We start from the raw sequence: 56194 nt of genomic DNA, 5'->3' as shown, positions 1-56194 counted from the left end.
ACCTTTTCGGCAAGACGCTGGCCAAGGATCAGGTCGATCCCAATACCGGCGAGCTGATCTGCGAATGCAATAGCGAGATCACGCCAGACCTGCTCGAGAAACTGGGGCAGGCGGGTATCAAAACGCTTGAGACGTTGTACACCAACGATCTCGATTGCGGCTCGTTTATCTCCGACACCCTGAAGCTGGACACTACACGCTCTCAGCTCGAGGCGTTGGTCGAGATCTATCGCATGATGCGTCCCGGCGAGCCGCCTACCAAGGAAGCGGCCGAGACGCTGTTCCACAATCTGTTCTTCACCGAGGACCGCTACGACCTCTCCGGTGTCGGTCGCATGAAGTTCAACCGTCGTCTGCGCCGCGATTCAGATACCGGACCGGGCGTCCTCGACAATGCCGATATCCTTGACGTGCTCAAGGAGCTTATCGCCATTCGTAACGGTTTCGGTGACGTTGATGATATCGATCACCTGGGCAACCGTCGCATTCGCTGTGTCGGCGAGATGGCCGAAAACCAGTTCCGCGTTGGGCTGGTGCGTGTCGAGCGCGCGGTCAAGGAACGCTTGTCCATGGCGGAAAGCGAAGGCTTGATGCCGCAGGATCTGATCAATGCCAAGCCAGTGGCGGCAGCGGTCAAGGAGTTCTTCGGTTCCAGCCAGTTGTCCCAGTTCATGGACCAGAACAACCCGCTCTCCGAGGTGACCCACAAGCGTCGCGTCTCGGCACTCGGCCCGGGTGGCCTGACCCGCGAGCGCGCCGGCTTCGAGGTGCGTGACGTTCACGCCACTCACTATGGCCGTCTGTGCCCGATCGAGACGCCGGAAGGCCCGAACATCGGCTTGATCAACTCGCTGGCAACCTACAGCCACACCAACAGCTACGGCTTCCTCGAGACTCCGTACCGTAAGGTCGTGGATCGTCAAGTTACCGACGAGGTGGTGCACTTGTCGGCAATCGAGGAAGGCGACTTCGTCATCGCTCAGGCCTCGGCGACTGTCGACGACTCTGGCAAGCTGGTTGATGATCTGGTGCAGGTCCGACATCGTGGGGAAACCACGTTCATGGCGCCTGACAAGGTGACCTTGATGGATGTGTCTCCGCGCCAGGTGGTATCCGTGGCTGCAGCGCTGATTCCTTTCCTCGAACACGATGACGCCAACCGTGCCTTGATGGGTTCGAACATGCAGCGTCAGGCCGTACCGACCCTGCGTGCTGACAAGCCGCTGGTGGGTACCGGCATGGAGCGCTTCGTGGCACGCGATTCTGGCGTCTGTGCCGTGGCACGCCGTGGCGGGGTGATCGACTCGGTCGATGCCAAGCGAATCGTGGTACGTATCAACGAGGACGAGATCATCGGCGGTGAGGCTGGTGTCGATATCTACAACCTGACCAAGTACGTGCGCTCGAACCAGAACACGTGCATGAACCAGCGGCCCATCGTGCGCCCGGGCGACGCCGTCGCGCGTGGTGACATCCTGGCCGACGGCCCGTCCGTCGACATGGGCGACCTGGCCTTGGGTCAGAACATGCGCATCGCGTTCATGCCCTGGAACGGTTACAACTTCGAGGACTCGATCCTGGTCTCGGAGCGTGTAGTTCAGGAAGATCGCTTCACCACCATCCACATCCAGGAACTGACCTGTGTGTCGCGCGACACCAAGCTGGGGGCTGAGGAAATTACCTCGGATATTCCCAACGTTGGCGAGTCCGCGCTGTCCAAGCTGGATGAGGCCGGTGTGGTCTACATCGGTGCCGAAGTGGGGCCCGGTGATATTCTGGTCGGTAAGGTCACGCCCAAGGGCGAGACCCAGCTGACACCGGAAGAGAAGCTGCTGCGTGCGATCTTCGGCGAGAAGGCGTCCGACGTGAAGGACACCTCGCTGCGTGCCCCGACTGGCATGAAGGGCACTGTTATCGACGTCCAGGTATTTACCCGTGACGGCGTCGAGAAGGATTCGCGTGCATTGTCCATCGAGCAAATGCAGCTTGACGAAGTGCGCAAGGATCTGCAGGAGACTTACCGCATCGCTGAGGATGCCACGTTCGAGCGTCTCAAGCGTCAGTTGTCAGGTCAGGCAGTCAATGGCGGGCCTAAGCTCAAGAAGGACGATGAGCTCACCGATGAGTATCTCGATGAGCTGCCGCGTCAGCAGTGGTTCAAGCTGCGCCTGCAGGATGAGGCGCTCAACGAACTACTGGCCCAGGCCGACGAGCAACTCGAGAACCGTCGCAAGGAAATGGACGAACGCTTCGAGGACAAAAAGCGTAAGCTCACCCAGGGCGACGACCTGGCGCCGGGCGTGCTCAAGATCGTCAAGGTCTATCTGGCGGTCAAGCGTCGCATTCAGCCGGGTGACAAGATGGCCGGGCGCCACGGTAACAAGGGTGTCATTTCGGCGATCATGCCGATCGAGGACATGCCGTTCGACGATCAAGGTGAGCCGGTCGATGTTGTCCTTAATCCGTTGGGCGTGCCTTCGCGCATGAACGTCGGCCAGATCCTCGAGACCCACCTGGGTATGGCCGCCCGTGGTCTTGGCATGAAGATCGATGCCATGCTGCGCGACGCCCGTGACCAGCAGGTCGCCGAGATCCGCGAGTTCCTCGGTAAGGTCTATAACACCGCGGGCACCCGCCAGGAAGACATTGACTCGTTGAGTGACGAGGAAGTGATTGCCCTGGCCAAAAACCTGCGCGGTGGTGTACCGATGGCTTCGCCGGTCTTCGATGGTGCCAAGGAGCAAGAGATCAAGGGCCTTCTCACGTTGGCTGATCTGCCCGAGTCGGGCCAGATGGATCTCTACGACGGCCGTACTGGCGAGAAGTTCGACCGTCCGGTCACCGTAGGTTACATGTACATGCTCAAGCTCAACCACTTGGTGGACGACAAGATGCACGCACGTTCCACCGGTTCCTACTCGCTGGTCACTCAGCAGCCGCTGGGCGGTAAAGCGCAGTTCGGTGGACAGCGCTTTGGTGAGATGGAGGTGTGGGCGCTCGAGGCGTATGGCGCCGCCTATACGCTCCAGGAGATGCTCACCGTCAAGTCCGACGACGTGGAAGGGCGTACCCGCATGTACAAGAACATCGTCGACGGCGATCACTCCATGCAGGCAGGCATGCCGGAGTCCTTCAACGTACTGGTGAAGGAAATCCGCTCGCTGGGCATTGATATCGAGCTGGAAGGCTAAACGCCGGACGCTGAAGAATGACGGTCCGCGGGACCCGGTGTTTCGGGTCCCGCTCATGACAACTCCGCAACGGAGCCGACCCCATGAAAGATTTGGTGAAAGTCCTCAAATCGCAGGCACAGTCCGAAGAGTTCGACGCGATCAAGATTACGCTCGCGTCGCCGGACATGATCCGCTCCTGGTCCTATGGTGAGGTCAAGAAGCCGGAAACCATTAACTACCGTACCTTTAAGCCCGAGCGTGATGGCCTGTTCTGCGCCAAGATCTTCGGTCCGGTGAAGGATTACGAGTGCTTGTGCGGTAAGTACAAGCGCATGAAGCACCGCGGCATCATCTGCGAAAAGTGCGGCGTCGAAGTCACCAAGGCTGCGGTTCGCCGCGAGCGCATGGGCCACATTGAACTGGCCTCGCCAGTGGCGCACATCTGGTTCTTGAAGTCGCTGCCGTCGCGCATTGGCATGTTCCTGGACATGACGCTGCGTGATATCGAGCGTGTGCTGTATTTCGAAAGTTTCGTGGTTATTGACCCGGGCATGACTACGCTTGAGCGTGGCCAGCTACTCAACGATGAGCAGTACTTCGAGGCTCTCGAAGAGTTCGGCGACGATTTCGATGCCCGCATGGGTGCCGAGGCGATTCAGGCGCTGCTCAAGGACATCGATCTGGGCGAGGAGATCGAGCGTCTGCGCGAGGAGATTCCGCAGACCAACTCCGAGACCAAGATCAAGAAGCTTTCCAAGCGGTTGAAGCTGTTGGAAGCCTTCTACAACTCCGGCAATGCTCCGGAGTGGATGGTCATGGAAGTACTGCCGGTGCTGCCTCCGGATCTGCGTCCGTTGGTTCCGCTCGACGGCGGCCGCTTCGCGACTTCGGATCTTAACGACCTGTATCGTCGCGTGATCAACCGTAATAACCGCCTCAAGCGGCTGCTCGATCTCAACGCGCCCGATATTATCGTGCGCAACGAGAAGCGTATGCTACAGGAATCGGTCGATGCGCTTCTCGATAATGGCCGTCGCGGTCGGGCTATCACCGGCTCGAACAAGCGTCCGCTGAAGTCGCTGGCCGACATGATCAAGGGTAAGCAGGGGCGTTTCCGTCAAAACCTGCTAGGCAAGCGCGTCGACTATTCCGGTCGTTCGGTCATTACCGTAGGCCCGACCTTGCGCCTGCACCAGTGCGGCTTGCCCAAAAAGATGGCGCTTGAGCTGTTCAAGCCCTTCATCTATTCGAAGCTGCAGTCGCAGGGGTACGCCTCGACGATCAAGGCTGCCAAGAAGATGGTCGAGCGTGAACTGCCCGAAGTCTGGGACATTCTCGCCGATGTCATTCGTGAGCACCCGGTATTGCTCAACCGTGCGCCGACACTGCACCGTCTGGGCATTCAGGCCTTCGAGCCGATGCTCATCGAGGGCAAGGCGATACAGCTGCATCCGCTGGTGTGTGCTGCGTACAATGCTGACTTCGACGGTGATCAGATGGCCGTCCACGTGCCCTTGACGCTGGAAGCTCAGCTTGAGGCGCGTGCGCTGATGATGGCCACTAACAATGTGCTGTCACCGGCCAACGGCGAGCCGATTATCGTACCGTCGCAGGACGTCGTTCTGGGGCTGTACTACATGACCCGTGAGCGTATCGGTGCCAAGGGTGAAGGCATGGTGTTCGCCAACCTCAACGAGGTCGAGCGCGCCTTCGGTACCCAGAGTGTGTCGCTGCATGCTCGCGTCAAGGTTCGTCTGACCGAGTACCTGGCCGAGGAAGAGGATGGCGCGCTGGTCGAGAAGCGGTCCATTTTCGATACCACGGTAGGTCGAGCCATGCTGTTCCGCATCCTGCCCAAGGGTGTGCCGTTCGAGCTGGTCGACCAGCCTATGAAGAAAAAGGCGATTTCACGCCTGATCAACGAGGTTTATCGCCGCAGCGGTCTGAAAGATGCGGTAATTTTTGCCGACCAGTTGATGTATACCGGCTTCCGGCTGGCAACGTGGTCTGGCGCTTCCATCGGCGTCAATGATTTCGTTATTCCCGACGAGAAGAAGGCGATCGTCGACGCGGCCGAGGATGAAGTGAAGGAAATCGAGGATCAGTTCTCCTCCGGCCTCGTGACAGCAGGTGAGAAGTACAACAAGGTCATCGACATCTGGTCCAAGGCCAATGACAAGGTGGCCAAGGCGATGATGGCGGGTATCTCCCGGGAGACCGTGGTCAATCGCCAGGGTGAAGAAGTCGAGCAGGACTCGTTCAACAGCGTGTTCATCATGGCGGACTCCGGGGCACGTGGTAGTGCGGCCCAGATTCGTCAGCTCGCGGGCATGCGTGGCCTGATGGCCAAGCCGGATGGCTCGATCATCGAGACGCCGATCGTGGCTAACTTCCGCGAAGGCCTTAACGTTCTGCAGTACTTCATCTCGACTCACGGCGCACGTAAGGGGCTCGCGGATACGGCACTCAAGACCGCCAACTCCGGTTACCTAACGCGTCGTCTTGTCGATGTGGCACAGGATCTGGTCATCACTCAGCCCGATTGTGGCACCGAGGAAGGCTTGACGCTGCATCCGGTCATCGAGGGTGGCGACATTATTGTCTCCCTGGCTCAGCGTGTTCTGGGCCGCGTGGTGGCGCAGGATGTCACTGATCCGGCAACCGGGGAAGTGCTGATTCCGCGCGACACGCTGCTCGACGAAGAGTGGTGCGAGCAGCTCGATACCATGGGTGTCGATGAAATCGTGGTTCGTAGCACCATTGCCTGTGAAACGCCGCATGGGGTGTGCTCAGCTTGTTACGGGCGTGATCTAGCGCGTGGCCATCAGGTCAACACAGGTGAAGCCGTGGGCGTTATCGCTGCACAGTCGATCGGTGAGCCGGGTACCCAGCTGACCATGCGTACGTTCCACATCGGTGGGGCGGCCTCGCGGGCGTCGGCGGTGGATAGTGTTCAGGTCAAGCATGGTGGCAGGGTGCGCCTGCACAACATCAAGCACGTCGAGCGTGCCGACGGCAAGTTGGTGGTAGTGTCTCGCTCCAGTGCGCTGGCAGTCGCCGACGATCACGGTCGTGAGCGCGAGTACTACAAGCTGCCCTACGGCGCCGAGCTGTCTATCAAGGACGGCGACCATGTCGAAGCAGGCCAGGCCGTGGCCAAGTGGGATCCGCACACTCACCCGGTCGTCGCCGAAGTGCAGGGCAAGGCGCAGTTCATCGATATGGACGAAGGTATTACCATCCACCGCAGCGTGGATGAGATGACCGGCCTGTCGTCCATTGAAGTGATCGAGTCGGCCTCTCGGCCAGCGGCAGGTCGCGAGAAGCGTCCGATGATCATGCTGACCGATGAAGCCGGAGAGCACGTTACGTTGCCGGGCTCCAATACGCCGGTACAGTACCTGCTGCCTGGCCGCGCCATTGTCTCGGCAGAGAACGGTGCCAAAATCGGGGTCGGTGAGGTCATAGCGCGTATTCCTGTCGAGGCGTCGAGCAACAAGGATATAACCGGGGGGCTGCCGCGCGTTGCCGATCTGTTCGAAGCGCGCAAACCGAAGGAGCCGGCGATCCTGGCGGAAATCAGCGGGGTGGTCAGCTTCGGCAAGGAAACCAAGGGCAAGCGTCGCCTGACGATTACGCCGGAGTCTGGCGATCCGTTCGAGATGCTGATCCCCAAGTGGCGCCAGATCGCGGTGTTCGAGGGTGAGAGCGTCGAGAAGGGCGAGGTGATCTCGGATGGGCCGAGCAACCCGCACGACATCCTGCGTCTGCTGGGTGTAGCGGAGCTGGCCAAGTACATCACCACCGAGATTCAAGAGGTCTATCGCCTCCAGGGCGTAGGCATCAACGACAAGCACATCGAGGTTATCGTGCGTCAGATGCTGCGCAAGGTGGAGATCACCGATTCCGGCGATTCCAGCTTCATCCCTGGGGATCAGGTCGAGCTGGTGCGTGTACTCGAGGAGAACGCGCGCTTGGCCGAGCAAGACAAGTTCCCGGCCAAGTACGAGCGTGTCCTGTTGGGTATCACCAAAGCGTCTCTGGCGACCGAGTCATTCATATCCGCAGCCTCGTTCCAGGAAACGACGCGCGTACTGACTGAAGCGGCAGTCACTGGCAAGCGTGATTACCTGCGTGGCCTGAAGGAAAACGTGGTGGTGGGACGTCTTATCCCGGCCGGTACCGGCCTGACCCATCACGCGGAGCGTCGTCGCAAGCGCGAAGAAGCCAAGCGCACGCTCCATCCGTCGGCATACGACGTCGAAGCGGAACTGGGCGCTCAGCTCACCGCTCTCGATGCGGATGACGACGAGTTGTAAGGCGAGCCGTTCACGTGTCCTGGCCGGCCCTTGATGAGGGTCGGCCTTGACGTCGCTTGCGACCAGACATTAGAATGCGCAGCCTTTAATAGTGGGGCGGGTGCGCCCCTATGCGTTACATGACGCAGAAGCAAGGCAACCATTGGAGTCAGCTACAGACTATGGCAACGATCAACCAGCTCGTGCGCAAGCCGCGCAAGCGCCCGGTCGCCAAGAGCGACGTGCCGGCGCTGCAGGCCTGTCCGCAGCGTCGCGGGGTTTGTACCCGCGTCTACACCACTACCCCGAAGAAGCCGAACTCCGCACTACGTAAGGTGTGCCGTGTTCGCCTGACCAACGGGTACGAAGTCACATCCTATATCGGCGGTGAAGGCCACAACCTGCAGGAACACTCCGTGGTCCTGATTCGTGGCGGCCGTGTCAAGGACTTGCCTGGTGTGCGTTATCACACTGTGCGTGGCGCCTTGGACACCTCCGGTGTACAAAATCGTAAGCAGGGCCGTTCCAAGTACGGTACCAAGCGTCCCAAGGCCTAATGCCGGACGCCGTTTACTCCTACGTAACAATGGTCAGATAAGAGTAAGGTCGAGCGTCACTTGCGTGGCGAGTGAGAGTCTCGGGTTTACCTGAAGGACCCTTCAACCGAGGGCTTATCATGCCTAGAAGAAGAGTTGCTGCTAAGCGCGAGATCCTTCCGGATCCTAAGTTCGGAAGTGAGCGCCTGGCTAAGTTCATGAACCACCTGATGATCAGCGGCAAGAAGTCTGTAGCCGAGCGCATCGTTTACGGTGCACTCGACCGGGTTGCCGAACGTGGAAAAGACGAGCCGCTGGACATCTTTGACAAGGCGCTGGAAGCCATCCAGCCGATGGTCGAGGTCAAGTCCCGCCGTGTCGGTGGTGCGACCTACCAGGTGCCCGTGGAAGTACGTCCGTCGCGTCGTCAGGCGCTGGCCATGCGCTGGCTGGTCGATGCTGCCCGTAACCGTGGTGAAAAAACCATGGTACAGCGTCTCGCCGGCGAGATGCTGGACGCCTCCGAAGGCAAGGGCGCTGCTGTGAAGAAGCGTGAAGACGTGCATCGCATGGCAGAAGCCAACAAGGCCTTCTCACACTACCGCTTCTAACCAACGGGGAATTCCATCGTGGCACGCAAGACTCCGCTTAAGCGTTACCGCAATATCGGTATCGTTGCTCACGTCGACGCCGGGAAGACCACCACTACCGAGCGTGTCCTGTTCTATACCGGCCTGTCTCACAAGGTTGGCGAGGTCCATGAAGGCGCAGCCACCATGGACTGGATGGAGCAGGAGCAAGAGCGTGGTATCACTATCACCTCTGCGGCAACCACCTGCTTCTGGCAGGGCATGAGCAAGCAGTTCGACGAGCATCGTATCAACATTATCGATACACCAGGGCACGTCGACTTCACCATCGAAGTCGAGCGTTCGCTGCGTGTCCTCGATGGTGCCGTGGTCGTTCTGTGTGGTTCTTCCGGTGTGCAGCCGCAAACGGAAACTGTTTGGCGCCAGGCCAATAAGTATGAAGTTCCGCGCATGGTCTTCGTCAACAAGATGGACCGTGCCGGTGCAGACTTCTTCATGGTTGTCGAACAGCTCAAGGAGCGCCTGGGCGCCAATGCCGTGCCGATCCAGATCAACTGGGGTGCGGAAGAGGACTTCAAGGGCGTCATTGACCTGATCGAGATGAAGGCCATCCTTTGGGATGAAGATAATTTCGGTATGAATTACGAGCTCGTCGATATTCCGGCTGAGCTGCAAGAGACTGCCGAAAAATATCGCGAAGAGATGGTCGAAGCTGCTGCCGAGGCGTCCGAAGAGCTCATGGATAAGTACCTCGAAGGGGGTGAGCTCACCAAAGAAGACATCAAGGCCGGCCTGCGTCGCCGTACACTCGACAATGAAATCGTTCTGATCACCTGTGGTTCCGCGTTCAAGAACAAGGGCGTGCAGGCAGTGTTGGACGGTGTTATCGAGTACATGCCGTCTCCCACCGAAGTCAAGGCCATCGAAGGTGAGCTGGACGACAAGGAAGGTACCATTGCGACGCGTGAGGCCGACGATAGTGCGCCTTTCGCTGCTCTGGCCTTCAAGATCGCCACTGACCCGTTCGTTGGTACCCTGACCTTTATCCGGGTTTACTCTGGTGTGCTGAAGTCTGGTGACAGCGTTTACAACTCTGTCAAGCAGAAGAAAGAGCGTGTCGGTCGTATCGTTCAGATGCATGCCAACTCCCGTGAAGAGATCAAAGAAGTCCTGGCGGGTGACATTGCGGCCTGTATCGGCCTGAAGGATGTCACCACGGGCGATACGCTTTGCGACATCAACGAGAAAATCGTTCTGGAGCGCATGGAGTTTCCGGATCCGGTTATCTCCGTGGCGGTAGAGCCGAAGTCCAAGGCTGACCAGGAGAAGATGGGCGTCGCACTGGGCAAGCTGGCTCAGGAAGACCCGTCATTCCGCGTCAAGACAGACGAGGAAACCGGGCAGACTATCATCTCCGGTATGGGTGAGCTGCACCTCGATATCATCGTCGACCGTATGCGTCGCGAGTTTAAGGTCGAGGCCAACATCGGCAAGCCGCAGGTTGCCTATCGCGAGACCATTCGTCACTCGGTCGAGCAGGAAGGCAAGTTCGTACGTCAGTCGGGCGGTCGCGGTCAGTACGGTCACGTACACCTGCGTATCGAGCCGTTGACGGCCGAAGATAAGGGCGAGGACGAGGAGATGCACTTCAAGTTCGCGTCCGAGATCGTCGGTGGCGTGGTTCCCAAGGAATACGTGCCGGCCGTCGAGAAAGGGGCCTATGAGCAGCTGCAGAACGGTGTCATCGCGGGTTACCCGATGATTGACGTCAAGGTTACGCTGTTCGACGGTTCCTACCACGACGTGGACTCTAACGAGACCGCGTTCAAGATCGCCTCTTCCATGGCGATCAAGGAAGGTGCTCGCAAGGCCAAGGCAGTCCTGCTTGAGCCGGTGATGAAGGTGGAAGTCGTGACCCCCGAGGAGTTTATGGGTGATGTCATGGGTGACCTGAACCGCCGTCGTGGCCTTGTGCAGGGTATGGATGACTCATCTTCTGGCAAGATCATCCGTGCCACGGTTCCGTTGGCTGAGATGTTCGGTTATGCGACCGATCTGCGTTCTCAGACCCAGGGCCGCGCAAGCTACACTATGGAGTTTGCGAATTACGAAGAGGCGCCGTCCAGCGTCGTCGAAGCCGTCATCAACCAGAACGGTTAACCGTTAGCTAACGTAAAGAGGTTATAGCAGTGGCTAAGGAAAAATTTGAGCGTTCCAAACCGCACGTCAACGTCGGTACCATCGGTCACGTCGACCACGGCAAGACCACGCTGACTGCAGCTCTGACCCGTGTTTCCGCCGAAGTATTCGGTGGTGACTGGCGCGCCTTCGATACCATCGACAACGCTCCGGAAGAGCGTGAGCGTGGTATCACCATCGCGACTGCTCACGTCGAGTATCAGTCCGAGGCGCGCCACTATGCCCACGTCGACTGCCCGGGGCACGCTGACTACGTCAAGAACATGATCACCGGTGCTGCCCAGATGGACGGCGCTATTCTGGTCTGTTCTGCCGCTGACGGCCCCATGCCGCAGACTCGCGAGCACATCCTGCTGTCTCGCCAGGTTGGCGTTCCCTACATCGTCGTGTTCTTGAACAAGGCCGATATGGTCGACGATGAAGAGCTGCTCGAACTGGTCGAGATGGAAGTTCGTGAACTCCTCAGCGAGTACGACTTCCCGGGCGACGACACTCCGATCATCATCGGTTCTGCGCTGATGGCTCTGGAAGGCAAGGACGACAATGGCATGGGTACTACCGCCGTTGCCAACCTGATCAAGGCTCTCGACGAGTACATCCCTGAGCCGGAGCGTGCTATCGACCAGCCGTTCCTGATGCCGATCGAAGATGTCTTCTCCATTTCCGGTCGTGGTACCGTTGTAACCGGTCGTGTCGAGCGCGGTATCGTTCGCACAGGCGACGAAGTCGAGATCGTCGGTCTCAAGGACACCACCAAGACTACCGTTACCGGTGTCGAGATGTTCCGCAAGCTGCTTGACGAAGGTCGTGCTGGCGAGAACATCGGTGCTCTGCTGCGTGGTACCAAGCGTGATGACGTCGAGCGTGGTCAGGTCCTGGCCAAGCCGGGCTCCATTACCCCGCACACCGTCTTCGAATCCGAAGTCTATATCCTGTCCAAAGAAGAAGGTGGTCGTCATACTCCGTTCTTCAAGGGCTATCGTCCGCAGTTCTACTTCCGTACCACTGACGTAACTGGTACCTGTGAGCTGCCGGAAGGCGTCGAGATGGTTATGCCGGGCGACAACGTCCAGATGACTGTCACGCTGATTGCACCGATCGCCATGGAAGACGGCCTGCGCTTCGCTATTCGCGAAGGTGGTCGTACCGTTGGCGCCGGTGTTGTCGCCAAGATCATCCAGTAAGTCCTGGGCTTCAGATGATCGAAGGGGGCTCCGCAAGGAGCCCCCTTTCTGCGCATGTTTGACTCTGCAAGTCTGCATGCCTATAATGCGCATCCTTTAAATGCGTGGGTAGGCGGCGAAAGGCCGTCGACATCCATTGGAGTTTAGGGCTAATGCAGAACCAGAAGATTCGCATTCGGTTGAAAGCCTTCGACCACCGCCTGATTGATCAGTCCGCCCAAGAAATCGTGGATACCGCGAAGCGGACTGGGGCTCAGGTACGTGGACCGATTCCGCTGCCGACCAATCGTGAGCGTTATACAGTGCTGATTTCACCGCACGTCAACAAGGACGCGCGTGACCAGTACGAAATTCGCACTCACAAGCGTGTGCTCGATATCGTCGAGCCGACGGAAAAGACCGTCGATGCGCTGATGAAACTCGACCTCGCCGCTGGCGTGGACGTACAGATCAAGCTCGATTAACTCACACTAGACACTTGCGGCAGGCTGCCTAGAGGTAGCATGGTCGCCACGCCGAGACGGCGTCACACAATGTGCTAGTGGAATGCTCTGGAAAGGGCAGCCATAGCGGGTGATAGCCCCGTACACTATAGGAGACTGAACATGACTATCGGTTTGGTCGGTAAGAAGAGCGGTATGACCCGTATCTTCACCGAAGATGGCGCATCCGTGCCCGTAACCGTTATCGAGGTTGAGCCTAATCGCGTGACTCGCGTAAAGAACGTCGAAACTGACGGTTATAGCGCGATTCAGGTAACAGCCGGCTCCCGCAAGTCCAAGCACCTGAGCAAGGCGGCTGCAGGCCAGTACGCCAAGGCAGGTGTTGAGGCTGGCCGTTCACTGATGGAGTTTCGTCTGTCTGAAGGCGAAGAAGCTCCGGAAGTGGGTGGCGAACTCACCGTATCCCTCTTTGAAGCTGGTCAGAAGATTGATGTGACCGGCACCTCCAAGGGTAAAGGTTATCAAGGCGCTGTTAAGCGCTGGAATTTCCGTACCCAGGACATGACCCACGGCAACTCTCTGTCCCACCGTGCGCCTGGTTCTATTGGCCAGTGTCAGACTCCCGGCCGCGTATTCAAGGGCAAGAAGATGGCAGGTCAGCTCGGCAACGAGCGTGTGACCGTGCAGAGCCTGGAAGTCGTGCGCGTCGATGCTGAACGTAATCTGCTGCTCGTCAAGGGCGCTGTTCCTGGTGCGCCGGGCAGCGACGTGATCGTTCGCAGTGCCGTGAAAGCTCGCTGAGGGGTAATTACCAATGAATCTGAATCTTGCAGGTGCTGGCGGTACCGTCGAAGTCGCCGACGCAACCTTTGGCAAAGAATTCAATGAAGCGCTGGTTCACCAGGTGGTCACTGCTTATCTGGCAGGTGGTCGTCAAGGGACTCGTGCTCAGAAGACCCGCTCTGAAGTCAGTGGTGGTGGTAAGAAGCCGTGGCGTCAGAAGGGTACTGGCCGTGCTCGTGCCGGTACCATCCGTTCGCCGCTTTGGCGCAGCGGTGGTGTGACCTTCGCAGCTCGTCCGCAAGACTATACCCAGAAGGTCAACCGCAAGATGTATCGTGCGGCAATGCGTTCGATCCTCTCGGAGCTGGTTCGCCAGGAACGCCTGGTAGCCGTCGACGAGTTCGCTGTCGATGCACCTAAGACCAAACAGTTGGTTGCCAAGCTCAAGGAGCTCGGTCTGGAGAAGGTGCTGATCGTCACTGAGGAAGTTGACGAGAAGCTTTACCTGGCTGCACGCAATATTCCCAACGTAGATGTTGTGGATGTCGCCGCTGCCGATCCGGTGAGTCTGGTTGCCTTTGATAAGGTACTGGTCACCGTCTCCGCTCTGCGCAAATTCGAGGAGAAGTTGGCATGAACCAGGAACGCGTATTCAAGGTTCTGCTCGGCCCGCACATGACCGAGAAGGCCGCATTCGCCGCCGAAAACAACCAGTACGTGTTCAAGGTGGCCCAGGACGCAACCAAGCCCGAGATCAAGAAGGCCGTCGAGGCACTCTTCGGCAAAAAGGTTGATCGGGTTCAGGTCCTGAACATGAAGGGCAAGACCAAGCGCACCGTGCATGGCACGGGTCTGCGCAAGGGCTACCGCAAGGCCTACGTTACGCTGGCAGCGGGTGAGACCCTCGAAGACTTCTCTGGCGCCGAATAAGGGCAGGAGTACGGATCATGGCAGTAGTTAAGACCAAACCAACATCCGCCGGTCGTCGCCACGTCGTCAAGATCGTCGGCGAGGAGCTGTACAAGGGCCGCGCATACGCGCCGCTGCTTGAAAAACAGTCCAAGTCCGGTGGCCGTAACAACAACGGTCGCATCACCACACGTCACGTGGGCGGTGGGCACCGTCAGCACTATCGTCTGGTTGACTTCAAGCGCAACAAGGACGGCGTACCTGCTGTCGTAGAGCGTCTGGAATACGACCCGAACCGCAGCGCACATATCGCACTGCTGAAGTACCTGGATGGCGAGCGCCGCTACATCATCGCGCCCAAGGGCGTGAGTGCAGGCGATACTCTCGAGTCCGGTGTCAATGCAGCGATCAAGAAGGGCAACTGCCTGCCGCTGCGCAACATCCCGGTGGGCTCCACCGTACACTGCATCGAGCTCAAGCCCGGCAAGGGCGCGCAGATTGCTCGCAGTGCCGGTGCCAGCGCCCAGCTGGTCGCTCGCGAAGGTAACTATGCCACCCTGCGTCTACGCTCCGGCGAGATGCGCAAGGTGCTGGCAGAGTGCCGCGCCACCCTCGGCGAAGTGAGCAACTCTGAGCACAGCCTCCGTCAACTGGGCAAGGCCGGTGCCAAACGCTGGCGCGGTGTGCGCCCGACTGTTCGTGGTGTCGCGATGAACCCGGTGGATCACCCGCATGGTGGCGGTGAAGGCCGTACCAGTGGTGGTCGTCACCCGGTCACGCCCTGGGGCGTTCCGACCAAGGGCCACAAGACACGCAAGAACAAGCGCACCGATAAGCTGATCGTTCGTCGCCGCAAGGCCAAGTAACAGACATTAAGAGGTAACGGCTGTGCCACGTTCACTGAAGAAAGGTCCTTTTATTGACCTTCATCTGCTGAGGAAGGTTGAGACTGCAGTGGAGAAGAACGACCGCAAACCGATCAAGACCTGGTCGCGTCGTTCCATGATCCTGCCCAACATGGTCGGGCTCACCATTGCGGTCCATAACGGTCGCCAACATGTCCCGGTGCATGTCTCCGAGGAAATGGTTGGCCACAAGCTGGGCGAATTCGCTGCTACCCGCACCTACCGCGGCCATGCGGCGGACAAGAAAGCCAAACGGTAAGCCAGAGAGGATTGAGAGATGGAAGTCACAGCTAAGCTGCGTGGCGCTCGTTTATCCGCCCAGAAGGCCCGTTTGGTGGCTGACCAGGTGCGCGGTAAACCGGTCGCCGAGGCGCTCGACCTGCTGGCCTTCTCACCGAAGAAGGCTGCCAAGCTGGTCAAAAAAGTGCTTCAGTCCGCCATTGCTAACGCGGAAGAAAATAACGGCATGGACATTGACGAGCTGCGTGTCTCGACCATCTGCGTCGATGAGGGCATGACGCTCAAGCGCATCCAGCCGCGCGCCAAGGGCCGTGCGGATCGCATTTTGAAGCGCACTTGCCACATCACCGTCAAGGTAGCCGAGAAGTAGGAGTCGACCAGATGGGTCAAAAAGTAAATCCGACAGGCATTCGTCTCGGTATCGTCAAGGACCATACCTCGGTCTGGTATGCCGAGCGCGGTGCTTATGCCGACAAGCTGAATAACGATCTCGAAGTGCGTCGCTTCCTGGAGCAGCGTCTCAAGAACGCCTCCGTGAGCCGCATCACTATCGAGCGCCCCGCTAACAATGCGCGCATCACTATCCATACGGCTCGTCCGGGGATCGTGATCGGCAAGAAGGGTGAGGACGTCGATCGTCTGCGCCGCGAAGTTACCGAGATGATGGGCGTGCCTGTTCACGTCAACATCGAAGAAGTTCGCAAGCCGGAACTCGATGCAGCGCTCGTCGCTCAGAACATCGCAGGTCAGCTGGAACGCCGCGTGATGTTCCGTCGCGCCATGAAGCGTGCCGTCCAGAACGCTATGCGTTTGGGGGCGGGCGGTATCAAGGTGCAGTTGTCCGGTCGTCTCGGTGGTGCTGAAATCGCACGTACTGAGTGGTATCGCGAAGGTCGTGTGCCGCTGCACACCCTGCGCGCGGACATCGACTACGCGACCTATGAAGCGCACACCACCTACGGCGTCATCGGCGTCAAGGTGTGGGTCTTCAAGGGTGAAATCCTCGGGGGCATCGAAGAGGTGCGTGCTAAGCAGAAGCAGCCGCAAGGCCAGCCCGCGCCCAAGAAGAAAGGTTCCAAGTAAGGGGAGATGTAGTCGATGTTGCAACCCAAGCGTACTAAATTCCGCAAGATGCAGAAGGGCCGCAACCGTGGCCTGGCGCATCGCGGAAGCAAGGTGAGCTTCGGCGAGTACGGTCTCAAGGCCACGGGTCGCGGTCGTATCACCGCCCGCCAGATTGAAGCCGGCCGTCGTGCCATTACTCGTCACGTCAAGCGTGGCGGCAAGATCTGGATCCGTGTCTTCCCGGACAAGCCGATTACCAACAAGCCGTTGGAAGTCCGTATGGGTAAGGGTAAGGGCTCCGTCGAGTACTGGGTCGCCCAGATTCAGCCGGGCAAGGTGCTTTACGAAATCGAGGGCGTTTCTGAGGAGCTTGCGCGCGAAGCCTTCTCCTTGGCGGCGCAGAAGATGCCCGTATCCACCACCTTTGTGAAACGGACGGTGATGTGATGAAAGCCCAGGAAATCCGTGAAAAGTCAGTCGAAGCGCTGCAGGAGCAGCTTTTCGAGCTCCTCCGCGAGCAGTTCAACCTGCGCATGCAGAAGGCCACCGGCCAACTGAGCCAGACTCATCTGCTCAAGCAGGTACGCCGGGATATCGCCCGCGTGAAGACTGTGCTCAACGAGAAGGCAGGTGACTGAGATGGCCGAAGAGAAGAAAGCCCGTACGCTCACCGGCAAGGTGGTGAGCGACAAGATGGACAAGTCCATCGTGGTAATGATCGAGCGCCGCGAGCGTCATCCGATCTATGGCAAGTACGTGAAGCGCTCCACCAAGCTGCACGCCCATGACGAGGCGAACCAGGCGAAGCAGGGCGATACGGTGTCCATCGCGGAATGCCGCCCGCTGTCGAAGAAAAAGGCCTGGACGCTGGTCGAGGTGGTCGAACAGTCCAAGGGCTGAGTTCGAGACACGCCTCAAGAGCCAGTGCAGCCAGATTAGGTTTGGAGAAAACCGATGATTCAGACACAGACAATGCTGGATGTCGCCGACAACAGCGGCGCGCGCCGGGTGCAGTGCATCAAGGTGCTCGGCGGTTCACATCGCCGCTACGCTCGCGTAGGTGACATCATTAAGGTAACAGTGAAGGAAGCCATTCCGCGTGGCAAGGTCAAGAAAGGCCAGGTCATGAAAGCGGTCGTGGTGCGCACGCGCAGCGGTATCCGTCGTCCCGACGGCTCGCTGATTCGCTTCGATGGAAATGCGGCGGTTTTGTTGAACAACACCAACGAACAGCCGGTCGGTACCCGTATCTTCGGGCCGGTCACTCGTGAGCTTCGTACCGAGAAGTTCATGAAGATCATTTCCTTGGCGCCTGAAGTGCTGTAAGGAGCGAGGCGGATATGCAAAAGATCAAACGTGACGATGAAGTGATCGTCATTGCCGGCAAGGACAAGGGCAAGCGTGGCACGATTAAGCGAGTCCTCCAGGACGGTCGCTATGTCGTGTCAGGTGTGAACATGATCAAGCGTCACACTAAGCCCAACCCCATGCTGGGCAACCAGGGGGGTATCGTCGAGCGCGAGGCTCCGATTCACGCGTCCAACGTGGCCATCTTCAATTCGGAGACCGGCAAAGCGGATCGCGTCGGCTTCCAGATTTCGGAAGACGGTACCAAGGTACGTATCTACAAGTCGACGCAGAAGCAGATCGACGCCTAACGCGAGTCGGATAGCAAAATGGCGAACTTGAAAGAACGTTATCAAAACGAGGTGGTGGCTCAACTCCAAGAGCAGTTCAGCTACGCCAACGTGATGCAGGTACCCCGGATCACTAAGGTGACCCTGAACATGGGTATCGGCGAAGCGACCAGCGACAAGAAGCTGATCGACAATGCCATCGGCGACCTGGAGAAGCTTTCCGGTCAGAAGCCGATGGTGACCAAGGCGCGCAAGTCCATCGCTGGCTTCAAGGTCCGCGAAGGATGGCCGATCGGCATCAAGGTGACCCTGCGCAGCGAGCGCATGTGGGACTTCCTGGATCGCCTGGTCAACATCGCGATTCCCCGTGTACGCGACTTCCGCGGTCTGAACCCGAAGTCGTTCGACGGGCGTGGCAACTATTCAATGGGTGTGCGTGAGCAGATCATCTTCCCCGAGCTCGAGTATGATAAGATCGATCGGATTCGTGGATTGGATGTCACCATCACCACTACTGCCAACAGCGATGAAGAAGGCCGTGCGCTGCTGAGCGCGCTGAACTTCCCGTTCAAGAAATAAGGGTGGGATCATGGCAAAGAAAAGCATGATAGAGCGTGAGCTCAAGCGCGCGAAGCTGGTCGACAAATATGCCGCCAAGCGTGCCGAGCTCAAAGCCACTATCAATAGCGTTGAAACTTCTGATGAAGAGCGCTTCGACGCCCAGCTTAAGCTGCAGTCGTTGCCGCGCGACTCCAGTCCGGTTCGTCGGCGCAACCGCTGCCGCATTACCGGCCGTCCGCACGGCTTCTACAACAAGTTCGGGCTAGCCCGTAATAAGCTGCGTGAAGCCGCCATGCGTGGCGACGTTCCCGGACTCAAGAAGTCCAGCTGGTAACGCCACGTCGAGAATCAGGAGCGCAACGTAATGAGCATGCAAGACACTCTGGCGGATATGTTTACCCGTATCCGCAATGCGCAGATGGCCACCAAGGAGACGGTTTCCATGCCGTCTTCCAAGCTCAAGGTAGAAGTGGCCCGCGTACTTAAGGAAGAGGGCTACATCAGCGACTATTCCGTCGCCGAAGGTGCCAAGCCCGAACTGTCCGTAACCCTCAAATATTTTGAGGGTAAGCCGGTCATCGAGCACATCCAGCGTATGTCTAAGCCTTCCCTGCGTCAGTACAAGGGCAAGGATGCGCTGCCGAAAGTCGCCGATGGTCTGGGTGTCGCGATCGTTTCCACCTCCAAGGGCGTGATGACCGATCGTGCGGCGCGTCATGCTGGGGTCGGTGGTGAAGTCCTCTGCACCGTATTCTAGGAGTTTGGAATGTCCCGCGTAGCCAAATATCCGGTTAAATTGCCGAACGGCGTCGAGGCCAAGCTCGACGGCGATCAGCTCACCGTCAAGGGTGGTCAAGGCTCGCTGAGCATGACCGTTCACCCTGACGTGGTGATCGGCCAGGAAGAAGGTCAGCTGACCTTCAACCCGAGTGAATCCGCCAAGAGCTGGGCAATGGTCGGTACCTCACGTGCACTGGTCCAGAACATGGTGACCGGTGTCTCCGAGGGCTTTACTAAGTCTCTCGAGATTAATGGCGTCGGCTATCGTGCCCAGGCAAGTGGCAAGACGCTCAACCTGACACTCGGCTTCTCGCACCCGGTCGAATATACGCTGCCTGAAGGTGTCACGGCGGAAACGCCCAAGAACACCGTTATCGTGCTCAAGAGCTCGAACAAGCAGCAGCTCGGCCAGGTCGCGGCAGAAATTCGCGCCTTCCGTCCGCCCGAGCCCTATAAGGGCAAGGGTATCCGGTACGGCGACGAACAGGTCCGCCGCAAAGAAGCCAAGAAGAAGTAAGGCAGGGTTATGAACGCGAAGAAAGAATCTCGTCTCCGTCGTGCCCGCCGTGCTCGCGCCAAGATCCGCGAGCTGGGCGTGTATCGCCTGTGCGTCAACCGTACCCCGCGTCACATCTACGCGCAGATCATCTCTCCGGATGGTGGCAAGGTGCTCGCCAGCGCTTCCACGCTGGACAAGAGCCTGCGTGAAGGTGGTACCGGTAACGCCGACGCCGCCGCCAAGGTGGGTGCGCTGATTGCTGAGCGCGCCAAGGAAGCAGGCATCACTCAGGTAGCCTTCGATCGTGCCGGGTTCAAGTACCATGGCCGAGTCAAGGCCCTGGCCGACGCCGCTCGTGAAGGCGGCCTGGAATTCTAAAGGGTTTTACGATGGCGAAGAACGAACAGAACGGCGGAGATCTGCAAGAGAAACTGGTGCAGGTCAACCGTGTCGCCAAGGTGGTCAAGGGTGGCCGTATTTTCGGCTTCACCGCTCTGACCGTCGTTGGTGACGGTAATGGTCGTGTTGGCTTCGGTCGTGGCAAGGCGCGCGAAGTGCCGGTTGCGATCCAGAAAGCCATGGACCAGGCGCGTCGCAACATGGTCAAGGTCAGCCTCAAGGGCAGCACGCTGCAGTATCCGGTTAAGGCCCGTCACGGTGCCTCCAAGGTTTACATGCAGCCTGCCTCCGAAGGTACCGGGATCATTGCCGGTGGCGCCATGCGCTCCGTACTCGAACTGGCTGGCGTCCATGACGTTCTGGCCAAGTGCTACGGTTCTACCAACCCGGTGAACGTGGTGCGTGCGACCATCAATGGTCTCTCGTCCATGCAGTCTCCGGATGACATCGCCGCCAAGCGCGGCCTGTCCGTCGAAGAGCTCGCGGGGTAAGGCACCATGGCAGCAAAGATCAAGGTCACTCAGACCCGTAGTACCATCGGCGTCCTGGAAAAGCACAAGGCCACTATGAAAGGTCTTGGCCTGCGCCGTATCGGTCATACGGTCGAACTGGAAGACACCCCTGCCGTGCGCGGTATGGTGAACAAGGTCAACTACCTTGTGCGTGTTGAGGGAGAGTAATCCATGAAACTCAATAGCCTGAGCCCGGCACCGGGCTCCAAACACGCTGAGAAGCGTGTCGGTCGCGGCATTGGTTCTGGCCTGGGCAAGACCGGCGGTCGCGGTCACAAGGGCCAGAAATCCCGCGCCGGCGGCGGCGTTAAGCCAGGCTTCGAGGGTGGTCAGATGCCGCTGCAGCGTCGTCTGCCCAAGTTCGGCTTCACTTCCATGAAGTCGCTGGTGTCCGAAGAAGTACGCCTGGCCGAGCTGGCCAAGGTGGAAGGCGATGTTGCCGATTTGGACACGCTCAAGCAGGCCAACGTGCTCAAGGATGCCACGCAGTACGCGAAGGTAATCCTCTCCGGCGAACTGAACAAGGCGGTCACCGTTCGTGGTCTCAAGGTCACCAAAGGTGCCCGTGCCGCGATTGAAGCTGCTGGCGGCAAGGTAGAGGAATAATGGCTAAGTCAGGAAACATGCCGGCCATGGGAAGCGGGCTGAGTGAACTCTGGGCGCGCTTGCGCTTCGTGTTCCTTGCTATCGTCGTGTACCGTATTGGCGCACATATCCCCGTGCCTGGCATCAATCCTGACCAGCTCGCTGCCTTATTCAGGGAAAATCAGGGCACCATCCTGAGCCTGTTCAACATGTTCTCGGGTGGTGCGCTGGAGCGCATGAGTATCCTCGCCTTGGGCATCATGCCTTATATTTCCGCGTCGATTATCATGCAGCTCCTGACTGCGACCTCGCCTCAGCTCGAGCAGCTGAAGAAGGAAGGTGAGGCCGGCCGTCGCAAGATCAGCCAGTACACACGCTATGGCACGGTGGTGCTGGCACTGATTCAGGCGACAGGCATGGCAGTTGGTCTGGTCGGGCAAGGCGTGACCTATACCAGCGATTTCAGCTTCTACTTCACGGCGATCGTGTCTTTCGTCGCCGGTGCGGTGTTCCTGATGTGGCTGGGTGAGCAGATCACCGAAAAAGGGATCGGCAACGGCATTTCCCTGATCATTTTTGCGGGTATCGTTGCAGGGTTGCCCAGTGCGATCGGACAATCTTTCGAGCTGGCCCGTAACGATGGTGCATGGAATATATTGCCGCTGCTGGCACTGACAGTACTGGCGATCGCCACTGTAGCGTTCGTGGTGTTTATCGAACGCGGCCAACGCCGCATCACGGTGAACTATCCGCGTCGTCAGGTGGGCAACAAGATGTATGCTGGGCAAAGCAGCTACCTGCCGCTCAAGGTTAATATGGCCGGTGTCATTCCGGCGATTTTCGCCTCGAGCATCCTGCTGTTTCCAGCGTCGATTGGCCAATGGGTCGGATCGGCTGACGGCTTTCAATGGTTGCAAGCGGCCTCGCAGTCACTAGCACCTGGACAGCCGTTGTATATCTTGCTTTTCGCTGCGGCGGTGGTATTCTTCTGCTTCTTTTACACAGCGCTGGTCTTCAACCCCAAGGATGTGGCCGACAATCTCAAGAAGTCGGGCGCCTTCCTCCCGGGTATCCGTCCTGGTGAGCAGACTGCTCGCTATGTCGACAAGGTCATGACCCGTCTGACACTGTTCGGTGCCCTCTATATCACCGCGGTTTCCTTGATGCCTCAGTTCCTCGTTGTGGCTTGGCAGGTACCCTTCTACTTCGGAGGTACTTCCCTGCTCATCGTGGTCGTGGTCATCATGGATTTCATGGCTCAGGTGCAGTCGCATCTCATGTCGCACCAGTACGAGTCGGTGATGAAGAAGTCCAACCTGAAAGGCTACGGTAGCGGCGGCATCATGCGCTAAGGCGCAGCCGGCCGCGTAATGGAGAGAACGATGAAAGTTCGAGCTTCCGTCAAGAAAATGTGCCGTAACTGCAAGATTATTCGACGTAATGGCGCTGTACGCGTCATCTGCATCGAACCGCGGCACAAACAGCGTCAGGGCTAAGCCCTGACCTGAAGCGGGCGCCGGCATACCCCCTTGTCCCCATTGGGACAAAGGGGTATGCTATTGCGCCTTTTGTAGATGACCAATCGAGCAAGCCGCTCAAATTTCGGAGTAAGCTGATGGCCCGTATTGCAGGCGTCAATATCCCGGACAACAAGCATGCGGCGATCTCGCTGACCTATATCTTCGGGATTGGCCGTACTCGCGCGCAGGAAGTCTGTGCCGCAGCCGGCATTGCGCCGACCACCAAAATTCAGGACCTGTCCAGTGATGAGCTGGATACGCTGCGTACTGAAGTCGGCAAATATACCGTAGAAGGCGACCTTCGTCGTGATGTGACCTTGAACATCAAGCGTCTCATGGACTTGGGTTGCTACCGTGGTCTGCGCCATCGTCGTGGTCTTCCGCTGCGTGGTCAGCGTACCAAGACCAACGCGCGCACCCGTAAGGGACCGCGTAAGCCGATTCGTAAATAACACGCACGTTCTGGCGTTTAGACAGGAAGATACATCAACATGGCTAACCCGCGTAGTAACCGTAAAAAGGTGAAAAAGCAGGTGGTGGATGCGGTTGCCCACATCCATGCCTCTTTTAACAACACGATCGTGACGATCACAGACCGCCAGGGCAACGCTCTCTCATGGGCGACTGCCGGTGGTTCGGGTTTTCGTGGTTCTCGTAAGAGCACCCCGTTCGCTGCCCAAGTGGCAAGCGAGCGTGCAGCAACTGCTGCAGCCGAGTATGGTGTGAAAAACGTAGACGTGCTGGTCAAGGGCCCCGGTCCTGGCCGTGAGTCCGCCGTGCGTGCCTTGAATGCCGCCGGCTTCCGCGTGCAAAGCATCACCGACGCGACGCCCGTTCCCCACAACGGCTGCCGTCCGCCGAAGAAACGCCGCGTTTAAGGAGACAGACTCATGGCTCGTTATATTGGACCGAAGTGCAAACTGTCTCGTCGTGAGGGTACCGACCTCTTTTTGAAGAGCGGTGTTACTCCCTTCGAGAAAAAGTGCAAATCCGAACAGATTCCGGGTGTGCACGGCCAGCGTCGTCAGCGTCTTTCCGACTACGGCTTGCAGCTTCGTGAGAAGCAGAAAGTACGTCGTATGTATGGCGTACTCGAGAAGCAGTTCCGCAACTACTACAAGGAAGCAGCCCGCATGAAGGGCGCTACCGGCGAGTTGTTGCTACAGCTTCTCGAATCCCGACTGGACAATGTCGTCTATCGCATGGGGTTTGGCACCACTCGTGCAGAAGCACGTCAGTTGGTCAGCCACAAGGCGATTACCGTCAACGGGCGCTCCGTCAATGTGGCGTCTTACCAGGTCAAGCCTGGTGACGTCGTTGCGGTGCGTGAAAAGGCCAAGAACCAGGCGCGTATCCAACACGCCCTGCAACTGGCTGGCCAGCGTGGTGATGTCGCCTGGATCGATGTCGATTCCAAGAAGATGGAAGGCACTTTCAAGGCTGTCCCGGAACGCGGCGATTTGTCTGCCGACATCAACGAAAACCTGATTGTCGAGCTGTACTCGAAATAATCACGCCGCCGCGTGATGCCGGGCCCGATTCATGGGCCCGGCCAAGAGTACCGAGTATCCGTTTGGCAGCCTGAAAGGTGTACATATGCAGCGTTCAGTGACAGAGTTTCTCCGTCCTCGCGACATCAAGGTCGAAGAGATCAACGCGCACCACGCGAAGATCGTGCTCGAGCCGTTCGAGCGCGGCTTCGGTCACACCCTGGGGAATGCTCTGCGTCGCATCCTGTTGTCTTCCATGCCCGGCTGTGCGGTAGTGGAAGCGGAGATCGCCGGTGTCGATCACGAATACAGTGCGATCGAGGGCGTGCAGGAAGATGTTATCGAGATCCTCCTGAATCTCAAGGACGTGGCTATCAAGATGCATAGCCGCGACGAGGCCGTGCTGACGCTGAACAAGCAAGGCCCTAGTGTCGTGACCGCTGGCGATATCGCTACCGACCACGACGTGGAAATCGTTAATCCCGAGCACGTGATTGCCCACGTCAACGAAGGCGCCGAGCTGAAAATGCAGCTCAAGGTGGCCCGTGGCCGCGGCTACGAGCCTGCGGATACCCGTGCCGACGCGGAAGACGAAACCCGGGCCATCGGCCGCCTGCAGCTTGATGCGACCTTCAGCCCCGTACGTCGCGTTTCCTATGCCGTCGAAGCGGCGCGTGTCGAACAGCGCACCGACCTCGACAAGCTGGTCATCGACCTGGAGACAGACGGTACCCTGGATCCCGAAGAGGCTATTCGCCGCAGCGCCACCATCCTGCAAGAGCAGCTGGCAGCGTTCGTCGATCTTGAAGCCGACAAGGAACAGGAAATCGAGGAGGAAGAGGATCACATCGATCCCATCCTGCTGCGCCCCGTAGACGATCTCGAGTTGACCGTCCGCAGCGCCAACTGCCTTAAGGCCGAGAATATCTACTACATCGGTGATCTGATTCAGCGTACCGAAGTCGAGCTGTTGAAGACCCCGAATCTCGGCAAGAAGTCCCTGAACGAAATCAAGGACGTACTGGCAGCACGTGGTTTGTCCCTGGGCATGCGGCTTGAAAACTGGCCGCCCTCAAGCCTGAAGGACGACAAGGCCTCTGCGTGAGCGTCGACTCGAGTCCCAGTTTGGTAAGGAACTACAACCATGCGTCATCGTAAGAGTGGTCGTCATCTGAATCGTACCAGCTCGCACCGCCAAGCCATGTTCAAGAACATGTGCGTGTCGCTGGTCGAGCATGAAGTTATCAAGACTACCCTGCCCAAGGCCAAGGAGCTGCGTCGTCACATCGAGCCGCTGATTACCTTGTCCAAGCAGGACAGCGTCGCCAACCGTCGTCTCGCTTTCAGCCGCACCCGCTCCAAGGAAACGGTCGGCAAGCTCTTCAATGAGCTGGGCCCGCGCTACGCCAACCGTCCCGGTGGCTATGTACGTGTCCTGAAGTGTGGCTATCGTACTGGCGATAACGCTCCTATGGCATATGTCGAGTTGGTCGACCGTCCGGTCGCCGACGAGGCAGCCAGCGAGGATTAATCCTCGATCTGCCTGGTGTTCTCAGTGCAGTACCAAAGCCGGCCTTTAGGTCGGCTTTTTTTTGGCTGTTTTCAGCAATAAGACAGAGGCTGGAACTTAATGGTTGGTTTTGTGAAGACTTACCTGATGTTTCATTAAGTTACCATGAGGCGAAATTTTTCCAGTGTGCCGCCAAGTCTCGTAGTGCCAACGTTTGATAAGCTATTGGTTGCTTTACAGGACACGAGTGCTTAGCAGCAAGTACGGAGATCGAGGAATCATGACGGAGCTCGAGCAGGAAGAGGCACGGCTGGCCGGCACCGATGCCGAAGCGTATCTACGGTTAGCCAATGCGATGAGCGATGCCGGCATCACCTCGGTGACACCGGCCTATCTGCGTAAGCTGGCCGAGAAGCTGCGCCGGGAAAGCGAGCAGCAGGCAGACTGAACGGAGACCGACGAGCCCGCAGCGGGCTTGTTGGCGCGTATTCGAGGCCGCTATTATCGCATTCGAGCCGGCGTAGCTCAGCTGGTAGAGCAACGCACTCGTAATGCGTAGGTCGGTGGTTCGAGTCCACTCGCCGGCACCAGGTATCAATATTCCGCTGAAAGGATCGGTTGATCCGCCCAGCGGTTTTTTTGTTTTCATCTCTCAGTTGTTGATCAGCCCTCCAGCATTAGGCGTATTGGGCAATTGACACATGTATGTCATACCTGAACTATATATATGTTCTGGCATATATATGGGTAGGGTTCGTGCTGTGACTTACGCATTTCTTCGACATGCTTTGCTCTGTAAATGCGAAGAGATGCTTCAGTACTGGCACAGGTTGGGCTTCGTCGCAGATGCTGGGCTTTGCGGCAGATTGTACGCTTGCAGCGCAGTCAGATAAGACATACGACATTCTTCATCAGGTGATGCTTTGGCTTCGTTGGCTTCCACTCAGTTTTTCAAATGCCTCAGTGACGAGACCCGGTTGACTCTGATGCTGCTCGTATATGCTGAAGGTGAGCTCTGTGTTTGTGAGATGACACATGCCCTTGATCAGTCCCAGCCCAAGATATCCCGTCATCTCGCTCAGTTGCGTGCTTGTGGGCTTCTTGCGGACCGCCGGCAGGGGCAGTGGGTCTTCTATCGTTTAATGCCGGACTTGCCACGCTGGGCTCGGGAAGTGCTAGAGGCAACAGTACAGGGGGCTGAGTTGCAAATACGCAGTTCACGCCAACGACTTGCTTCCATGGGCAACCGTCCAGAACGCCAAATCACATGCTGCTGAGCGGCTGTGGCGCAATCTTTGAAATGCCAAGGAGTAATCATGTCGCTTCGAATCGGCATCAACGGCTTCGGCCGTATCGGCCGCCTCGCATTGCGTAGCCTCTGGTCGCATCGTAAATCGCATCCCATTGAAATCGCTAGGATCAATGACCCCGGTGGCAGCGCCGATATCTTCGCCCATCTGCTTGAGTTCGACTCGGTGCATGGCCACTGGGCTCCAGGTGCTGGCATCGTAGCAGGTGAGGATGCCATTACTGTCGATGGCATCGCGATTCCTTTCAGCAGCAATCGCGAAATAGCCGACAGCGATTGGTCGCAATGTGATCTCGTCATCGAAGCGTCAGGTGTCATGAAAACTACCAGCCGACTGCAGGCCTACCTCGATCAAGGCGTCGGTCGAGTCGTGGTGTCGGCGCCTATCAAGGATGCTGGCGTGCTTAATGTAGTCATGGGAGTCAATGACGATGAATATGATCCCGATGTTCATCGCATCGTTACTGCTGCAAGCTGTACGACGAATTGCCTGGCACCGGTGGTCAAGGTTATTCACGAGACTTTCGGGATTCGGCATGGCTCGATGACTACCGTGCATGATTTGACCAATACCCAGTCCATTCTCGATTCGCCACATAAGGATCTACGCCGCGCCCGGGCCAGCGGCATGAGCCTGATCCCGACTACCACGGGTTCGGCCAAGGCGATTACTGCAATCTTTCCCGAACTCGAGGGCAAGCTGAACGGCCACGCCATTCGAGTGCCCCTTGCCAATGCTTCGTTGACCGATATGGTCTTTGAGGTCGAGCGCGAGACTACGGTCGACGAGGTGAACGCCGCTCTTGAGAAGGCGGCGCAGGGCCCGCTGGCAGGCATCCTCGGTTTTGAGACGCGCCCGCTGGTGTCGATTGATTACCGTACCGACCCGCGAAGCGCCATCGTCGATGCATTGTCGACGCTGGTCGTAAACGGCTCTCATGTAAAGATCTATGCTTGGTACGACAATGAGTGGGGCTACACCAACCGGACTGTGGAACTGGCCCTTAAGGTCGGGCGCGGCTAACGAGGGCGGGGCATGTCACTATCCAGGCGGCTGCATGGCTTGCCGTTCGAGGTGCGTCAGTATCTGTTGGTGACTGGCAATTATTGGGCATTCACACTGACCGACGGTGCACTTCGCATGTTGGTGGTGCTGCATTTTCACCAGCTTGGCTATTCACCGCTGGAAGTGGCGATGCTGTTCCTGTTCTACGAGGCCTTTGGTGTGGTCACCAACTTCGTTGGTGGCTGGCTGGGCGCGCGTCAGGGACTCAACCGCACCATGAATGTAGGGCTGGGGCTGCAGCTCGTTGCCCTGGGCATGCTTCTGGTCCCTGCCGCGGCATTGTCGGTGCCTTGGGTGATGGCAGCCCAGGCATTGTCCGGTATCGCCAAGGACCTCAACAAGATGAGTGCTAAGAGTGCGGTCAAGGTGCTGGTGCCTAAAGACAGCAGCAACGCACAGGGCGCGCTGTATCGCTGGGTGGCCATCCTCACTGGCTCGAAGAATGCACTCAAGGGAGCCGGCTTCTTCGTCGGTGGCTTGTTGCTGACGCTGGTCGGCTTCCGTGGTGCCATGCTGGCAATGCTGATCATGCTGGGGATTGTGCTTGCCCTATCCTTGTGGCGGCTGCGTGCCGACTTGGGGCGCGCCAAGACCAAGCCCAAGTTTCGAGAGGTTTTTTCGACCTCTCGTGCCGTGAATATGTTGGCCGCAGCAAGGCTATGCCTGTTTGCCTCACGCGACGTATGGTTCGTGGTGGCACTACCGGTATTTCTCTACGACCAGTATGGGTGGGATCATTGGGCGGTCGGCACGATGCTGGCTGCCTGGGTGATCGGCTACGGTGGCGTGCAGACCCAGGCGCCACGAGTCACCCGTCTCGTGCACGGCAGTGTGCGTGGCATCACCGTTGGCTGGGCCCTAGCCCTGGCCGTGCTGCCGGCCATCCTGGCCCTAATGCCTCTGGGCGATGCGGCAACTTGGCTGGTGGCGGGATTGCTGGCCTTCGGCCTCGTCTTCGCCATCAACTCAAGTTGGCACAGCTATTTGATTGTGCGCTTTGCCCGGGCTGAGGGCGTGTCGATGGATGTCGGCTTTTATTACATGGCCAACGCCATGGGGCGGCTGCTGGGTACGGTATTGTCTGGTTGGTTATATCAATCGCAGGGCTTGGCGGCGTGCCTATGGGTGTCGGCGGCGCTGGTAGCGCTTAGCGCCTTGATGGCCTTGGCGTTGCCACGTGATAGCGCTGCAGCCATGTCGGTAAATTGATAGGCTGACAGCGGATTCCGTCCGGAGTTATTCAATGCCCACGCCCCTGATCTATCTTGCCGCTGCCCTCGCCGAGATTGCTGGCTGTTTCGCCTTCTGGGGGTGGTGGCGCCTGGATAGGTCAATCGGCTGGCTAGTTCCGGGGATGGCGAGCCTGGCCTTGTTCGCCTGGCTGTTGAGTCTAGTAGAGACGGACTATGCAGGGCGCGCTTATGCCGCCTATGGCGGCGTCTATATTGCGACCTCTTTGCTCTGGTTATGGTTGATCGAGAATCGTCAGCCCGACCGTTGGGATCTGCTCGGGGCAGGGGTATGTCTGGTCGGAGCTGGAATGATTCTTTTTGGGCCGAGGGGTAGCTGAAGACCGGTCAAGTCGAGCGCTGATTCACCCGTTTCGACACCTCTACAGGATTCTCCTTGCGCTCAGAGTACCGATCGGTCAGGTAATCGCTGCGGTCGCGCACCAGCAGCGTGAACTTGACCAGTTCTTCCATCACATCGACGATACGGTCATAGAAGGGAGACGGCTTCATGCGGTCGTTGTCGTCGAATTCCATGAAGGCCTTGGGGACGGATGATTGGTTGGGGATGGTCAGCATACGCATCCAGCGACCCAGTATCCGCAGTTGGCTGACTGCGTTGAACGATTGCGAGCCACCACAGACCTGCATGACGGCCAGTGTCTTTCCCTGGGTGGGGCGCACGCCGCCGAGGGACAGGGGGATCCAGTCGATTTGCGCCTTCATGATACCCGTCATGGCCCCATGACGTTCCGGTGAACACCACACCATGCCTTCCGACCATTCAGCGAGTTTTCGTAGCTCCGCCACCTTGGGATGTTCGGCGGGCTCGGCATCGGGTAGTGGCAAGCCGCGTGGATCGAAGATCCGCGTCTCGGCGCCCATGGTCTCCAGCAGGCGCGCGGCTTCTTCCACGACCAAGCGGCTGAATGAGCGCTGTCGCAGCGAGCCATAGAGCAGCAGAATCCGCGGCCGGTGCGTGGAAGGCTTGGCGTCGAACACGCGGTTAGCGCTGGGGATATCAAACAGGTCTGAGACGATATTGGGCAAATCGTTCATGATGAAGCCTCGCTGGGAGAGAAATCAGACGAACCAGTGACGGGTGCGGTTGGCGAACCACACTAGCGACAGCATGACCGGTACTTCGACCAGCACACCGACCACGGTGGCCAGCGCTGCGCCGGAATGCAGACCGAACAATGAGATGGCCACTGCCACGGCGAGCTCGAAAAAGTTGGACGTCCCGATCATGCAGGCCGGCGCAGCAATGCTGTGAGGCAGACGAAGCCATTTGGCACCGGCATAGGCGATGGCAAAGATGCCATAGGTCTGGATCAGTAGCGGAATGGCAATCAGACCGATAGCGGTAGGACGGGCCAGTATCGTCTCGGCCTGGAATCCGAACAGGAGAATTACCGTGCCTACCAGGCCAAGAATGACCCATGGCTTGAGGTGGGCAGTAAAGGCCTCGACTCGGGATGCGCCTCCCAGACGGGTCAGGGTACGACGGGTCAGAAAACCGACGAGCAGTGGCAGCACGATATACAGCGCTACCGATAACAGCAGTGTTTGCCACGGTACGGCGATGTCCGTGGCACCGAGCAGGAAAGCGGCGATGGGGGCAAAGGCGAAGATCATGATCAGGTCGTTCACCGAGACCTGGACCAGGGTGTAGTTGGCGTCCCCCTTGGTGAGCTGGCTCCAGATGAAGACCATGGCCGTGCACGGTGCGACACCCAGCAGAATCATGCCGGCAATATATTCATTGGCCGACTGTGGGTCGACGAAAGGGGCAAACAGATGGTGGAAGAACAGCACGCCCAACCCGGCCATGGTGAAGGGCTTGATCAGCCAATTCACGGCCAGGGTTAGCAGCAGCCCCTTGGGACGTTTGCCAACGTCCCTGATCGACGCGAAATCGACCTGAATCATCATCGGGTAAATCATGATCCAGATAAGCACCGCCACCACCAGGTTGACGTGGGCAAACTCGATGCCGGCCAGTGCCTGGAACAGTCCCGGTAAGAGGCTGCCGAGTAGAACCCCGGCAATGATACCCAAGCCTACCCAAACGGAAAGAAAGCGTTCAAAGATTCCCATGGAGCCGATCTCTTGGTGATTTCATGCATGAAGGAGAAAGGTGAGGCGCTGATATGGCGATATATATGGAGATCCATATATGCTAATCGCGCTTTGTGAATTCCTCAAGGGAGGCTGGTTGCCGCCAATCGAAAGAAAGCGCTATGCCACGCCTAGTCCAGCAAGCGCCAGGCCAGCCAGCGGTGCGATGATCACCACGGCCCACAACGGTAGTCGGAGCACATGCAACAGGGCCCACAGGAACACGACGGTAGCCATGGAGGCAGGGCTGGTCACGGCGGATACGAACACCGGCGCGTACAGCGCGGCCAGGAGCAAACCGACGGTGGCTGCAACGACCCATGCCAGGGCACCCGCGAGTCGCGGGTTTTGCCGCAGGCGTGCCCAGATCGGCAGAACGGCCATGAGCAGCAGCCAGCCAGGCAGGAAAATGGCACTCAAGGCAACCAGGCCCGAGAGCAAAGAGCCTTGGAGGGCGCTGCCGAGGTATGCGGCAAACGAGAACATCGGTCCAGGAACGGCTTGTGCCAGGCTATAGCCGGCCAGGAAGGTATTCTCGCTCATGCCGTCGCGGATGAGGGGTTGGGCATCGAGGAGCGGCAGCACGACATGTCCGCCACCGAATACCAGGGCGCCGGCACGGTAGAAGGCATCGAAGACCGATAGCAACCCTCCGGTATCCAGCCAGGGCAGGATCAGCAGCAGTCCGGCAAACACAATCAGGAATAGGGAGCCGAAGCCGGATATGCCATGGGAAGAAGTACGCTGCGGCATTGGCTCGCTGGATCTCGATGTGCCGATCACGGCAGCCAAGGTGATGGCCGCGAGTTGCGATACCATGCCTGGCCACAGCCATATCGTCGCTGCCGTAAGTAGCGCCATGCCTTGACGGGGGCGATCGGGACACGCGCTGGTATATAGCTTGGCGACGGCATCCGCGACCACAGCGACAGCGAGCAGTTTCAGGCCATGAAGCGCCGCAGTGGTGGCGTCGTTCATCTCCGTGTGGGCTAGCCATAGGCCAGCGGTCAGCATCAGTAGCGCGGAGGGCAGGGTGAAGCCGAAAAACGCTGCGAGACTTCCAGTCACTCCTGCCTGTCGGTAGCCGATCGCCATGCCCAACTGGCTGCTGGCCGGGCCGGGGAGAAACTGGCAGAGCGCCATCAGTTCCGCATAGTCTCTGGCTTCGACCCAGCAAATCTCATCAACGAAGCGGCGATGAAAATAGCCCATGTGGGCTGCGGGGCCGCCAAAGCTCATGCAGCCAAGCTTGAGAAATTCGATAAAGATTCTAACGATGGGCATATGGCTCGCCGGTTGGCCTGGGGTTGAAAAAGTCGTGCCAAGATCGCATAGGTATATTGCAATCAGGTGCGCTGCGCCTGGTTGCAAATTCCTATTTGTCATTTAGGATGAATATCGCCTTAAGCAACAGGATCCTCTATATAAGCAAGACACGGCAGACCATGGCACCCTATGAACACTGCTGGTAAAGCGAAGTTCGCCAGTGCGCTTTTCCTAGCGTGCCGAATGCCGGACTGGATCTGAACCTGATCACAAACTTCTTGGAGGTGATTGGATGTCAGTACAGACCGCATCCCCGACCCGGGTTACCACAGCACCCGACCGACGTGACAGCTACCCCACCCGTCTAGCACGCCCCATGGACCTGCCATGGATCCATCGTCAGGAAGCGGTGGTCAAGGGCAAGCCCGAAGACGGGCCGCTCAGCCAGGAGAAGCTCGACGATTTCGAACGCAACGGCTTTCTGTTCGAGCCGAACTTCCTTTCGGCCGACGAAGTTGCTGAATTGCGCGACGAGCTCAAGATTCTTCTGGATAACGATACCTATCGCGGCAAGGACTTCAGCATCACCGAGCCCGACAGCCAAGAGATTCGTTCGCTGTTCGCCGTGCATTTTCTGTCGCAGCGGTTTGCCCGCTTGGCCAACGATGAGCGCCTGACCGGCCGTGTCCGCCAGATCCTCGGGGGTGAAACCTACGTTCACCAGTCTCGTATCAACTACAAGCCGGGCTTCCAGGGCAAGGGCTTCAACTGGCACTCGGACTTCGAAACCTGGCATGCCGAGGACGGTATGCCGGCCATGCACGCCGTGAGCGCCTCCATCGTGTTGACCGACAACCATCACTACAACGGTCCACTGATGCTGGTCCCCGGATCGCACAAGGTCTTCGTGCCTTGCCTGGGCGAAACGCCGGACGATCATCACAAGCAGTCCCTAAAGACTCAGGAGTTTGGCGTGCCCAGTCCCGAGGCGCTCGAACGCCTGATCGAAGCCAACGGCATCGAGGCGCCAACCGGTGCCGCTGGCGGGCTGCTGTTGTTCGACTGCAATACCCTGCATGGCTCCAATGCCAACATGTCTCCCGATCCGCGCAGCAACGTGTTCTTCGTCTATAACCGCGTGGACAACGTATGTGGCGAGCCCTTCGGCGCGCGCCGCCGGCGGCCAGCCTTCCTGGCCCATGCACCGGGGCAGGAGTGGAAACCCGAATAGCGAAGCAGTAATCGGCGCATGACCTGCTACGGCCCCAGGATGGGGCCGTAGACGTTTCTGGCCAAGGCGCTTCTGCATGGCAGGTCATGTATGGGGTAGACTCTTCTGACCCTACTGGCACAGTCGCTCAAGGAGACCCGAATGTCGTTCGTTCCGCGCTTTACCGATGGCCAGCTGATGGGCCAACCGCTGGGCAAGATCGTGTGTGTTGGTCGCAACTATGCCGAGCACGCCAAGGAGCTCAATAACCCGGTGCCCAGTGCGCCGATTCTGTTCATCAAGCCGGCAACCAGCGCCACGGTACTGGAGGAAACCATCGAGGCCCCATTTGCGCGGGGCGACGTTCATTTCGAAGCTGAACTGGCTCTATTGATCGGCGAGACGCTCAAAGACGTCACGCCGGAAGCAGCCGGGCGGGCCGTGGTCGGGCTCGGAGTGGCGATGGATCTGACCCTTCGCGACGTTCAGTCACGCCTCAAGGAAAAGGGGCATCCGTGGGAAATTGCCAAGGGCTTCGATGGTGCCTGCCCGCTGTCTTCATTTGCCGTGCTGCGCGACGCGCCCGACTGGCGCAATCTCCAGTTCAGCCTGGACATCGATGGTGAGCGCCGCCAGACCGGCAACAGTGGCGACATGCTGTTCGCCGTTCCCGAGCTGCTCGCCGAGATGAGTCAGCATTTCACGCTGGCGCCGGGCGATGTCGTATTGACGGGCACGCCGGCAGGAGTTGGCCCGCTGCCTCGCAACGCCGAACTGCATTTCACGTTGCAGGCTGGTAGCAGTCACGCTGGGCTGGATTTCGTGACCCATACCGGCGAATGACGCGGCCTTTTGCCATGTCGCAAACGTAAGCGCCGCCTGAGAGGGGCGGCGCTTTACATAGCGTGTCCGGGCTACGTCACTCCAGGTAAGTATACCCTTCAAGCCCGGCAGCCAAGTCGTCGAGGAACTCGGCATGCTCTTCACGACTCAGACCGCTGCCGTCGAGCTGGGCCTTGAGGCGCTCACGAAGCACATCGGCATCGAAGTTCACGTAGCGCAGTACGTCGCCAACGCTGTCGCCATGCTGAAGGTTGGTCAGGCGCCATTGCCCGTCTTCACCGAGCGCGGCATCCACCGAGTCGGTATCGCCGAACAGGTTATGCAGATCGCCTAGAATTTCCTGATACGCACCGACCAGGAACATGCCCAGCAGCTTGTCATCGTTGTCGTCCCACTCCGGCAGCGGCAGAGTCGTCTCCAGCCCCTGACCATCGACATAGTTGTCGATACGGCCGTCCGAGTCACAGGTGATGTCCTGGATTACGCCACGCCGGGTCGGGTCGCGGTCCAACCCGGTCAATGGCAGCACCGGGAAGACCTGCTTGATGCCCCATACGTCGGGAACCGACTGGAATAGCGAAAAGTTGACGAATAGCTTGTCGGCTAGTTTTTCGGCCAGCTCGTCGGCGATATCGCGGTGGGCACGGTTGCGGCTGTCAAGGCGTGAGCGTAGACGCTGGCAGGCGGCGAAGTAGACCGATTCACCTTCGGCACGGGCGTCCAGGTCGGCCAAGCCCATCACGAAGCGCTCCTGCAGCTCGCCGATCGCCTGGACCAGGTCATGGTAGGCCTCGACCTGGCCACGCGGCTCTTGCATGGTCTCGAGACGGTCGTAGACGCGCCACAGCTCGTCGACCTGTGGGTCGTCCTCGGCTCGCCGGCGCGTGGGGGCGGTCTCGCCGACATGCTCCTCGTCGATGACGTTGGTGATCAGTACCGCATGATGTGCGGTCAGAGCCCGGCCCGACTCGGAAATCAGGTGCGGATGCGGAAGGCCCTCAGCCTCGCAGGCCTGGCTGAAGGCCCACACCACATTGCTGGCATACTCGCGCATCGAATAGTTGATCGAACAGAAGCTGCGCGAGCGGGTGCCTTCATAATCCACGCCCAGGCCGCCCCCGACATCAACGGTATCGATCGGCGCGCCCATCTCGCGCAGGCCCTGATAGAAGCGTGCACACTCACGCAAGCCGCGCTGAATGTCACGGATGTTGGCGATCTGCGAGCCGAGGTGAAAGTGCACCAGCTGCAGGCTGTCGAGTGCATTTGCGCTGCGCAGCCGCTCGACCACGTCGATGACCTGCGTCGCGGTCAGGCCGAACTTGGATTTCTCGCCCCCCGAGTCCTGCCACTTGCCCTTGCCTACCGAGGCCAGGCGTGCACGCAGGCCAATGCGCGGCTTAACACCGAGACGCTGGGCCTCCTCGAGGATCAGGTTGAGCTCCGAAAACTTTTCCACCACCAGATAGACCCGGTGGCCGAGCTTTTCGCCCATCAGTGCCAGGCGAACGTATTCGCGATCCTTGTAGCCGTTGCAGACGATCAGTGACGAGCCATCGGCGGACAGGGCGAGCACGGCCAACAACTCGGGCTTGCTGCCAGCCTCCAGGCCGACACGGCCATGGCCGCGTTCTTGCGTAGCAAGGATTTCCTCGACTACGCGGCGCTGTTGATTGACCTTGATCGGATACACCGCGGTGTATCCGCCCTGGTAGGCCTCTTCCTGCATCGCGGCATCGAAGGCGGCACACAGCTGTTCGACACGATCATGCAAGATGTCGGTGAAGCGTACCAGCACCGGCAAGCGCAGGCCGGCTTCGCGAATCTGGTCGACTAGGGCATCGAGAGGAAGCAGTGGGCCCTCGATCTCGCTGCCCAGGGGGCGGACCATGGTGTGCCCCTGGTCGTCGACGTCGAAGTAACCACTGCCCCATTGGTCGATATTGTACGTGCGACGTGCCTTGGCGGCGGGTGAACTCATGGCGCTCTCTCCTGCGCAGTCTTCTGGGTCGAAAACGGGGCCGCATTATGCGGCCCGTGTCATTCCATGACTAGAGGGTACTGTCGTAGAGCCTAATGCATCGGGCGCCTGGGTAAAAATTCCCTAGGCCGGCAACGGCAGGGCGCCATCCGTGATGCGCCGATTGAGAATGGTTCGAAACTGCTCGGGGTTGTGCGGCGTCAACTCATGGGCCGGCGGATCGACGTAAACCACCAGTAGGCGTGAAAGCCAGTAGCGTAGCGCGGTCATGCGCAGCATCAGCGGCCAGCATTGGCGTTCGGCCTCGGTCAGTGGGCGCCGTGCCAGATAGGCGCGCAACAGCGCATCGTGGCGCTCGCGGTTGAGGCTGCCATCGGCATCGCTGGCCCAGTCGTTGATCACGATCGCCAGATCGAACAATAGATCCCCGGTGCAGCCGTTATAGAAATCGATGATGCCACCGAGACGGTCGCCGTCGAACAGCGTGTTATCACGGAACAGGTCACCGTGAATCGCCCCCTGGGGCAGCGTGTCGGCGTTCTCGAACGCTCCCTGGTAGGTGTCGATCTCATCACTCATCAGGGCCTGGTCGCTCGGCGAGAGATAGCTCAGCACCTGGTGATGGGTCGCCAGCAGCCAGTGCAGGTCGCGCGGGTTGGGACGGTGTCCCTCGAAGCGTTGCGAGACGAAGTGCATGTGACCCAGGGCATCGCCGAGCGCTTCGCACTGGGCCAGGCTAGGATGCTTGGGAAACTTGCCGGGCAGCCGCGGAAACAATAATGCCGGCTTGCCAGCCAGGCTCTGAAGCGCGACGCCCTGGCGATCGTGGACCGGCCCGGGCACCGGCAGGCGGTGCTCGGCGAGATAGTCGAGCAGGTCGACGAAGAACGGTAACTCGTCGTGTTCGCCCTGTTCGAATAGCGTCAGGACCAGCGGTGCCCGATCGGTAGTAACGAAGAAGGTGGTGTTCTCGGTGCCGCTGGCAACCCCTTCGAAAGAGGCCAGGTTGCCCACGTCGAAGCGCTCGAGGAAGCTGGACACTTGAGCGTCGTTCAGCGGAGTGAATACGGCCATGTTGTTCTCGCCCTGAGGTTCAAGCGCGCTATTGTAGCGGCTTGCGGCTTGGCCTTGCAGGGGCGTCGTCGATGCCGGCCCAGAAAAAGCCGGCATCGGCATGTCACCAGGAGATCAGCACCCAACTGGGGATGACGATACGCTCGTTGTCGCTGCGTCGGAAATCGCCGTCACCATCGTCGTCGACCAGGAAATAGGAGGGGCCGGCCTTGGGTTTGATCTCGATGGCGTAGAGCTGGCCGTTGACACGGTATTCACGCACGGTGCGATCTTCTTCCTGACGGACGGTGATGTCCGGTTCAACGGCGTTGTCCTGCTGTGCCAGGGCCAGCAGCGGGGTGCCCAGCAGGACGAGGCCGAGTAGCATGGCCTGGGCGGGACGGAATACATTCATGACCACCTCCGAGCGTCTCAAGCGACGTGATACCCGCAGTGTATGCGCAAATTCGGTGTGCTTGCACTCACTGCGACAATTGCGACTCGGCGATGGGGCGCTGTGCCAGGAACCAGCCGAGGACAATGAAAACGAGCATGCCGGCGAGGATGGCACGGAAATCGACACCGGCATCCACCAGCAGGCCGAGCAGGGCCGGCGCGATACCGGTGGAGAAGACCATGCAGGCACTAAGGGGGGCGCGTACCCGGCCGAGGTTCTCGCTACCCCAAAGATTGACCAGCAGTCCCGTGGCGATGATCTCCTGCATGCCCATTCCCAGGCCACCGCGGTTCATGCTGAACTCGCGCCCTGTCAGGGTATTGCCCAAATGGGTAAACAGGCCCTGGCCGCACAGACGTACCAATCCCAGGCCGAGCAGGGCGGTTGCTGCCCAGGGGGCCAGGGTCAGTAGCGCGATTCCGGTCAGCAGGCCAGCGAGCACCAGCATCGCGAAGCGGCGTGGGGCGATCCAGTCGATACTGGGACCGAAATGCAGCATCACGAAGCCGGCAATCAGCGTGACACTGGAATAGGCGATGCCGAACTCGCCGGCGCTGATCGCCAGGCGTTCGGCAATTGGCCTGGAACAGGCCGATGAAGTAGCTTTGGCCGAGGCTGCTGGATAGCATTGCAAGCAAGCCGATGCTCAGCAGGCCGCGATGCTGGCGCAGTAGTGAAAGATAGCTCATGCATATTCCTAGTTCCTAGCCAAGCGGCACGCGTTGCGTACCGCGTAGTTCATGATCGGCCGGTCAGGATAAGCGCGGCCATTCCCGGGATTCGGGACGACGCAGGAGAGTGGCCAGAGTCCCTTGGGCAAGGAGCCAACTGCCGACCAGCAGAACTAGCATGCCACCGAGCAGGCTTGAGAAGTCGATGCCCAGATCGAGCAGAATGCCGAACACGGCAGGTGACAACCCGGTGGCGAACACGATGCTGGCGCTCATGGCGGACCGGGCCCGCCCCAAATGCTCGCTGCCCCATAGGCTGACCATCAGGCTGTTGGCGACGGGCTCCTGCATGCCAACCACCAGGCCGCCGCCCAGCATCAGCGCCCAGATGGCGATGTCGCCACCCAAGGTCAGCGCAATGACCAAGGCCAGGGCAAAGGGCAACTGGTACCAACGCCCCAGGCGCTGCTCGCCGAGTTGATCGACCCAACGTCCTCCCATCAATGCTCCGGGCATGCGGGCCAGCCCCTTGCCAGCCAAGGCCATGGCGTACGTCGCCGCCGCGGCACCCAGGTCCTCGGTCATCTGCGCCTGGTAGAGGAAGATGCCGGTCATGGTCACAGGCAGCAGCAGCAACAACGGCAATAGCCGCCAGAAGCGCACATCACGCAACGGTCGCACCGTCGGCGTCTTGGCCTCGCCGGCTGGCACCTGAGGCGGCGATGGCCAGTCGACTCGAGACGCCAGGATAAGCCAGGCGAAGATCAGGACCAGGGCAAACAGCCACCAGGCTTCCCGCCAGCCCAGCCATACCAGCAACAGAGCTACCGCTGGTGTCAGCACGATCTCGCCCAACGGCATCCCCAGGCTAGCCACGCCAACCGCCCGGCCGCGCTGCGCACCGAACTCGCGGCCGGCCAGCGTAAAGCCCAGATGCACCAGCAGACCCTGACCGCACAATCTGACCAGCCCCAGCCCCAATACAGCGGCGATAAGCCATGGCGAAAGGGTCATAAGCAGCACGCCGGCGAACAGGCCGGTCAGTACCGCCAGCGCAAAACGGCGTGGCGACATCCAGTCGAGGCTGGGGCCCAGGTGCAGGACAAGGAACCCGGCTATCAATGAGACCAACGAGTACAGCGTACCGAACGTACCGGCACTGATTTCCAGATGTTGCGTAAGCGGACGCTGGAACAGGCCGATGAAGAAACTCTGGCCCATGTTGCCCGAAAACACGGCGAGAAAGGCAATGCCCAGCAAGCCGCAGCGATCCCTGAGCAGGCGGCGATAGCTCATCCGTTCCTCCCTGACGGTATGACTCCAGTCTAGCGACTTGCCCGGCGACAGCGACTGACGCTCAACGTCACCTTGCGTATCATGGGGGCATCGTCTGTCTTTCGTTTCCCAGGGATGCCTTATCCATGGCCGCTACCCCCATCGTTCTCGTCGACGGTTCATCCTACCTCTATCGAGCCTTTCATGCCCTACCGCCGCTGACCACCTCCAAGGGCAAGCCCACCGGGGCGGTCAAGGGCGTGCTCAACATGCTCAAGAGCCTGATCAGGCAATATCCGGACAGTCCCATGGCGGTGGTCTTCGATGCCAAGGGCAAGACCTTCCGTGACGAAATCTTCGAGCAGTACAAGGCGCACCGGCCGCCGATGCCCGACGATCTGCGCGAGCAGGTCGAGCCGCTACACGCCTGCGTACGTGCGCTGGGCCTGCCGCTGCTGTGCGTGGAAGGGGTCGAGGCCGATGACGTCATCGGTACGCTGGCGCGCCATGCCACCGAGGCAGGCCGCGACGCGGTGATCTCCACAGGAGATAAGGATATGGCTCAGCTGGTCAATGGCCATATCACCTTGGTCAATACCATGAAGAACGAAACGCTCGATATCGAGGGCGTCACCGCCAAGTTCGGCTTGCCGCCGGAGCTGATCATCGACTTCCTGGCCCTGATGGGCGATAAAGTCGACAATATTCCTGGTGTGCCCGGGGTCGGCGAGAAGACTGCGCTTGGCTTGTTACAAGGGATTGGCGGATTGGATGCGATCTATGCCGATCTCGACAAGGTCACTACGCTGAGCATTCGGGGCGCCAAGTCGTTGCCCAAGAAGCTCGAGGAAAACCGCGAACAGGCCTACCTGTCGTATCGGCTGGCCACCATCAAGACCGATTGCGACCTACCTGTGGGCCTCGACGACCTGGATATCGCCCATCCCGATCGCGAGGCCCTGCTTGAACTCTACCGCGAGCTCGAGTTCAAGGCCTGGCTATCCGAGTTGCTGGCTGGCCAGGATAAAGGCGTCGATGATGTCGCGGATGGCGCGTCGGCCGGTGCGTCGAAGCATGGATCGCCATCGGCAGGCGAAAACGCCGTGGAAGAGCCGGTCACGCTGGCCAAGCCAGATCGCAATGATCACACCCTACTGACCCAGGATGAATTTGACGCTTGGCTGGCGCGCCTCGAGGAAGCCGAGGTGTTCTGCTTCGATCTCGAGACCAACAGCCTCAACTATATGGAAGCCGAGATCGTCGGAGTCGGCCTGGCCCTGGAGCCCGGCGAGGCAGCCTATATCCCGTTGGCCCACGATTACTTGGATGCGCCTGCACAGCTCGAGCGTGACGCCGTGCTCGCCGCGCTCAAACCGTTGCTCGAAGATCCTGCCAAGGGCAAGATCGGCCAGAACCTCAAGTACGACATCTCGGTGCTGGCGCGCTACGATATCCGTGTCGCGGGGGCGCTGACCGACACCATGCTCGAGTCCTACGTGCTCAATTCCACGGCGACGCGTCACGACATGGACTCTCTGGCGCTCAAGTATCTCGGCGAGAAAACCATCTCGTTCGAGGAGGTCGCCGGCAAGGGCGCCAAGCAGCTCACCTTCAATCAGATCGCCCTCGAGCAGGCCGTGCCCTACGCCTGCGAAGACGTCGACGTCACTCTGCGCCTGCATCGCGAGTTACGGCCGCGCATCGAGGCGGAAGGGCGCCTGAGCGAGGTGCTGGATACCATCGAAAGGCCGATGATTCCGGTGCTCTCGCGCATGGAGCGTACAGGTGTGGCACTCGATGCCGAGCGTTTGCACCGCCAGAGCCAGGAGCTCGAGACGCGCATCCGCGAGTTGGAGAAGGACGCCTTCGACATCGCCGGGCGCGAGTTCAACCTCGGCTCGCCCAAACAGCTCTGCGATATCCTCTTCGAGGAACAGAAGGTCCCGGTGATCAAGAAAACACCCAAGGGTGCGCCATCCACCGCCGAGGCGGTGCTCGAGGAGCTGGCGCTGGACTATCCGCTGCCCAAGGTGATCATGTCCCATCGTGGGCTGACCAAGCTCAAATCGACTTACACAGATAAGCTGCCGCAACTGATCAACAAGGCCACGGGGCGAATCCACACCAGTTACCACCAGGCGGTGACCGCAACCGGTCGGCTGTCATCCAGCGATCCCAACCTGCAGAATATTCCTATCCGTACCGAGGAAGGGCGCAAGATTCGTCAAGCGTTCATCGCCCGGCCGGGCTACCGGATCGTCGCTGCCGACTACTCCCAGATCGAGCTGCGCATCATGGCGCACCTATCCGAGGACAAGGGGCTTCTGGAGGCCTTTGCCGAGGAGCGAGACATTCACACCGCTACCGCCGCTGAGGTGTTCGGCGTGGCGCTTGAGAACGTGCTGCCCGACCAGCGGCGCAGTGCCAAGGCCATCAACTTCGGGTTGATCTACGGCATGAGCGCCTGGGGACTGAGTAAGCAACTCAGGGTCGAGCGCAACCAGGCACAGACCTATATCGATCGCTACTTCGACCGTTACCCCGGTGTGGCGCGCTTCATGAACGATATCCGATCACAAGCTGCCGAAGATGGTTTCGTCGAAACCGTGTTCGGGCGGCGGTTGTACCTCCCCGAGATCAATTCCCGTCAGCATGCCCGGCGTCAGGCCGCCGAGCGTACGGCGATCAACGCACCGATGCAGGGCACGGCCGCCGATATCATCAAGCGTGCGATGATCGATGTAGACAACTGGCTGAACCCGCGCGAGGGCGATGCCGAGTTCGATGCCTGGATGGTCATGCAGGTGCACGACGAGCTGGTCTTCGAGGTTCGCGAGTCGCAAGTCGAGGACTTTATCGGGGCGGTCAAGCAGCGCATGCAGAACGCAGCCGAGCTGCGTGTACCGCTGATCGTCGAGGCGCAGGCGGGGGAGAACTGGGACGAGGCGCACTAAAAGCGTATTGAGGACGTAAAACGGCCCGCGGCATTGCCGCGGGCCGTTGTGCATCCCGGTGCAGTTGGGCTCAGCGCCAGCCGACGCGGTCGAAGATACGGATCGCCTCGGGGTTGTTCTCGCCGAGTGCGCTGACGTTGAGGTCATCCGTCTTGAAGTCGCCCAGGGAATCCAGTACCGGATCCTTGGCCGCGCCCTTGACCACCGGATATTCGTGGTTGCCCTCGACAAACAATGCCTGGGCCTCATCGGAGGCGAGGAACTCGAGGAAGCGGGTGGCGTTCTCGTGATGCGGTGCATTGCGGACCGCGCCGGCGCCACCGATGTTGACGTGGGCGCCACGGCCGTCCTGGTTGGGGAACAGAACCTGGACCTTCTCGGCTGCCGCACGCTCCTCCGGATCGTCTGATTCGAGCAGGCGCGCATAATAGTAGTGGTTGGCCACGGCGATGTTGCACTCGCCGCTGGCCACGCCGAGGATCTGGTCGGTGTCGCCGCCTTCCGGGTCGCGGGCCATGTTGTCGACCACACCTTGTGCCCACGCCTCGGCTTCTTCCTTGCCATGATGAGCGATCAACGAGGCCAGCAACGACTGGTTGTAGATGTTGTTCGACGAGCGGATGCAGATCTCGCCCTTGAAGCGCGGATCGGCCAGATCCTCGTAGGATTTGAGGTTGGCCGGATCGATGTCGTTGGGATCGTAGAAGATCGCTCGTACCCGCTGGCTGAAGCCGAACCACTTGTTCTCGGGATGACGCATGGCAGCGGGTACACGCTCGTCGAGTACCGGGGACTCGATGCTTTGGAAGACTCCTTCCTGTTCGGCTCGCCACAGGCGCCCGGCATCGACGGTCATCATCACGTCGGCGGGGCTGGCTGCTCCCTCGCGCTTGATACGCTCGATAAGTTGATCGGAGCTGCCTTCCAGTACGTTAACCTCGATGCCGGTCTTTTCTGTAAAGGCGTCATAAAGTGCCTGGTCGGAGTCGTAGTGGCGGGCCGAATAGATGTTGACTTCCTCGGCGCTGGCAGTGCCGATACCGGCGAAGCCGGCGGCGAGCATCGCTAGCGGCGCGGCGAGGCGACGTGCGGGCATGGAGATTCCTCGAAGCTGTATTTTAATGAGAATACGTTGCATTATTTGCTGTATTCAAGCCTGTTGGCCGACCGACGTCAATTCCCGTGCGGGGCAATCCAACCACAGAGACCGTGCCATCGACCATGACTACCAACTTTTCGCCGACCGATGCTGTCCGAGGTGCCCAGGCGCGCCACGGCAGTCTGCTGACCCTGAGCCATGTCAGTCACACCTACGATGATCACCTGGCCGTCGATGACGTCAGCCTGACGGTGGGCGCAGGTGAGGTAGTGTGTCTGCTGGGGCCGTCCGGATGCGGCAAAACGACGTTGCTGCGCATTGCTGCTGGGCTCGAGGTTCTGCAGCACGGCGAGTTGAGGCTGCGCGGTGAGCCGCTCAGCGTGCCTGGCGATCGGCACGTGCCGCCTGAAAAACGCAGCGTGGGGCTGGCATTTCAGGAGTCGGCGCTATTTCCGCACTTGCGGGTACTGGAAAACGTCGGCTTCGGCCTGGAGTCGTTGCCCGCTGCCGAGCGTCGCGAGCGTGCCCTGGCTCTACTCGAGCAGCTGGGCATGGCGGCACATGCCCGGGCCTATCCACATCAGCTGTCCGGTGGTCAGCAGCAGCGAGTGGCGCTGGCCCGGGCGTTGGCACCGTCACCGGACCTGATGCTGCTCGACGAGCCGTTTTCCAGCCTCGATGCCCGGTTGCGCGAACAGATCCGCGACGACACCCTGCAGGTACTCAAGCGCGTAGGTGCCGGCACCCTGCTGGTAACCCACGATCCCGAGGAGGCGATGTTCATGGCCGATCGCATCGCTCTGATGCGCGACGGGCGCATCGTGCAGATGGGGACGCCCCGCGAGCTTTACTGCGAGCCCTGCCACCCATTCGTGGTGTCGTTCTTCGGGGCGGTCAACGAGTGGCGCGGTACGGTACAGGGCGGCCGGGTAGCAACCCCGGTGGGGCCGGTCGCCACGCCAGGGCTTGCCGAGGGCACACGGGCACGGGTGATGATCCGTCCCGAGGCGCTACGCGTCACCCCTGTCGAAGTGCCGGACGACGAACGTCGTGAGATGCCGGCACAGCGTAGCCAAGTGATCATGTCCAAGCTGCTGGGACGCAGCAGCCTGTTGCGGTTGCATGCGCAGGGCGCGGATGGCAGCGAGGCCAACCTGCAGGCCCAGGTGCCGGGCGTCTTCCTGCCCGAGCCGGGCCAGTCGGTCGCTCTCGAGCTCGACCCGTCACAGACGTTTGTATTCCCCCTCGGCGCCGGGGCGTGAGCGGCGGATTGCCCGGCTGAGCAGGATCACCGGGATCACCCCGACCAGCACAATGGTCAGCGAGGAAGCAGCGGCCTCGGCCAGCCTTTCGTCGGCAGCCAGGTTGTGGGCGCGCACCGCCAGGGTGTCGAAGTTAAAGGGGCGCAGTATCACCGTCGCCGGCAGCTCCTTCATCACATCGACGAACACCAGCAGAGCGGCGGCCAGCAGGCTGCCGCGCATCAACGGGGTATGCACCCGGCGCAGAGTGCCGCCGGCACTCTGGCCAAGGGTGCGTGCGGCGGCATCCATGCTCGGAGTCACCTTGGACAGGCTGGCCTCCACGGTATTGAACGACACCGCTAGAAAGCGCACCACGTAGGCATAGACGAGGATGAAGGCCGAGCCGCTCAGCAGCAGTCCGGGCCGGGTGCCGAACCATGTATCCAGCCAAGCGTTGAGTTGCAGGTCCAGCCAGGTGAAGGGGATCAGGATGCCCACTGCCACCACCGAGCCGGGTACGGCATAGCCCATGGCGGCGATACGGGTGGCCAGGCGCGGTACTCGCCCAGGATGCAGGCGCACACCGTAGCTCAGAGCGACGGCCAGGCAGACCGCGACGCCTGCGGCCAGCGTCGCCAACGTCAGGCTATTGCCGACGAATTCGAGAAAGCGCGCGCCGAGTACGCTGTCTCCTTGCTCGTATGCCATGTCGGCGAGGATCGCGCCGGGAATCACAAAACCTACCAGTACCGGCAGGCTGCAGGCTGCCATGGCGGCCCAGGCGCGTGCACCGTGCAGGCGGAACTCGGGCAACTGGCGATAGCGTCCGGTGGTATGAAAGTACCGGCGCTTGCCGCGCGAGGCGCGCTCCAGCAGTACCGCCAGCATCACGAACAATAGCAGGCAGGCGGCCAGTTGCGCTGCCGCCACCTGCTCGCCCATGCCGAACCAGGTGCGGTAGATGCCGGTGGTGAAGGTATCCACCCCGAAGTACTGGACCGCACCGAACTCGTTGAGGGTTTCCATCAGTACCAGCGAAACGCCGCCGACGATGGCCGGGCGGGCCAACGGCACGGCAATGGTGGGAAACAGCCGCCAGGGGCCGCGCCCCAGGGTTCGGCCCACGTCCAGCACGCACACCGACTGCTCGAGGAAGGACGCTCGGGCGAGCAGGTAAACGTAGGGATAGAGCACCAGGGTGATCAGTACCACTGCGCCGCCCAGCGAGCGGATATCGGGAAAGGCGTAGTCGTCGTACTCCCAGCCGAACAGGGCGCGCAGTTCGCTCTGCAGCGGCCCCGAATATTGCAGGAAATCCGTGTAGGCATAAGCGATTACGTAGGTGGGCATGGCGAGAGGCAGCAGCAGGGCCCACTCGAACAGCCGACGGCCCGGGAAGCGGCACATCGCCACCAGCCAGGCCGTCCCGGTACCGATGACTGCCGTGCCCAGGCCTACGCCAAGGGCGAGCACCAACGTATTGACGAGATAGCGTCCGAGCACCGTGTCGGCCAGGTGAGCCCAGACCTCGCGGCTCGGCATCAGAACATGGGCCAATACCACGAGTACCGGCACGGCCACCGCCAGGGCAATGGCGAGGGTAAGGAGCGTCCAGGGGGCGAGGCGCCGCCGGTTGCGCGGAACGGCCGACCGGATCGTGGCGGAGAGGGGCACGCGAGACTCCTTCGCTAGAGATGATGTCTGGCCAGGGCGGGAAGCCCGTCCGCGGCGGATCATAGCAATTTGTCTGGCTTCTCGCAGTGTCGAAGGGATGTCTTGGGCGACGACACGCCTCGCTATACCAAAGCCTCGCTGCAAGCCGTCCCAAGGGACAGGCCTAGCGCTGCCCGGTCATCAGTCGACAGTAAACGCCATGGTCGCCTGCACGGCCTGACGCCAGCCCTTGTAGAGCCGCTCGCGAACGTCTTCTGGCATCGTTGGCTCGAAGCGTCGGTCGGTGGCCCACTGGCGTGCAATATCTTCGCAGTTTTCCCAGAACCCGGTAGCCAAGCCGGCCAGGTAGGCTGCCCCCAGTGCTGTGGTCTCAGTCTCACGCGGTCGGCACACCGGCACACCGAGGATGTCGCTCTGGAACTGCATCACGAAATCGTTGGCCACGGCGCCACCGTCGGCGCGCAGCTCCTTCAGCTGCAGGCCGGCATCGGCTTCCATGGCGGCGAGCACGTCTCGGGTCTGATAGGCCATCGATTCCAGCGCCGCTCGGATGAACTGCTCCTTGGAGGTGCCGCGCGACAGACCGAACACGGCACCGCGTACGTCGCTGCGCCAGTAGGGAGCCCCCAGGCCCACGAAGGCCGGCACCATGTAGACTTCCTCGTTGTGCCCGGCGCGCTCGGCATAAGCCTGCGAGTCGCTGGCCTTGCCGAGCATGCGCAGGCCGTCGCGCAACCACTGCACCACCGAGCCTGACACGAAGATGCTGCCTTCCAGCGCGTACTCCACCCTGCCATTGCGACTGCAGGCGATGGTGGTGATCAGGCCGTTTTGCGACTGGACGGCCTTGTCGCCGGTGTTCATCAGCATGAAGCATCCGGTGCCATAAGTGTTCTTGACCATGCCCGGCTCAAAGCAGGCCTGACCGAACAGGGCCGCCTGCTGATCGCCTGCCACCCCGGCAATGGGTACCTCGCTGCCGAAGAAATGCTGGGGTAACGTGTAGCCGTAGATCTCGCTGGACGAGCGTACCTCGGGCAGCATGGCACGAGGCACGTCGAGCATGGCCAGCAGTTCGTCATCCCAGTGCAGCTTGTGGATGTCGTACAACATGGTCCGCGAGGCGTTGGTGTAGTCGGTGACATGCGCCTTGCCGCCGGTCAGATTCCAGATCAGCCAGGTGTCGATGGTGCCGAACAGCAGTTCACCGCGGCTGGCGCGTTCGCGGGCCCCCTCGACATGATCGAGTATCCATTTGACTTTGGTGCCGGCGAAGTAGGGATCGATCAGCAGGCCGGTCTTCTCGCGAACCAGCGACTCGAAGCCTTCGCTGCTGAGCTGATCGCAAATGTCCTTGGTCTGGCGCGATTGCCAGACGATGGCATTATGGATCGGCTGTCCGGTCTGGCGATCCCAGACCACTGCCGTCTCGCGCTGGTTGGTAATGCCGATGCCGGCGATCTCCGCCACATCGATCTGGGAGTTCTTGATGACCTCGGTGGCGGTCACCAGCACGCTGGTTAGGATGGCGCGGGGGTTGTGCTCGACCCAGCCCGGTTGGGGAAAAATCTGTTCGAATTCGCGCTGTGCCGAGTCGATGGTGTGGCCTTCCCGGTCGAACAGGATGGCGCGTGAGCTGGTCGTGCCTTGATCGATGGCCAGGATGTATTTCTTGTTCATAAAGCTCCTTGGTCTTCGTCGGTCACGATCCGGCACGGGGCGGCGGTCGTTGCCTGCCGTTTAACGACGCGGGTGGCAGGCGCCGCTCCTGGGCCGGAATGTCTTGATCGGCCAACGAAAGGTAGAATGCCATGTCCGCTACCCGGAAGGGGGCGTAGCGCGTCGCGGAATGACTTTTTCGTTATCGAACATTTGCAAGGTATTCGCCCCACTCGTCTATTACAATCGAATTGGGTACCGCTGGCCTTAGACCATGGTCCAACGCCTCGGGGCCTATCGCGAGGTGAGGCCTGTTTTTCATCCTGATCGATCGCCAGGACACAACAATGCCCCAGCATCATCGCCACAGCGCCATTCTCGAACTGATCAAGCATCAGGGATACGCCTCCATCGAGCAGTTGACGAAGCATTTCGATGTGACGCCACAGACCATCCGTCGCGATCTCAATCAGCTCGCCGAGGACAATCTGATCCGCCGGGTTCACGGTGGGGCAGGACTGGTCGATTCAAGCACCGTCAATGCCTCCTACAGCACGCGCAAGACGCTCAACCTCGAGGCCAAGCAGCGTATTGCCCGCTGTGTAGCCGAACATATCCCCGACCACAGCTCCTTGTTCATCAATATCGGAACGACAACCGAACTGGCCGCCGAGGCACTGCTCGAGCATCGCGGGCTGGAAGTGATCACCAACAACCTCAACGTAGCCGCCATCCTTCAGCGCAAGGAGGATTTCAACATCATCGTCGCTGGCGGTGTGGTGCGTTCTCGGGACGGCGGAATCATCGGTGAGGCCACCATCGACTTCATCCGCCAGTTCAAGGTCGACTTCGGCATCATCGGCATCAGTGGCATTGATGAGGATGGTTCGCTGCTCGAGTTCGACTACCAGGAAGTGCGGGTCGCCCAGGCAATCATAGAGAATTCACGCCAGGTTCTGCTCGCGGCCGATCATTCCAAGTTCTCGCGCAATGCCGTAGTGCGCCAGGGCAACCTCAGCCAGGTCAATGCGCTGTTCACCGACCGTCAGCCACCGCAACCGATCCGGGAGCTGATGCGCGCCCACGATGTAGAGTTGTATGTCGTCGACGAATGAGTCGGTGCGCCTGCGTGCAAGCAAAATTTTCGCTTGATGTTCGTTTGCGTGTTGTTTATGTTCGATACAGAACATTTATGGCGCATCAGAGCGTAATGCAGCGGTAAGCGAAAGGCTTGCCTGCGAGCCGCTGCATTTCCCTGACTCGCGACTTCAGCGGAGCGGCTCATGCATTCCCAGCGTCCAGACATCCTTGACCTTTTCGTGATTGGTGGCGGCATCAATGGCACCGGTATCGCCAACGACGCTGCGGGACGCGGTCTGCGCGTAGGACTTTGCGAACAGGGAGACCTTGCTGGCGCCACTTCGTCGGCTTCCAGCAAGCTGATCCATGGCGGTTTGCGCTATCTGGAATACTACGAGTTTCGCCTGGTGCGAGAGGCGTTGCGTGAGCGTGAGGTACTGCTGAAGAAGGCGCCACATATCGTCTGGCCGCTGCGCTTCATCCTGCCGCATCGGCCTCACCTGCGGCCGGCCTGGATGCTACGCGCCGGGCTGTTCCTTTACGATCACCTGAGTCGGCGCAACGACCTGCCAGGAGCAAGGTCACTGCGTTTCGATGCTGACAGTCCGCTGAAGCCGGATATTCGCCAAGGCTTCGAGTATTCCGACTGCTGGGTCGACGACGCGCGTCTGGTTGTACTCAACGCCATGCAGGCTCGCGAGGCCGGGGCGGAGATCCTGGTGCGCACTCGCTGTGTCGACGCGGTGGAGGAGAATGGCATCTGGACGATCACGCTCATGGCTCTTCATGGCAGAACGACCTTCACACGCCGTGCACGAACGCTGGTCAACGCGGCAGGGCCCTGGGTCGAGTCCTTCATTCGTGGGCATACACGACGCTCGTCGCGCTATGTCATAAACATGATCAAGGGTAGCCACATCATTACCCGTCGCATCAATACCGATGAGCGAGCCTATATCCTGCAGAATCGCGACAACCGCATCGTCTTCGTGTTGCCCTATCAGCGGGACTACAGCCTGATCGGCACCACGGACATCGGTTATCAGGGCGATCCGGCCGACATCGCCATCAGCAATGCGGAGATCGACTATCTGCTCGACGTGATCAATGAACATTTTCGCGATACCGTCACCCGTGAAGATATCGTAGCGAGCTATGCTGGCGTGCGTCCGCTGTGCGATGACGAGTCCGACAATCCCTCCGCCATGACCCGCGACTACACATTGAGCCTGGACCGGGGCAAGGACAGCCGAGGCGCGCCTATGCTGTCGGTATTCGGCGGCAAGATCACTACCTACCGCAAGCTCGCCGAAACGGCGTTGGCGCAATTGGCGCCACATTTGCCTGCCATGGGACGTCCCTGGACCAGCGAGGTGCACCTGCCGGGTGGTGACATCCCGGGCCGGCTGGCGTATGCCGACGAGTTGGAGCAGCGCTACCCCTTTCTTGGGCGCGCGCGTGCCGAACGCTTCGCTTCCAGCTACGGGCGCCTGTGCGAGCGCTTCCTGGCGGACAAGCAATCGGCCGACGAGCTAGGTGAGGATTTTGGCGCGGGACTGAGCCGCGCAGAAGTCGATTATCTGATCGACCACGAGTGGGCCTGCGAATCACGGGATATCCTATGGCGACGCACCAAGCTGGACCTGCAGCTGACCGATGTCCAGAAGCGGCACTTGGATGATTACCTGCAATGTCGTCAGCGGACTTCGTCAGCATTTTCCGCCGAGGCCGAGCCGGTCGCTGTGCGCAAGTAGCCTGCGTATCGACTCGAGACATGCAATCGGTCAATGGCCCCGATAGTTTGCTTGGCACTGCGGTCAGCCTCGAAGATCACTATGATGAGATGAATACTACTTTCCATCATGGTAACTACCCGGAGGAATGCCGTGTCGCAAGCCCCCCAGAACGCCAAGCCGATGCCGGACGAAGAAACCATTGAGCTTGCCACCAAGCTGTTCAATTGCGCCCGGATCGGTGATACCGAGACCTTCCGAGAGTGGTTACCCCAGGGGCTCCCACCCAACCTTTGCAATCAGAAAGGCGACAGTCTGGTCATGTTGGCCAGCTATCATGGCCACATGGAAACTACGCGCGTGCTGCTTGAGTACGGCGCCGACCCGGAAATGCGCAACGATCATGGCCAGAATCCCCTCGCGGGTGCCGCCTATAAAGGCAACCTGCCGATGGTCAAGCTATTGCTGGAACATGGCGCCGAAGTCGATGGCTGTTCGCCGGACGGCAAGACGGCGCTGATGTTCGCTGCCATGTTCAATCATGTCGATATCGTCGATTTCCTGCTTGCCCATGGGGCCAATCCGCAGGCCACCGAAAGCCGTGGCATGACCGCTCGCGACCTTGCCCTGGCCATGGGCGCCGAGGATACCGCCGCCCGCCTGGCTGGGTGATCAGCCCGTCGGGCGGGAGGCTGTCGACTGTCGAAGCGGCTCGTTGGACTGCGCCAACCCGCCATCCAGATACTTGCCGTCGAATTCTGCAACACAGGCGAGGGCATGGACATCGGGTATTTCCACCCATCGCCGATGCCGGAACACCAATCCTTGTTCGCGAAACACGGCGAAGGTGCGGGAGATATGGACCGTGGAGATGCCCAGCAAGTCGGCCAACAACTGCTGGGACAAGGGCAGTTCGATACGGTTCTCGTTGTAGGAGCCGATTCGCTGCATTCGCTGCTGAGTCTCATAGAGGAAATGCGCCAGCTTTTGCTGGGCGTTGCGGCGGGCCATGTTGATCAGCCGTTCGGTGATCAGGGCCTGATGCTGACCGGCGATGGTGAAAAACAGCGAGGTCAGCGTCGAGGACTCCTCGAACACCTGTTGCAGGTGTTTGTGCGGAAAGTAGCAGATCTCGCCTCTGGTGAGCATGACTACCGTGTTCAGACGATGATGGCAGGCGTACTCCCCGAGCCCGATCACGTCGCCTGGAATATGAATATCGAGAATCTGACGCGTGCCGTCTTCCATGTAGCGGCAGGAATATGCCCAGCCTTGCGAGAGAACGCCAAAGCGGCCGGCGGGGTCGCCGGTTTCCCATAGTGTGGTTCCGGCATCCACTTCGATCGGGTTGTTCTCGAGTGTCTTGAGTAAGTGCTTGTCCTTGTCGGACAACGGGGCAAAATGGCTGAGCTGGCGTATAAAACAGCTATCCGAAGGGCTCACATCCTGGCTCCTGTGTCGTTTGACGGGCTAGCAAGCTGCACTTCACTACTGAATCCTTCAGAATAATTATCGTGACATATCCAGCCTCGGATTGCTTCTTCACGTTGTCACGCCCTCTTTCCCACTTCGCCCAAGGTCGCCTTGCTGTGCCTATCGTTCCCCGCAATGCTGGGGCGACACGCTTCTTGCAGGAAACGTCACCATGGGTAACGCACTGTTTTCCTCAGAGCCGGCACAGGCAATGGCCTCGCCGCTGCTATTGCACGGCCTCGATGCCATGGGTGAGTGGCTGGTGGTGGTCGACAAAGAGGCGCGTATTGTCTATCTCAACGCGCCTTACGCCGCTTTCCTCGAGGTGGATCCGCTGACCGTCATCGGGCGCCCGGTTGCCGAAATCATCGAGAATACGCGCATGCCCGAAGTGCTGGCTTCGGGCAAGGCCGAGCTGGCACGGCTCCAGAAGGTTCGCGGACATCACATGATTGCCCACCGTTACCCGATCCGGGTGGACGGCAAGGTGGTGGGGGCCGTCGGCACGGTGATCTATCACGACACCTGGGAATGGCGGCAGATGAATACGCAGGTCAAGGCGCTCGAGGCCGAGGTGGACTACTACCGCCAAGCGCTGGACTCGCGTGCCGGCACCCGCTGGCAGCTGGCTGATGTCGTCGGCGAGAGCGAGGCAATCCTCACCCTCAACGACAAGGTCCGCAAGATCGCGCCGGGCGATGCCTCGGTACTGATCCGGGGCGAGTCGGGCACCGGCAAGGAACTCTACGCCCATGCCCTGCACCGGCTATCGGAACGGGCCAAGGGACCGTTTATCAAGCTCAACTGTGCGGCGATTCCTGAGCATTTGCTCGAGGCCGAGCTGTTCGGCTACGAGGAAGGGGCCTTCACCGGGGCGCGCAAGGGCGGCAAGCCGGGCAAATTCCAACTCGCTCATGGTGGCACGCTATTCCTCGACGAGATCGGCGACATGCCGTTAGCGATGCAGGTCAAACTGCTGCGAGTGCTGCAGGACCGTGAGGTCGAGGCGGTCGGCGCCACGCGGCTAGTGACAGTGGATGTGCGGGTCATTGCCGCGACCCATCGCCCTTTGGAAAGCCTGGTCGAACGCGGTGAGTTCCGTGAGGATCTCTTCTACCGCATCAATGTCGTGCCATTGACGATTCCTCCCCTGCGCGAGCGTCGCGAGGACATCCCCGGTCTGGCCCGCCACCTGCTGGCCCGCCTCGCCGAACGGCGCGGGCGACGCTGCCCAGCGCTCAGCGAGGAAGCATTAGCTTGTCTATGTCGCTATCACTGGCCGGGCAACGTGCGCGAACTCGAAAACGTGCTCGAGGCAGCATTCTATCTGGGCGGTACCCGTCTCGACGTCGGCGATCTGCCCGAGACACTTCGTTGCGAGCCGGTAGTTTCCTCGGCGCTGGGGGAGTCGCTCAAGGCAACTCTGGCGCGTGCCGAACGCGATGCCCTGAAGCATGCACTGGCCGAGAGTGCCGGTAATCGTACCCGGGCCGCTCGGCGCCTGGGTATTGCCAAGTCTTCATTCTACGAGAAGCTGGCGCGCCATGGCCTCGATAATGTTACTTCGGCCGAGGGTGTCCGGTAAGCCGGACGACGACCGGATTTCCGGACAGTTCCGTAAGGGGCTGCTGGGCCGCTTCGATCTCCGGCGTACGGATTTCCGGACGCTTACTGTACCGCTGCGCAAACCTTGACCTCGGCCTGTCCGCTTTTCCGTCGACATGGTGCGATAAAAGGCTGATATGGCGGTTTTTTCTTTAGTTTGGCGGTGTCCTTGCTTGTGGCAGGTCAGCCCTTCGGGCCGGACAAGAACAACAGCAAGGAGACAGTCATGCCAAGCAATCCAAGCCATACCTTCGCTCGCTCACTGGTCGCCGTCGGGATCGGCGCGGCAGTGACCGCGTCGCTGAGCGCTCCGGCGCTGGCCGAAGGTCCCAAGCGTCTCGATGTGGCGAGTACCTTCTCGACCCAAAACTTTCTGGGCGAAGGTGCCGTGCATCTGTCCGAGGAACTCGAGAAGGCCACCGGTGGTGAAGTCTCGCTGCGTGTCCATGAGCCGGGTGATCTGGTGCCCGCCTTCGAGGTTTTCAATTCGGTGTCGTCGGGGGCCATCCAGGCCGGTTGGGACTGGATCGGTTACTGGGCCGGCACGGTACCCATCACCAACCTCTACGGCGCGTTGCCGTTCGGCCCCACGCCGGAAGCATTCATGTCGTGGATGTGGGCTGACGAGGGCACCGAGCTGCTGCAGAAAGCCTACGATCCCTATGGAGTGAAGGTGTTGCCGTGCTTCATCTCTCCACAGGAAACCGGTGGCTGGTACAACAAGGAGATCAACAAGCCCGAGGACTTCCAGGGGCTGTCGATGCGTATTTCCGGTCTCGGGGCCAAGGTACTCAACAAGCTGGGAGCATCGACGCAGTTGGTACCGGGCGGTGAGATCTACCTGGCGCTGGAGCGTGGCCGTGTCGATGCCACCGAATTCTCGGTTCCTCAGGTCGATGCCGCCATGGGCTTCGACGAGGTCGCCGAATACTACTACTTCCCAGGATGGCACCAGAGCGCGAGCTGGTTCTCGCTGCTGATCAACCAGCAGGTCTGGGACCAGTACAGCGACGAACGCAAGGCGCAGTTCGAGACCGCCTGCCGCTCCACCCTGCAGTGGGCCATGGCCGAGGCGCCCCCGGAGCAGGTGCGGACCATTCATGAGCTCGAGGAAAAGGGCGTCAAGGTACGTCGCTTCCCCGACGAGGTCATCAGTGCGCTGCAGGACGCCTGGGTCGAGGTGCGTCAGGAAGAGATGCAGAACAACCCGGCGTTCAAGGAAGCCTACGAGTCACTGATGAAGCACGTTCAGCTCATCGACGAGTGGTATGAGCTGCAAGCGCTGCCAGCACCCAAGGCGATCCAGGGTGAGAGCCAGCCCACGCCAGTCAAGGGTGAAGGAGACGCCTGATGCCCTACGCCCGCCTTGCGCCC

General features: G+C 59.9%; 60 protein-coding genes and 1 tRNA gene (1 of these 61 cut by a window edge). 49 read left to right on the top strand and 12 right to left on the bottom strand.

The genetic code is table 11. From position 1 onward, the window contains the following. The 40 genes from rpoB to F568_RS0119820 all read left to right on the top strand — a co-directional run. Nucleotides 1-3191, top strand: partial view of a DNA-directed RNA polymerase subunit beta gene (gene rpoB, locus F568_RS0120005; protein ID WP_026300678.1) — the 3' portion only. 886 nt of this gene lie to the left of the window's left edge; the window shows 3191 of its 4077 coding nt (coding positions 887-4077); the start codon falls outside the window, past its left edge; the stop codon is at nt 3189-3191. 83 nt (nt 3192-3274) lie between these two features. After that, nucleotides 3275-7492: a DNA-directed RNA polymerase subunit beta' gene (rpoC, locus tag F568_RS0120000; protein WP_019020548.1), complete on the top strand. Its 4218-nt coding sequence runs from the start codon at nt 3275-3277 to the stop codon at nt 7490-7492. Nucleotides 7493-7653: 161 nt separating this feature from the next. Then, complete coding sequence (gene rpsL, locus F568_RS0119995) at nt 7654-8028, top strand: 30S ribosomal protein S12 (RefSeq protein ID WP_026300677.1); 375 nt, start codon at nt 7654-7656, stop codon at nt 8026-8028. 119 nt (nt 8029-8147) lie between these two features. Further along, entirely contained in the window at nt 8148-8618 is a 471-nt protein-coding gene (gene rpsG, locus F568_RS0119990; RefSeq protein ID WP_019020546.1) for a 30S ribosomal protein S7, read from the top strand. Nucleotides 8619-8636: 18 nt separating this feature from the next. After that, a complete protein-coding gene (gene fusA, locus F568_RS0119985; RefSeq protein ID WP_019020545.1) occupies nt 8637-10757 on the top strand; it encodes an elongation factor G in 2121 nt (706 codons plus the stop codon). 29 nt (nt 10758-10786) lie between these two features. Beyond that, entirely contained in the window at nt 10787-11980 is a 1194-nt protein-coding gene (gene tuf / locus F568_RS0119980; RefSeq protein WP_019020544.1) for an elongation factor Tu, read from the top strand. Between the two features lie 152 nt (nt 11981-12132). After that, on the top strand, nt 12133-12444 hold the full coding sequence (rpsJ, locus tag F568_RS0119975) for a 30S ribosomal protein S10 (RefSeq protein WP_011505728.1): 312 nt from the start codon (nt 12133-12135) through the stop codon (nt 12442-12444). Between the two features lie 141 nt (nt 12445-12585). After that, complete coding sequence (rplC, locus tag F568_RS0119970) at nt 12586-13224, top strand: 50S ribosomal protein L3 (RefSeq protein ID WP_019020543.1); 639 nt, start codon at nt 12586-12588, stop codon at nt 13222-13224. A gap of 13 nt (nt 13225-13237) precedes the next feature. Further along, a complete protein-coding gene (gene rplD / locus F568_RS0119965) occupies nt 13238-13843 on the top strand; it encodes a 50S ribosomal protein L4 (protein ID WP_019020542.1) in 606 nt (201 codons plus the stop codon). Next, on the top strand, nt 13840-14136 hold the full coding sequence (gene rplW, locus F568_RS0119960; RefSeq protein ID WP_019020541.1) for a 50S ribosomal protein L23: 297 nt from the start codon (nt 13840-13842) through the stop codon (nt 14134-14136). The genes rplD and rplW overlap by 4 nt, the downstream gene beginning before the upstream one ends. 17 nt (nt 14137-14153) lie before the next feature. After that, nucleotides 14154-14981 carry a 50S ribosomal protein L2 gene (rplB, locus tag F568_RS0119955; protein WP_019020540.1) on the top strand — a complete coding sequence of 276 codons (828 nt, stop codon included), beginning with the start codon at nt 14154-14156 and terminating at the stop codon, nt 14979-14981. Nucleotides 14982-15003: 22 nt separating this feature from the next. Then, the gene (gene rpsS, locus F568_RS0119950; RefSeq protein ID WP_019020539.1) at nt 15004-15279 is read left to right on the top strand and encodes a 30S ribosomal protein S19; all 276 of its coding nucleotides are present in this window, start codon (nt 15004-15006) and stop codon (nt 15277-15279) included. Nucleotides 15280-15297: 18 nt separating this feature from the next. Beyond that, nucleotides 15298-15630 carry a 50S ribosomal protein L22 gene (gene rplV, locus F568_RS0119945; RefSeq protein WP_019020538.1) on the top strand — a complete coding sequence of 111 codons (333 nt, stop codon included), beginning with the start codon at nt 15298-15300 and terminating at the stop codon, nt 15628-15630. 11 nt (nt 15631-15641) lie between these two features. Then, entirely contained in the window at nt 15642-16343 is a 702-nt protein-coding gene (gene rpsC, locus F568_RS0119940) for a 30S ribosomal protein S3 (RefSeq protein WP_019020537.1), read from the top strand. Nucleotides 16344-16358: 15 nt separating this feature from the next. Then, nucleotides 16359-16772 carry a 50S ribosomal protein L16 gene (gene rplP, locus F568_RS0119935; RefSeq protein ID WP_019020536.1) on the top strand — a complete coding sequence of 138 codons (414 nt, stop codon included), beginning with the start codon at nt 16359-16361 and terminating at the stop codon, nt 16770-16772. Continuing rightward, a complete protein-coding gene (gene rpmC, locus F568_RS0119930) occupies nt 16772-16963 on the top strand; it encodes a 50S ribosomal protein L29 (RefSeq protein ID WP_019020535.1) in 192 nt (63 codons plus the stop codon). Before rplP ends, rpmC begins: the two co-directional genes overlap by 1 nt. Nucleotide 16964: 1 nt before the next feature. Further along, nucleotides 16965-17225, top strand: coding sequence for a 30S ribosomal protein S17 (gene rpsQ, locus F568_RS0119925; protein ID WP_026300676.1), 261 nt, complete (start codon nt 16965-16967; stop codon nt 17223-17225). 54 nt (nt 17226-17279) lie between these two features. Then, nucleotides 17280-17651: a 50S ribosomal protein L14 gene (gene rplN / locus F568_RS0119920; protein WP_019020533.1), complete on the top strand. Its 372-nt coding sequence runs from the start codon at nt 17280-17282 to the stop codon at nt 17649-17651. A gap of 14 nt (nt 17652-17665) precedes the next feature. Beyond that, nucleotides 17666-17983, top strand: a complete 318-nt coding sequence (rplX, locus tag F568_RS0119915) for a 50S ribosomal protein L24 (protein WP_019020532.1) — start codon at nt 17666-17668, stop codon at nt 17981-17983. A gap of 18 nt (nt 17984-18001) precedes the next feature. Next, nucleotides 18002-18541, top strand: coding sequence for a 50S ribosomal protein L5 (gene rplE, locus F568_RS0119910; protein WP_019020531.1), 540 nt, complete (start codon nt 18002-18004; stop codon nt 18539-18541). A 10-nt stretch (nt 18542-18551) separates the two neighbouring features. After that, nucleotides 18552-18857: a 30S ribosomal protein S14 gene (gene rpsN / locus F568_RS0119905; protein ID WP_026300675.1), complete on the top strand. Its 306-nt coding sequence runs from the start codon at nt 18552-18554 to the stop codon at nt 18855-18857. A 30-nt stretch (nt 18858-18887) separates the two neighbouring features. Continuing rightward, nucleotides 18888-19280: a 30S ribosomal protein S8 gene (rpsH, locus tag F568_RS0119900; protein WP_019020529.1), complete on the top strand. Its 393-nt coding sequence runs from the start codon at nt 18888-18890 to the stop codon at nt 19278-19280. Nucleotides 19281-19289: 9 nt separating this feature from the next. Next, nucleotides 19290-19820, top strand: a complete 531-nt coding sequence (gene rplF / locus F568_RS0119895) for a 50S ribosomal protein L6 (RefSeq protein WP_019020528.1) — start codon at nt 19290-19292, stop codon at nt 19818-19820. A 9-nt stretch (nt 19821-19829) separates the two neighbouring features. Continuing rightward, nucleotides 19830-20180, top strand: a complete 351-nt coding sequence (gene rplR / locus F568_RS0119890; RefSeq protein ID WP_019020527.1) for a 50S ribosomal protein L18 — start codon at nt 19830-19832, stop codon at nt 20178-20180. An 11-nt stretch (nt 20181-20191) separates the two neighbouring features. Continuing rightward, the gene (rpsE, locus tag F568_RS0119885; protein ID WP_019020526.1) at nt 20192-20692 is read left to right on the top strand and encodes a 30S ribosomal protein S5; all 501 of its coding nucleotides are present in this window, start codon (nt 20192-20194) and stop codon (nt 20690-20692) included. A gap of 6 nt (nt 20693-20698) precedes the next feature. Beyond that, nucleotides 20699-20881 carry a 50S ribosomal protein L30 gene (gene rpmD / locus F568_RS0119880; RefSeq protein ID WP_019020525.1) on the top strand — a complete coding sequence of 61 codons (183 nt, stop codon included), beginning with the start codon at nt 20699-20701 and terminating at the stop codon, nt 20879-20881. A 3-nt stretch (nt 20882-20884) separates the two neighbouring features. Next, the gene (rplO, locus tag F568_RS0119875; protein ID WP_019020524.1) at nt 20885-21319 is read left to right on the top strand and encodes a 50S ribosomal protein L15; all 435 of its coding nucleotides are present in this window, start codon (nt 20885-20887) and stop codon (nt 21317-21319) included. Continuing rightward, complete coding sequence (gene secY, locus F568_RS0119870; protein WP_026300674.1) at nt 21319-22650, top strand: preprotein translocase subunit SecY; 1332 nt, start codon at nt 21319-21321, stop codon at nt 22648-22650. Before rplO ends, secY begins: the two co-directional genes overlap by 1 nt. A 30-nt stretch (nt 22651-22680) precedes the next feature. Further along, entirely contained in the window at nt 22681-22794 is a 114-nt protein-coding gene (gene rpmJ / locus F568_RS24595) for a 50S ribosomal protein L36 (protein WP_009099023.1), read from the top strand. 119 nt (nt 22795-22913) lie between these two features. Then, entirely contained in the window at nt 22914-23270 is a 357-nt protein-coding gene (rpsM, locus tag F568_RS0119865; protein WP_019020522.1) for a 30S ribosomal protein S13, read from the top strand. A 39-nt stretch (nt 23271-23309) separates the two neighbouring features. Beyond that, nucleotides 23310-23696 carry a 30S ribosomal protein S11 gene (rpsK, locus tag F568_RS0119860; protein ID WP_011505752.1) on the top strand — a complete coding sequence of 129 codons (387 nt, stop codon included), beginning with the start codon at nt 23310-23312 and terminating at the stop codon, nt 23694-23696. A 12-nt stretch (nt 23697-23708) separates the two neighbouring features. Further along, entirely contained in the window at nt 23709-24329 is a 621-nt protein-coding gene (gene rpsD / locus F568_RS0119855) for a 30S ribosomal protein S4 (RefSeq protein ID WP_019020521.1), read from the top strand. An 85-nt stretch (nt 24330-24414) separates the two neighbouring features. Continuing rightward, nucleotides 24415-25413 carry a DNA-directed RNA polymerase subunit alpha gene (locus tag F568_RS0119850; RefSeq protein ID WP_026300673.1) on the top strand — a complete coding sequence of 333 codons (999 nt, stop codon included), beginning with the start codon at nt 24415-24417 and terminating at the stop codon, nt 25411-25413. A 39-nt stretch (nt 25414-25452) separates the two neighbouring features. Continuing rightward, complete coding sequence (gene rplQ / locus F568_RS0119845) at nt 25453-25839, top strand: 50S ribosomal protein L17 (protein ID WP_019020519.1); 387 nt, start codon at nt 25453-25455, stop codon at nt 25837-25839. 259 nt (nt 25840-26098) lie between these two features. Beyond that, nucleotides 26099-26266: a hypothetical protein gene (locus tag F568_RS25065; RefSeq protein ID WP_019020518.1), complete on the top strand. Its 168-nt coding sequence runs from the start codon at nt 26099-26101 to the stop codon at nt 26264-26266. Nucleotides 26267-26332: 66 nt separating this feature from the next. Beyond that, nucleotides 26333-26408 (top strand) — tRNA-Thr (locus F568_RS0119835). Nucleotides 26409-26804: 396 nt separating this feature from the next. Continuing rightward, the gene (locus F568_RS24590) at nt 26805-27095 is read left to right on the top strand and encodes a metalloregulator ArsR/SmtB family transcription factor (protein WP_371827866.1); all 291 of its coding nucleotides are present in this window, start codon (nt 26805-26807) and stop codon (nt 27093-27095) included. Between the two features lie 39 nt (nt 27096-27134). Then, on the top strand, nt 27135-28151 hold the full coding sequence (locus tag F568_RS0119830; protein ID WP_019020517.1) for an ArsJ-associated glyceraldehyde-3-phosphate dehydrogenase: 1017 nt from the start codon (nt 27135-27137) through the stop codon (nt 28149-28151). A 12-nt stretch (nt 28152-28163) separates the two neighbouring features. After that, on the top strand, nt 28164-29402 hold the full coding sequence (gene arsJ / locus F568_RS0119825) for an organoarsenical effux MFS transporter ArsJ (RefSeq protein ID WP_019020516.1): 1239 nt from the start codon (nt 28164-28166) through the stop codon (nt 29400-29402). A gap of 34 nt (nt 29403-29436) precedes the next feature. Beyond that, on the top strand, nt 29437-29763 hold the full coding sequence (locus F568_RS0119820; RefSeq protein WP_019020515.1) for a YnfA family protein: 327 nt from the start codon (nt 29437-29439) through the stop codon (nt 29761-29763). A 7-nt stretch (nt 29764-29770) separates the two neighbouring features. On the opposite strand, the gene arsH is transcribed toward F568_RS0119820, so the two are convergent. The 3 genes from arsH to chrA form a co-directional block, all read right to left on the bottom strand. After that, nucleotides 29771-30481, bottom strand: coding sequence for an arsenical resistance protein ArsH (gene arsH, locus F568_RS0119815; protein WP_019020514.1), 711 nt, complete (start codon nt 30479-30481; stop codon nt 29771-29773). Between the two features lie 24 nt (nt 30482-30505). Next, a complete protein-coding gene (gene arsB / locus F568_RS0119810; RefSeq protein ID WP_019020513.1) occupies nt 30506-31522 on the bottom strand; it encodes an ACR3 family arsenite efflux transporter in 1017 nt (338 codons plus the stop codon). 141 nt (nt 31523-31663) lie between these two features. After that, nucleotides 31664-32827: a chromate efflux transporter gene (gene chrA / locus F568_RS0119805; RefSeq protein WP_019020512.1), complete on the bottom strand. Its 1164-nt coding sequence runs from the start codon at nt 32825-32827 to the stop codon at nt 31664-31666. Nucleotides 32828-33101: 274 nt separating this feature from the next. Between chrA and thpD the strand changes: the two genes are divergently transcribed. Together thpD and F568_RS23415 are read left to right on the top strand one after the other, a co-directional pair. After that, a complete protein-coding gene (thpD, locus tag F568_RS0119800; RefSeq protein ID WP_026300671.1) occupies nt 33102-34040 on the top strand; it encodes an ectoine hydroxylase in 939 nt (312 codons plus the stop codon). A 141-nt stretch (nt 34041-34181) separates the two neighbouring features. After that, on the top strand, nt 34182-34862 hold the full coding sequence (locus tag F568_RS23415; RefSeq protein WP_019020510.1) for a fumarylacetoacetate hydrolase family protein: 681 nt from the start codon (nt 34182-34184) through the stop codon (nt 34860-34862). Between the two features lie 76 nt (nt 34863-34938). Here F568_RS23415 and speA read toward each other — a convergent pair whose 3' ends face one another. The 5 genes from speA to F568_RS23410 form a co-directional block, all read right to left on the bottom strand. Next, a complete protein-coding gene (gene speA, locus F568_RS0119790) occupies nt 34939-36843 on the bottom strand; it encodes a biosynthetic arginine decarboxylase (RefSeq protein WP_019020509.1) in 1905 nt (634 codons plus the stop codon). 123 nt (nt 36844-36966) lie between these two features. Continuing rightward, a complete protein-coding gene (locus F568_RS0119785; RefSeq protein WP_026300670.1) occupies nt 36967-37917 on the bottom strand; it encodes a homoserine kinase in 951 nt (316 codons plus the stop codon). A gap of 103 nt (nt 37918-38020) precedes the next feature. Beyond that, nucleotides 38021-38311 (bottom strand): DUF2782 domain-containing protein, encoded by a 291-nt coding sequence (locus F568_RS0119780; protein ID WP_019020507.1) that lies wholly within the window; start codon nt 38309-38311, stop codon nt 38021-38023. A 67-nt stretch (nt 38312-38378) separates the two neighbouring features. Then, the gene (locus tag F568_RS0119775) at nt 38379-38987 is read right to left on the bottom strand and encodes a hypothetical protein (RefSeq protein WP_019020506.1); all 609 of its coding nucleotides are present in this window, start codon (nt 38985-38987) and stop codon (nt 38379-38381) included. 118 nt (nt 38988-39105) lie between these two features. Next, nucleotides 39106-40320 (bottom strand): MFS transporter, encoded by a 1215-nt coding sequence (locus tag F568_RS23410; RefSeq protein WP_019020505.1) that lies wholly within the window; start codon nt 40318-40320, stop codon nt 39106-39108. A gap of 125 nt (nt 40321-40445) precedes the next feature. Between F568_RS23410 and polA the strand changes: the two genes are divergently transcribed. After that, the gene (gene polA, locus F568_RS0119765; protein WP_019020504.1) at nt 40446-43253 is read left to right on the top strand and encodes a DNA polymerase I; all 2808 of its coding nucleotides are present in this window, start codon (nt 40446-40448) and stop codon (nt 43251-43253) included. A gap of 70 nt (nt 43254-43323) precedes the next feature. On the opposite strand, the gene F568_RS0119760 is transcribed toward polA, so the two are convergent. Beyond that, nucleotides 43324-44349: a Fe(3+) ABC transporter substrate-binding protein gene (locus F568_RS0119760; protein WP_019020503.1), complete on the bottom strand. Its 1026-nt coding sequence runs from the start codon at nt 44347-44349 to the stop codon at nt 43324-43326. Between the two features lie 125 nt (nt 44350-44474). Between F568_RS0119760 and F568_RS0119755 the strand changes: the two genes are divergently transcribed. Continuing rightward, nucleotides 44475-45614 carry an ABC transporter ATP-binding protein gene (locus tag F568_RS0119755; protein ID WP_019020502.1) on the top strand — a complete coding sequence of 380 codons (1140 nt, stop codon included), beginning with the start codon at nt 44475-44477 and terminating at the stop codon, nt 45612-45614. On the opposite strand, the gene F568_RS0119750 is transcribed toward F568_RS0119755, so the two are convergent. Beyond that, the gene (locus F568_RS0119750; protein ID WP_083933074.1) at nt 45576-47333 is read right to left on the bottom strand and encodes an ABC transporter permease; all 1758 of its coding nucleotides are present in this window, start codon (nt 47331-47333) and stop codon (nt 45576-45578) included. The genes F568_RS0119755 and F568_RS0119750 overlap by 39 nt on opposite strands. A 117-nt stretch (nt 47334-47450) precedes the next feature. Then, complete coding sequence (glpK, locus tag F568_RS0119745; RefSeq protein WP_019020500.1) at nt 47451-48950, bottom strand: glycerol kinase GlpK; 1500 nt, start codon at nt 48948-48950, stop codon at nt 47451-47453. Nucleotides 48951-49276: 326 nt separating this feature from the next. Between glpK and F568_RS0119740 the strand changes: the two genes are divergently transcribed. From F568_RS0119740 to F568_RS0119730, 3 genes are all read left to right on the top strand, one after another. Then, nucleotides 49277-50044 (top strand): DeoR/GlpR family transcriptional regulator, encoded by a 768-nt coding sequence (locus F568_RS0119740; RefSeq protein WP_019020499.1) that lies wholly within the window; start codon nt 49277-49279, stop codon nt 50042-50044. A 168-nt stretch (nt 50045-50212) separates the two neighbouring features. Then, complete coding sequence (gene glpD / locus F568_RS0119735; protein WP_019020498.1) at nt 50213-51763, top strand: glycerol-3-phosphate dehydrogenase; 1551 nt, start codon at nt 50213-50215, stop codon at nt 51761-51763. A gap of 132 nt (nt 51764-51895) precedes the next feature. Then, nucleotides 51896-52414, top strand: a complete 519-nt coding sequence (locus F568_RS0119730; RefSeq protein ID WP_019020497.1) for an ankyrin repeat domain-containing protein — start codon at nt 51896-51898, stop codon at nt 52412-52414. On the opposite strand, the gene F568_RS0119725 is transcribed toward F568_RS0119730, so the two are convergent. Continuing rightward, entirely contained in the window at nt 52415-53185 is a 771-nt protein-coding gene (locus F568_RS0119725; RefSeq protein ID WP_019020496.1) for a Crp/Fnr family transcriptional regulator, read from the bottom strand. It abuts the gene before it with no gap. 202 nt (nt 53186-53387) lie between these two features. Here F568_RS0119725 and F568_RS0119720 point away from each other — a divergent pair, with 202 nt between their 5' ends. Both F568_RS0119720 and F568_RS0119715 read left to right on the top strand, forming a co-directional pair. Continuing rightward, nucleotides 53388-54800, top strand: a complete 1413-nt coding sequence (locus F568_RS0119720) for a sigma-54 interaction domain-containing protein (protein WP_019020495.1) — start codon at nt 53388-53390, stop codon at nt 54798-54800. A gap of 246 nt (nt 54801-55046) precedes the next feature. Next, nucleotides 55047-56171 (top strand): TRAP transporter substrate-binding protein, encoded by a 1125-nt coding sequence (locus F568_RS0119715; protein WP_019020494.1) that lies wholly within the window; start codon nt 55047-55049, stop codon nt 56169-56171. Nucleotides 56172-56194: the final 23 nt, after the last annotated feature.

This window comes from Modicisalibacter luteus DSM 23508, assembly GCF_000378505.1.
GTDB lineage: Bacteria > Pseudomonadota > Gammaproteobacteria > Pseudomonadales > Halomonadaceae > Modicisalibacter > Modicisalibacter luteus.
Note: the sequence above shows the minus strand (reverse complement) of the source record. Positions and strands in the feature narration are given on the sequence as shown.

Bases quoted from the DNA above. Each gene is read 5' to 3' on its own strand.
- rpsL (WP_026300677.1), top strand. From the start codon at position 7,654: ATGGCAACGATCAACCAGCTCGTGCGCAAGCCGCGCAAGCGCCCGGTC.
- F568_RS0119720 (WP_019020495.1), top strand. From the start codon at position 53,388: ATGGGTAACGCACTGTTTTCCTCAGAGCCGGCACAGGCAATGGCCTCG.
- F568_RS0119760 (WP_019020503.1), bottom strand. From the start codon at position 44,349: ATGCCCGCACGTCGCCTCGCCGCGCCGCTAGCGATGCTCGCCGCCGGC.
- F568_RS23415 (WP_019020510.1), top strand. From the start codon at position 34,182: ATGTCGTTCGTTCCGCGCTTTACCGATGGCCAGCTGATGGGCCAACCG.
- rpsN (WP_026300675.1), top strand. From the start codon at position 18,552: ATGGCAAAGAAAAGCATGATAGAGCGTGAGCTCAAGCGCGCGAAGCTG.
- rpsM (WP_019020522.1), top strand. From the start codon at position 22,914: ATGGCCCGTATTGCAGGCGTCAATATCCCGGACAACAAGCATGCGGCG.
- speA (WP_019020509.1), bottom strand. From the start codon at position 36,843: ATGAGTTCACCCGCCGCCAAGGCACGTCGCACGTACAATATCGACCAA.
- rplW (WP_019020541.1), top strand. From the start codon at position 13,840: ATGAACCAGGAACGCGTATTCAAGGTTCTGCTCGGCCCGCACATGACC.
- chrA (WP_019020512.1), bottom strand. From the start codon at position 32,827: ATGCCCATCGTTAGAATCTTTATCGAATTTCTCAAGCTTGGCTGCATG.
- rplE (WP_019020531.1), top strand. From the start codon at position 18,002: ATGGCGAACTTGAAAGAACGTTATCAAAACGAGGTGGTGGCTCAACTC.
- F568_RS0119830 (WP_019020517.1), top strand. From the start codon at position 27,135: ATGTCGCTTCGAATCGGCATCAACGGCTTCGGCCGTATCGGCCGCCTC.
- glpD (WP_019020498.1), top strand. From the start codon at position 50,213: ATGCATTCCCAGCGTCCAGACATCCTTGACCTTTTCGTGATTGGTGGC.
- rplC (WP_019020543.1), top strand. From the start codon at position 12,586: ATGACTATCGGTTTGGTCGGTAAGAAGAGCGGTATGACCCGTATCTTC.
- rpsD (WP_019020521.1), top strand. From the start codon at position 23,709: ATGGCTCGTTATATTGGACCGAAGTGCAAACTGTCTCGTCGTGAGGGT.
- F568_RS0119750 (WP_083933074.1), bottom strand. From the start codon at position 47,333: ATGATCCGCCGCGGACGGGCTTCCCGCCCTGGCCAGACATCATCTCTA.
- rplB (WP_019020540.1), top strand. From the start codon at position 14,154: ATGGCAGTAGTTAAGACCAAACCAACATCCGCCGGTCGTCGCCACGTC.
- thpD (WP_026300671.1), top strand. From the start codon at position 33,102: ATGTCAGTACAGACCGCATCCCCGACCCGGGTTACCACAGCACCCGAC.
- F568_RS0119755 (WP_019020502.1), top strand. From the start codon at position 44,475: ATGACTACCAACTTTTCGCCGACCGATGCTGTCCGAGGTGCCCAGGCG.
- rpsE (WP_019020526.1), top strand. From the start codon at position 20,192: ATGGCGAAGAACGAACAGAACGGCGGAGATCTGCAAGAGAAACTGGTG.
- rpsH (WP_019020529.1), top strand. From the start codon at position 18,888: ATGAGCATGCAAGACACTCTGGCGGATATGTTTACCCGTATCCGCAAT.
- F568_RS23410 (WP_019020505.1), bottom strand. From the start codon at position 40,320: ATGAGCTATCGCCGCCTGCTCAGGGATCGCTGCGGCTTGCTGGGCATT.
- rpmJ (WP_009099023.1), top strand. From the start codon at position 22,681: ATGAAAGTTCGAGCTTCCGTCAAGAAAATGTGCCGTAACTGCAAGATT.
- rplQ (WP_019020519.1), top strand. From the start codon at position 25,453: ATGCGTCATCGTAAGAGTGGTCGTCATCTGAATCGTACCAGCTCGCAC.
- rplF (WP_019020528.1), top strand. From the start codon at position 19,290: ATGTCCCGCGTAGCCAAATATCCGGTTAAATTGCCGAACGGCGTCGAG.
- rplN (WP_019020533.1), top strand. From the start codon at position 17,280: ATGATTCAGACACAGACAATGCTGGATGTCGCCGACAACAGCGGCGCG.
- secY (WP_026300674.1), top strand. From the start codon at position 21,319: ATGGCTAAGTCAGGAAACATGCCGGCCATGGGAAGCGGGCTGAGTGAA.
- F568_RS0119820 (WP_019020515.1), top strand. From the start codon at position 29,437: ATGCCCACGCCCCTGATCTATCTTGCCGCTGCCCTCGCCGAGATTGCT.
- rplP (WP_019020536.1), top strand. From the start codon at position 16,359: ATGTTGCAACCCAAGCGTACTAAATTCCGCAAGATGCAGAAGGGCCGC.
- rpsJ (WP_011505728.1), top strand. From the start codon at position 12,133: ATGCAGAACCAGAAGATTCGCATTCGGTTGAAAGCCTTCGACCACCGC.
- rplD (WP_019020542.1), top strand. From the start codon at position 13,238: ATGAATCTGAATCTTGCAGGTGCTGGCGGTACCGTCGAAGTCGCCGAC.
- glpK (WP_019020500.1), bottom strand. From the start codon at position 48,950: ATGAACAAGAAATACATCCTGGCCATCGATCAAGGCACGACCAGCTCA.
- rpsG (WP_019020546.1), top strand. From the start codon at position 8,148: ATGCCTAGAAGAAGAGTTGCTGCTAAGCGCGAGATCCTTCCGGATCCT.
- F568_RS25065 (WP_019020518.1), top strand. From the start codon at position 26,099: ATGACGGAGCTCGAGCAGGAAGAGGCACGGCTGGCCGGCACCGATGCC.
- rpmD (WP_019020525.1), top strand. From the start codon at position 20,699: ATGGCAGCAAAGATCAAGGTCACTCAGACCCGTAGTACCATCGGCGTC.
- rplV (WP_019020538.1), top strand. From the start codon at position 15,298: ATGGAAGTCACAGCTAAGCTGCGTGGCGCTCGTTTATCCGCCCAGAAG.
- F568_RS0119850 (WP_026300673.1), top strand. From the start codon at position 24,415: ATGCAGCGTTCAGTGACAGAGTTTCTCCGTCCTCGCGACATCAAGGTC.
- rplO (WP_019020524.1), top strand. From the start codon at position 20,885: ATGAAACTCAATAGCCTGAGCCCGGCACCGGGCTCCAAACACGCTGAG.
- rpmC (WP_019020535.1), top strand. From the start codon at position 16,772: ATGAAAGCCCAGGAAATCCGTGAAAAGTCAGTCGAAGCGCTGCAGGAG.
- rplR (WP_019020527.1), top strand. From the start codon at position 19,830: ATGAACGCGAAGAAAGAATCTCGTCTCCGTCGTGCCCGCCGTGCTCGC.
- arsH (WP_019020514.1), bottom strand. From the start codon at position 30,481: ATGAACGATTTGCCCAATATCGTCTCAGACCTGTTTGATATCCCCAGC.
- rpsK (WP_011505752.1), top strand. From the start codon at position 23,310: ATGGCTAACCCGCGTAGTAACCGTAAAAAGGTGAAAAAGCAGGTGGTG.
- F568_RS0119715 (WP_019020494.1), top strand. From the start codon at position 55,047: ATGCCAAGCAATCCAAGCCATACCTTCGCTCGCTCACTGGTCGCCGTC.
- rpoC (WP_019020548.1), top strand. From the start codon at position 3,275: ATGAAAGATTTGGTGAAAGTCCTCAAATCGCAGGCACAGTCCGAAGAG.
- F568_RS0119785 (WP_026300670.1), bottom strand. From the start codon at position 37,917: ATGGCCGTATTCACTCCGCTGAACGACGCTCAAGTGTCCAGCTTCCTC.
- F568_RS0119780 (WP_019020507.1), bottom strand. From the start codon at position 38,311: ATGAATGTATTCCGTCCCGCCCAGGCCATGCTACTCGGCCTCGTCCTG.
- arsB (WP_019020513.1), bottom strand. From the start codon at position 31,522: ATGGGAATCTTTGAACGCTTTCTTTCCGTTTGGGTAGGCTTGGGTATC.
- rpsC (WP_019020537.1), top strand. From the start codon at position 15,642: ATGGGTCAAAAAGTAAATCCGACAGGCATTCGTCTCGGTATCGTCAAG.
- F568_RS0119740 (WP_019020499.1), top strand. From the start codon at position 49,277: ATGCCCCAGCATCATCGCCACAGCGCCATTCTCGAACTGATCAAGCAT.
- rpsQ (WP_026300676.1), top strand. From the start codon at position 16,965: ATGGCCGAAGAGAAGAAAGCCCGTACGCTCACCGGCAAGGTGGTGAGC.
- arsJ (WP_019020516.1), top strand. From the start codon at position 28,164: ATGTCACTATCCAGGCGGCTGCATGGCTTGCCGTTCGAGGTGCGTCAG.
- F568_RS24590 (WP_371827866.1), top strand. From the start codon at position 26,805: ATGCTGCTCGTATATGCTGAAGGTGAGCTCTGTGTTTGTGAGATGACA.
- rplX (WP_019020532.1), top strand. From the start codon at position 17,666: ATGCAAAAGATCAAACGTGACGATGAAGTGATCGTCATTGCCGGCAAG.
- polA (WP_019020504.1), top strand. From the start codon at position 40,446: ATGGCCGCTACCCCCATCGTTCTCGTCGACGGTTCATCCTACCTCTAT.